Origin of the sequence: uncultured Dokdonia sp. (assembly GCF_947492535.1) — a bacterium.
Lineage (GTDB): Bacteria > Bacteroidota > Bacteroidia > Flavobacteriales > Flavobacteriaceae > Dokdonia.
In genome coordinates, this window is record NZ_CANLNH010000019.1 from 1 (window position 1) to 57,671 (window position 57,671).

General features: G+C 34.1%; 37 protein-coding genes and 1 tRNA gene. 22 read left to right on the forward strand and 16 right to left on the reverse strand.

All coding sequences use genetic code 11. The features are described 5' to 3' along the window. The coding region (locus Q1A60_RS19165; protein WP_299768193.1) for an Ig-like domain-containing protein at positions 1-5,492 on the reverse strand (5,492 nt) is incomplete at its 3' end. Positions 5,493-6,325: 833 nt separating this feature from the next. On the opposite strand from Q1A60_RS19165, the gene Q1A60_RS19170 reads away from it, so the two are divergent. Both Q1A60_RS19170 and Q1A60_RS19175 read left to right on the forward strand, forming a co-directional pair. Next, on the forward strand, positions 6,326-7,921 hold the full coding sequence (locus tag Q1A60_RS19170) for a peptide chain release factor 3 (protein ID WP_299768196.1): 1,596 nt from the start codon (positions 6,326-6,328) through the stop codon (positions 7,919-7,921). 284 nt (positions 7,922-8,205) lie between these two features. Beyond that, positions 8,206-9,084 carry a retropepsin-like aspartic protease gene (locus Q1A60_RS19175; protein ID WP_299768199.1) on the forward strand — a complete coding sequence of 293 codons (879 nt, stop codon included), beginning with the start codon at positions 8,206-8,208 and terminating at the stop codon, positions 9,082-9,084. A 286-nt stretch (positions 9,085-9,370) separates the two neighbouring features. On the opposite strand, the gene Q1A60_RS19180 is transcribed toward Q1A60_RS19175, so the two are convergent. Both Q1A60_RS19180 and Q1A60_RS19185 read right to left on the reverse strand, forming a co-directional pair. After that, complete coding sequence (locus Q1A60_RS19180; RefSeq protein ID WP_299768201.1) at positions 9,371-10,732, reverse strand: serine hydrolase domain-containing protein; 1,362 nt, start codon at positions 10,730-10,732, stop codon at positions 9,371-9,373. A gap of 753 nt (positions 10,733-11,485) precedes the next feature. Beyond that, positions 11,486-12,613 (reverse strand): helix-turn-helix transcriptional regulator, encoded by a 1,128-nt coding sequence (locus Q1A60_RS19185; RefSeq protein WP_299768204.1) that lies wholly within the window; start codon positions 12,611-12,613, stop codon positions 11,486-11,488. A 431-nt stretch (positions 12,614-13,044) separates the two neighbouring features. On the opposite strand from Q1A60_RS19185, the gene Q1A60_RS19190 reads away from it, so the two are divergent. From Q1A60_RS19190 to Q1A60_RS19220, 7 genes are all read left to right on the forward strand, one after another. Further along, the gene (locus tag Q1A60_RS19190; RefSeq protein WP_299768207.1) at positions 13,045-14,616 is read left to right on the forward strand and encodes a type I restriction-modification system subunit M; all 1,572 of its coding nucleotides are present in this window, start codon (positions 13,045-13,047) and stop codon (positions 14,614-14,616) included. Further along, complete coding sequence (locus Q1A60_RS19195) at positions 14,616-15,944, forward strand: restriction endonuclease subunit S (protein WP_299768210.1); 1,329 nt, start codon at positions 14,616-14,618, stop codon at positions 15,942-15,944. The genes Q1A60_RS19190 and Q1A60_RS19195 overlap by 1 nt, the downstream gene beginning before the upstream one ends. A gap of 18 nt (positions 15,945-15,962) precedes the next feature. Continuing rightward, entirely contained in the window at positions 15,963-17,165 is a 1,203-nt protein-coding gene (locus tag Q1A60_RS19200) for a pentapeptide repeat-containing protein (protein ID WP_299768213.1), read from the forward strand. Between the two features lie 2 nt (positions 17,166-17,167). Then, positions 17,168-18,259, forward strand: coding sequence for a DUF4268 domain-containing protein (locus Q1A60_RS19205; protein ID WP_299768216.1), 1,092 nt, complete (start codon positions 17,168-17,170; stop codon positions 18,257-18,259). Between the two features lie 17 nt (positions 18,260-18,276). After that, on the forward strand, positions 18,277-19,563 hold the full coding sequence (locus Q1A60_RS19210; protein WP_299768219.1) for a PD-(D/E)XK nuclease family protein: 1,287 nt from the start codon (positions 18,277-18,279) through the stop codon (positions 19,561-19,563). A gap of 84 nt (positions 19,564-19,647) precedes the next feature. After that, positions 19,648-19,962, forward strand: a complete 315-nt coding sequence (locus Q1A60_RS19215) for a GIY-YIG nuclease family protein (protein WP_299768221.1) — start codon at positions 19,648-19,650, stop codon at positions 19,960-19,962. A gap of 10 nt (positions 19,963-19,972) precedes the next feature. Then, entirely contained in the window at positions 19,973-22,843 is a 2,871-nt protein-coding gene (locus Q1A60_RS19220; RefSeq protein ID WP_299768224.1) for a type I restriction endonuclease subunit R, read from the forward strand. 14 nt (positions 22,844-22,857) lie between these two features. On the opposite strand, the gene Q1A60_RS19225 is transcribed toward Q1A60_RS19220, so the two are convergent. Together Q1A60_RS19225 and Q1A60_RS19230 are read right to left on the reverse strand one after the other, a co-directional pair. After that, positions 22,858-23,343: a hypothetical protein gene (locus Q1A60_RS19225; RefSeq protein ID WP_299768227.1), complete on the reverse strand. Its 486-nt coding sequence runs from the start codon at positions 23,341-23,343 to the stop codon at positions 22,858-22,860. Positions 23,344-23,426: 83 nt separating this feature from the next. Further along, positions 23,427-24,434, reverse strand: a complete 1,008-nt coding sequence (locus Q1A60_RS19230) for an NAD(P)-dependent alcohol dehydrogenase (protein ID WP_299768229.1) — start codon at positions 24,432-24,434, stop codon at positions 23,427-23,429. A gap of 276 nt (positions 24,435-24,710) precedes the next feature. Here Q1A60_RS19230 and Q1A60_RS19235 point away from each other — a divergent pair, with 276 nt between their 5' ends. Then, positions 24,711-25,136: a hypothetical protein gene (locus Q1A60_RS19235; RefSeq protein WP_299768232.1), complete on the forward strand. Its 426-nt coding sequence runs from the start codon at positions 24,711-24,713 to the stop codon at positions 25,134-25,136. Between the two features lie 91 nt (positions 25,137-25,227). Here the strand turns inward: Q1A60_RS19235 and Q1A60_RS19240 are convergent, their stop codons facing one another. From Q1A60_RS19240 to Q1A60_RS19250, 4 genes are all read right to left on the reverse strand, one after another. Then, positions 25,228-25,920: a YafY family protein gene (locus Q1A60_RS19240; protein ID WP_299768235.1), complete on the reverse strand. Its 693-nt coding sequence runs from the start codon at positions 25,918-25,920 to the stop codon at positions 25,228-25,230. Between the two features lie 421 nt (positions 25,921-26,341). Next, a complete protein-coding gene (locus Q1A60_RS19245) occupies positions 26,342-26,719 on the reverse strand; it encodes a VOC family protein (RefSeq protein ID WP_299768238.1) in 378 nt (125 codons plus the stop codon). 377 nt (positions 26,720-27,096) lie between these two features. Continuing rightward, a complete protein-coding gene (locus Q1A60_RS21635) occupies positions 27,097-27,321 on the reverse strand; it encodes a DUF2892 domain-containing protein (RefSeq protein WP_363322603.1) in 225 nt (74 codons plus the stop codon). Between the two features lie 717 nt (positions 27,322-28,038). Further along, positions 28,039-30,582 carry a T9SS type A sorting domain-containing protein gene (locus tag Q1A60_RS19250; RefSeq protein WP_299768241.1) on the reverse strand — a complete coding sequence of 848 codons (2,544 nt, stop codon included), beginning with the start codon at positions 30,580-30,582 and terminating at the stop codon, positions 28,039-28,041. 338 nt (positions 30,583-30,920) lie between these two features. Here Q1A60_RS19250 and Q1A60_RS19255 point away from each other — a divergent pair, with 338 nt between their 5' ends. The 11 genes from Q1A60_RS19255 to Q1A60_RS19300 all read left to right on the forward strand — a co-directional run bounded on the left by Q1A60_RS19255 (position 30,921) and on the right by Q1A60_RS19300 (position 47,643). Beyond that, on the forward strand, positions 30,921-32,084 hold the full coding sequence (locus tag Q1A60_RS19255; protein WP_299768246.1) for a helix-turn-helix domain-containing protein: 1,164 nt from the start codon (positions 30,921-30,923) through the stop codon (positions 32,082-32,084). A gap of 177 nt (positions 32,085-32,261) precedes the next feature. Beyond that, positions 32,262-34,427, forward strand: a complete 2,166-nt coding sequence (locus tag Q1A60_RS19260; protein ID WP_299768249.1) for a serine hydrolase domain-containing protein — start codon at positions 32,262-32,264, stop codon at positions 34,425-34,427. A gap of 316 nt (positions 34,428-34,743) precedes the next feature. Further along, positions 34,744-35,619 carry a DUF6268 family outer membrane beta-barrel protein gene (locus Q1A60_RS19265; protein ID WP_299768252.1) on the forward strand — a complete coding sequence of 292 codons (876 nt, stop codon included), beginning with the start codon at positions 34,744-34,746 and terminating at the stop codon, positions 35,617-35,619. A gap of 433 nt (positions 35,620-36,052) precedes the next feature. Next, positions 36,053-37,054: a GntR family transcriptional regulator gene (locus Q1A60_RS19270; RefSeq protein ID WP_299768254.1), complete on the forward strand. Its 1,002-nt coding sequence runs from the start codon at positions 36,053-36,055 to the stop codon at positions 37,052-37,054. Positions 37,055-37,056: 2 nt separating this feature from the next. Next, entirely contained in the window at positions 37,057-38,541 is a 1,485-nt protein-coding gene (locus Q1A60_RS19275; RefSeq protein WP_299768258.1) for an FGGY family carbohydrate kinase, read from the forward strand. Beyond that, positions 38,537-39,862 carry a xylose isomerase gene (gene xylA, locus Q1A60_RS19280; protein ID WP_299768383.1) on the forward strand — a complete coding sequence of 442 codons (1,326 nt, stop codon included), beginning with the start codon at positions 38,537-38,539 and terminating at the stop codon, positions 39,860-39,862. The genes Q1A60_RS19275 and xylA overlap by 5 nt, the downstream gene beginning before the upstream one ends. A gap of 11 nt (positions 39,863-39,873) precedes the next feature. Beyond that, complete coding sequence (gene xylE, locus Q1A60_RS19285; protein ID WP_299768261.1) at positions 39,874-41,292, forward strand: D-xylose transporter XylE; 1,419 nt, start codon at positions 39,874-39,876, stop codon at positions 41,290-41,292. A 46-nt stretch (positions 41,293-41,338) separates the two neighbouring features. Then, positions 41,339-43,975, forward strand: a complete 2,637-nt coding sequence (locus Q1A60_RS19290) for a glycoside hydrolase family 3 protein (RefSeq protein ID WP_299768264.1) — start codon at positions 41,339-41,341, stop codon at positions 43,973-43,975. A gap of 507 nt (positions 43,976-44,482) precedes the next feature. After that, a tRNA-Ser gene (locus Q1A60_RS19295) sits at positions 44,483-44,567 on the forward strand. 826 nt (positions 44,568-45,393) lie between these two features. Beyond that, positions 45,394-45,759 carry a LytTR family transcriptional regulator DNA-binding domain-containing protein gene (locus Q1A60_RS21640; protein WP_363322604.1) on the forward strand — a complete coding sequence of 122 codons (366 nt, stop codon included), beginning with the start codon at positions 45,394-45,396 and terminating at the stop codon, positions 45,757-45,759. A 126-nt stretch (positions 45,760-45,885) separates the two neighbouring features. Then, a complete protein-coding gene (locus Q1A60_RS19300) occupies positions 45,886-47,643 on the forward strand; it encodes a serine hydrolase (protein WP_299768267.1) in 1,758 nt (585 codons plus the stop codon). Between the two features lie 211 nt (positions 47,644-47,854). On the opposite strand, the gene Q1A60_RS19305 is transcribed toward Q1A60_RS19300, so the two are convergent. Together Q1A60_RS19305 and Q1A60_RS19310 are read right to left on the reverse strand one after the other, a co-directional pair. Beyond that, on the reverse strand, positions 47,855-48,547 hold the full coding sequence (locus Q1A60_RS19305; RefSeq protein ID WP_299768270.1) for a LytTR family DNA-binding domain-containing protein: 693 nt from the start codon (positions 48,545-48,547) through the stop codon (positions 47,855-47,857). After that, the gene (locus Q1A60_RS19310; protein WP_299768272.1) at positions 48,544-49,428 is read right to left on the reverse strand and encodes a histidine kinase; all 885 of its coding nucleotides are present in this window, start codon (positions 49,426-49,428) and stop codon (positions 48,544-48,546) included. The genes Q1A60_RS19305 and Q1A60_RS19310 overlap by 4 nt, the downstream gene beginning before the upstream one ends. Before the next feature lie 76 nt (positions 49,429-49,504). Here Q1A60_RS19310 and Q1A60_RS19315 point away from each other — a divergent pair, with 76 nt between their 5' ends. Beyond that, entirely contained in the window at positions 49,505-49,924 is a 420-nt protein-coding gene (locus Q1A60_RS19315; RefSeq protein ID WP_299768275.1) for a hypothetical protein, read from the forward strand. A 2-nt stretch (positions 49,925-49,926) separates the two neighbouring features. Here Q1A60_RS19315 and Q1A60_RS19320 read toward each other — a convergent pair whose 3' ends face one another. The 5 genes from Q1A60_RS19320 to Q1A60_RS19340 form a co-directional block, all read right to left on the reverse strand. Further along, positions 49,927-51,627: a T9SS type B sorting domain-containing protein gene (locus Q1A60_RS19320; protein WP_299768278.1), complete on the reverse strand. Its 1,701-nt coding sequence runs from the start codon at positions 51,625-51,627 to the stop codon at positions 49,927-49,929. Positions 51,628-51,912: 285 nt separating this feature from the next. After that, positions 51,913-52,404 (reverse strand): hypothetical protein, encoded by a 492-nt coding sequence (locus Q1A60_RS19325; protein WP_299768280.1) that lies wholly within the window; start codon positions 52,402-52,404, stop codon positions 51,913-51,915. 30 nt (positions 52,405-52,434) lie between these two features. After that, a complete protein-coding gene (locus Q1A60_RS19330; protein ID WP_299768283.1) occupies positions 52,435-55,137 on the reverse strand; it encodes a DNA gyrase/topoisomerase IV subunit A in 2,703 nt (900 codons plus the stop codon). 26 nt (positions 55,138-55,163) lie between these two features. Further along, positions 55,164-55,577, reverse strand: a complete 414-nt coding sequence (locus Q1A60_RS19335; RefSeq protein ID WP_299768286.1) for a hypothetical protein — start codon at positions 55,575-55,577, stop codon at positions 55,164-55,166. 45 nt (positions 55,578-55,622) lie between these two features. Continuing rightward, positions 55,623-57,479, reverse strand: coding sequence for a DNA topoisomerase IV subunit B (locus Q1A60_RS19340; protein ID WP_299768289.1), 1,857 nt, complete (start codon positions 57,477-57,479; stop codon positions 55,623-55,625). Between the last annotated feature and the right edge of the window lie 192 nt (positions 57,480-57,671).

Here is a 57,671-nt window from a genome sequence, read left to right on the forward strand (position 1 = left end):
ACATCAATATCAACTGGAGTATCCTCTGGAGTGGTAGCCGTATCATCCATCACATCCTCTACTGGGGTTACTGTTACGGTAACTTGAGCAATAGCAGTATCTCCATTACTATCTTCTATTTGATAGAAAAATACATCTTGGCCATGGAAATCAGGACTTGGTGTATAATCAATAGTATCATCAGTAGGATCATCTGGCGTTCCATTATCATTTACAACAGCCATCCCATTAGAAGGTACTGAAGTAATAACAATTGTACCTATTGATGGTCCATCTGCTCCAAAATCATCATTATCTGTAACATCAATATTTACACCAATATCTTCTTGAGTTGTAGCAGTATCATCTTCCGGGTCAGGAATTTGATTTGTTGAATCTACAGTTACTGTTTCTTCGTAAATACATCCATTAGCATCTGTTACTGTGATTGTATAATCTCCAGCGTCTAAATCTGTAATTGTAGCCGTTGTTTCTCCATTACTCCAAGAGAAAGTATAAGGAGGTGTTCCTCCGGAAGGAACAACAGTTGCTGTTCCGTCATTAGCAGTTACTCCATTTTCATTAGTAGTAGATACGTCTGCAGTAACAGCACTATCTGGCTGACTAACAGTAGCATTTACAGTAATTGTACATCCATTGGTATCTGTAACGATTACGGAATAATCTCCTGCTACTAAATCTATAATATCTTCGGTAGTAGCTCCATTACTCCATGCAAATGTGTATGGAAATGTACCACCACTTACTGTTAAGTTAAGCGAACCTGTATTTTCTGAAAAACACAATACGTTATTAACAGCAATTCCAGCACTCAATATACTTGGCTCATTTACGGTTACTGTTGATTGAGACGTACAATTGGTAAAACCATCTGTTACTGTTACGGTATATGTTCCTGCAACTAAACCGCTGATATTTTCTGTTGTTGCTCCATTACTCCATAAGTATGTAAATGGACCTACACCCCCTGTTGTATTTGATGAAGCGGTTCCATCTGAAAAACCATTACAACTTACATTAGTAGCGCTCGTTGTTATTGCTAAATTTTGACAACTTCCTTCATTTACAATTACTGTATTGGTAGCATCACATCCATTGGCATCAGTTACTGTAACTGTATATGTATCTGGTGTTAATCCTGTAATTGTTTGTGTCGTTTCTCCATTACTCCATAAATAAGTATATGGAGGAACTCCGCCTGTTGGATTGGCAGTTGCGGTTCCATTATTTAATCCAGGACCCGTCTCATCTGTAGATGATACCGTTACTCCTACTGGACTTGCTGGTTCTGTTATTGTTACACTCTGCTCGACTGCTAAACATACAGTCCCATCTATCGTTACACTAACTGTATATACTCCTGCAGTTAAATTACTTAACGTACTAGAGGTAACTCCAGCATCTACTTGACCTGTATTCCATGTAAACGTAAATAAGGCAGCTGGATTTGCATTAGAACTTGCACTTACTGTCGTACTTCCAGTATTCTCACCTGCACAAAGTACATCAGTAACATCTTGTATGGCAATAACAGCATCACACGTATCACTACAATTGATAATAACACTTTGTACTAATTCACATCCATTAGCATCAGTAATTGTTACTGAATGAACACCTGCACTATTACCATTAAAGTTTCCTGGTAAATTAGTAGCAGTTGCTGTTGTTTGGTTTCCTGCGCTTGCGCTCCATTGATATGTATATGGAGGTGTTCCGCCACTAGGTACAGCTGTAGCTTCCCCATCTAAACATCCTTGTGCAGTTGTAGCATCTACTCTTGTTATATTAACACTTAAAGCACTGTCTGGTTCTGTAATTGTATAGCTATCTGAAATAGTACAGCCATTCGCATCTGTTACTATAACTGTATAATTCCCAGCTAATACATTTGATATATCTTCTGTAGTTTCACCGTTACTCCATGCATATGTATATGGAGGTGTCCCGCCAATTACTGTAATATCTACAGACCCTGTAGCTTCTCCATTACATAATACATCTATTGAAACTCCTGATAAATCAAGAGCTCTAGTAGGTTGACTAACAGTAGCATTTACAGTAATTGTACATCCGTTGGCATCTGTAACAATTACTGAATAATCTCCTGCTACTAAATCTATAATATCTTCGGTTGTAGCTCCATTACTCCATGCAAATGTATATGGAAATGTTCCACCACTTACTGTCAAGTTAAGTGATCCCGTATTATCTCCAAAACATAATACATTATTTACTGCAATTCCGCCACTTAATATACTTGGCTCATTTACTGTTATTGTAGATTGAGCTGTACACCCTGTTGTTTGATCACTTACTGTTACTGTATAAGAACCAGCAACTAATCCAGTAATATTCTCTGTAGTAGCTCCATTACTCCATAAGTATGTAAATGGACCTACACCGCCTGTTGTATTTGATGAAGCGGTTCCATCTGAAAAACCATTACAACTTACATCTGTTGCACTGGTTGTAATTGCTAAATTTTGACAGCTACCTTCATTGATGATTACCGTATTATCAGCCTCACAACCATTTGTATCAGTCACTGTAACTGTATATGTATCTGGTGTTAATCCTGTAATTGTTTGTGTAGTCTCACCATTACTCCATAAATAGGTATATGGAGGAACTCCTCCTGTTGGATTGGCTGTTGCGGTTCCATTATTTAATCCAGGACCCGTCTCATCTGTAGATGATACACTAACTTCTACTGAACTAGAAGGTTCTGTAATTGTCACACTTTGTTCAACAGCTAAACATACGGTTCCATCTATCGTTACACTAACTGTATATACTCCTGCTGTTAAACTACTCAAGGTACTAGAAGTAACTCCTGCATCTATTTGACCTGTATTCCATGTAAATGTAAATAAGGCTGCTGGATTTGCATTAGAAATCGCACTTACTGTTGTACTTCCTGTATTTTCTCCAGCACAAAGTACATCAGTAACATCTTGTATTGCTATTACAGCATCACACGTATCACTACAATTGATAATAACACTTTGTACTAATTCACATCCATTAGCATCCGTAATTGTTACTGAATGAACGCCAGCTCCATTACCATTAAAATTTCCTGGTAAATTAGTAGCTGTTGCTGTTGTTTGATTTCCTGCGCTTGCACTCCATTGAAATGTATATGGCGCTGTTCCTCCGCTTGGGGTTGCTGTAGCTTCTCCATTTAAACATCCTTGTGTTGTTGTAGCATCTATTCTAGTTATATTAACACTTAAAGCACTATCGGGTTCAGTAATCGTTACAACAATATCATCTGTTCTACCTAAAGCATCAGTTACTGTAACTGTATAAGTTCCTGCTAATAAGTTATTAAATACACCACTAGCTTGCGTTGTTCCCCCATCAATACTAAACTGATATGGTGCAACACCTCCAGTAGCAGAAACCTCAAGAGAACCCGTAGCTTCACCATTACATAGTACATCAGTTTGTCCTTCTGCACTAATAATTAATTCAAAACCATCTACAAAATCATTATCACAACTAGATTGTACATTTATGGTACGGCTAATCAAATTGTCATTAGCCCCATCTACATCAGATATTGAAATATAACCTGCTAAATCTGTCTCTCTAATTTCATAATTTACAATAGCATTAATATCATCAATCTCTGTTGCTACTCTATAGTTTCCATCTGCATCAGTTTGTGTTGTAACAGATGTATTATCATCTCCTTCTACTACAATCTGAACATTAGCTAGTGGATTCCCTTCTTCATCACTAACATTACCACAAATAACTGGCGTTGTTATAAATATAGACACTGGATCTACATAGGTAGCATTGGTAAGGTTTAAAGAATAAAATCTATCAGAATCATCATCTAATTTTCCAATTCTATATTTAAGATTAGAATAATTTTCATAATAATTACTAAATGTATACCTAGGGTCTTCAGAAATATCGCTTCCTGGAGCCGTTGTATCATCTTGTGCTTCTCCTCTTACAAATGTAGCATCATTACTTACATTTATAAGTGTATTACTAGATACATAATAGGCATCAGGCAGTGATAATTCTGCATATTCTCTAGCACTATCCCCATTTCCATCTATATCTAAAGGTGTTCCAAAAAATGAAAGTAAAACTTGATCTGCGGCACTTCCGCCAGAAGTAACAAATTTAATATCAAACAGTACACTTTGATCTCCACTATTAGTACTATTAATTTGCGGTTGAAAAGCACTTCCTATCCCAACGTTAGCAACATCTATTTCTAATAAAGAAGCCCCATTTGCAAATTCTTCTATTTCTACAAGCGCATCTATATTAGGAAAAACATTAGAAAAACGGTATACGGCACCTATCTGTAAATTTGAACCAGATATTAAGGTAGGATTATTAAAATTTCCATTTTCTACAAAAGGGCTACACGTACAATCCCTTATTGTCGTCATTATAACATCTACAGTAACGACTGCTTGATCACAAGCTCCCGTACCATCACATATTTCATATATAAATTGATATTCCCCCGTAGGCGTATTAGGCGCAACATCTACACTCCCATCTGGATTAAGTGTTAGAAAACCATTTGGATCTGGTTGTACTACAGATAAAGTAACATCATTAGAGTTAAGGAATTCTCCATTAAGCTGATCATTATCTAAAACGTTTATAACATTATCTTCCCCTGTATTACCATCAATAACTCCCGCATTATCAGGACCTGCAGAAATAGAACTTACAAAGAATAATAATTTTCCATCAGGCTCATTAACACTAATAACTCTAAAACCAAAAATCTGCTCATTCGTATTGAATAAAGCAGCACTAAAAGCAACTATTGATTGTGTCTGGTTGGGAATATTTGTTTGATGATTTACCCCTGTATCCCATTCAAATCCTCTTACTTGAACTTGTGTAGCTCCTGCTATGACATTTCCATTAACATCTAGAGGAACAAAATCAATTCCTGAATTTCCATTACGTTCACTTACTAATAAATATCCATTTCTAGGAATTTGATTGGTATATACCATATCAACAAATCGTTCTCCAGAAGGAATTGAATTAGACTCTATAGTCCAATAAGATCGTAAATCTGTACTTCCAACTACATTCCCTAATTCTGGTAAATAATTTGGACTTGTATGTGGTATAAGTTGTGTTTGATTAGCACGAACAACTCCTATACTATTGCCAGGAACAGAACTAGAACCTATTAATGGATTAGGATTAGAAACCGAAGGCGTTGTATTCGTTACAAATATCTGCTCTCCATTTTCCAATCTAATGTTATCTATAGTCACTTCTGCATTAGGAGGCGTTGGATTACTATTGCCAGAAGCATTATTCTGTACAATCGGACTTCCATTTACCTGTAATGTCACCTGATCTATAGCGGCATTATTTTGTGTTCCGGTTACTGTGACTGTTTGGGCTTTTGTAGAAGCTACAAACAGGATCATAACACTTAGTGCTAAAACTTGGGATTTTAAGACGTTTAAGTAGTTATAATTCATATTACGTTTATTTTTCATTAATGAGTGTAATCAAATCAAAAATCATGACACAGGTCTCACGTTAGGATGATTGCTGTATCATTATTGTTGTATATCTTATATTATAATTTGTTCAGAGGGTCTTATTATTCTTAATGTCTATTTTAAGATTTAAGAATAGTAACTACATAATTTGAATATGTAGTAGTTATTGAAGTTTCCCCATGAGCAAATAGATTTATATGTCTATTTATATACTCTACCATAATAATTACATTTATCTTATACAGATTATTTTTCTATTAATACTCAAGTTGGGTATCCAAATATATTTGATTATAACTAACTTAAAATGTATTATTTTAGTTTTTAGACCTTTGTGACTAAATCATCGATGAACTACACAAATTACGGTAATCCCGTAAAATTTTGTACAGAATACATACACATGTAAAAACAGCCTCAAAAATAGTAACTCAAAACACCAACAACCTCTTTATATATCTATAATTACAGTCTTTTCAGTAAGTTATATACGCTTTCGCGAAAGCGTATACCTGAAAAAATCATAAAAATTAAAAATTAGGCTTATTTTACTATAGATACTTCAAAATCAAATCTAAAGGGGATTAAATATCAGTTAAAAAATACATTTTAATGAGGCACGTATTGTAAATAATAACAATATAAAATTGTGAGAAGACCTTGTCATTAAACTGCTTCCCTTTTATGAAAAAACTATAGTTTCACACTGAATTATTACTTATATTTTTTTCAATTTCCAGTTATATATACGTAGTTTTTTACTCCTAGGTTTCCTTTATATTTGCATTTCTAAAATCGATCTATAATTCATGAGTGTAAAAGAAGAAATTGCAAGAAGAAGGACCTTTGGTATTGTATCGCATCCAGATGCAGGTAAAACTACCTTAACAGAGAAATTATTACTGTTTGGTGGGGCAATTCAAGAAGCAGGAGCGGTAAAATCTAATAAGATAAAAAAGGGCGCTACCAGTGATTTTATGGAGATAGAACGTCAACGTGGTATTTCTGTAGCAACCTCTGTATTAGCCTTTGAATATCAGGGAACTAAAATTAATATTCTAGACACACCTGGTCACAAAGATTTTGCAGAAGATACCTTTAGAACACTCACAGCTGTAGATAGTGTAATTGTTGTTATTGATGTTGCCAAAGGAGTAGAGGAACAAACCGAGAAACTTGTGGAAGTATGTAGAATGCGTAATATTCCCATGATTGTATTTGTCAATAAGTTAGATCGAGAAGGAAAAGACGCTTTCGAATTACTAGATGAAATAGAGCAAAAATTACACTTATCAGTCACGCCATTAAGTTTTCCTATAGGGATGGGATATGACTTTAAAGGAATTTATAATATCTGGGAAAAAAATGTAAATCTTTTTAGTGGTGATAGTAGAAAAAACATAGAAGAAACTGTAGAAGTATCAGATATTCAAGATAGTATACTTGATGATCTCGTAGGAAGTGATGCTGCTGAAAACTTAAGAGAAGAACTAGAATTAGTACAAGGCGTATATCCCGATTTTGATAAAGAAGCCTATCTAAATGGATTACAACAACCTGTATTTTTCGGTTCCGCTTTAAATAGTTTTGGAGTACGTGAACTTCTAGATTGTTTTGTCGAAATTGCCCCTACCCCACGACCAAAACAAAGTGAAGAACGTTTAGTACATCCTGATGAAAAAGACTTTTCTGGTTTTGTATTTAAGATTCATGCCAATATGGATCCAAAGCATAGAGATCGTCTGGCCTTCATAAAAATTGTCTCTGGTGTATTTGAACGTAATACTCCTTATTTACATGTACGCAATAAGAAAAAATTAAAATTCTCCAGTCCAAATGCATTTTTTGCAGAGCGAAAACAAATTGTAGATATTTCTTATCCAGGAGACATTGTAGGATTACATGACACTGGTAATTTTAAAATTGGTGATACACTTACCTCTGGAGAAGAGATTCATTATAAAGGGATTCCTTCGTTTTCGCCTGAGCATTTTAGATACATTAACAACGCTGACCCAATGAAATCCAAGCAGTTAGCCAAAGGTATTGATCAGCTTATGGATGAAGGTGTGGCACAGTTGTTCACCTTAGAATTGAACGGACGTAAAGTTATTGGAACTGTAGGAGCCTTACAATATGAGGTAATTCAATATCGATTAGAACACGAATATGGCGCCAAATGTACCTACGAACCACTCAATGTTCATAAAGCATGTTGGGTAGATCCTGAAGATCCAAAAAGTGAAGAGTTCAAAGAATTCTTACGCGTGAAACAACGCTTTATGGCAAAAGATAAAAGAGATCAGTTGGTTTTCTTAGCAGATTCGGCATTTAGTCTTCAAATGACACAACAAAAATATCCATCTGTCAAGATGCATTTTGTAAGTGAATTTGATGTCGCTTAAAAAACGATTATTTATTTTAAAGCCCATAATTAACACTAAAAACAAAAAACAACTTCTTGTATTCAATATTTTTAAAAGTTGCTTACATCTATTTTAAAGAGGCGTGTTTTTTAGATCAAATAAGATTTAATTATTCAACATTGTAGATACTATAATTTTTAACTATAGTGCTTATTTTTTGCCACGTGGACATTTGTCGTTAAAAAGACGTCATTTTAAAATATTTCTTATATCAAAAAGTACGATCTTTCTCAATATATAGTTATCTATATAAATCAGCATCAATGAAAGTATTCATAATTGGCATTCTATATAGTCTTTGTATATTCTTTTCTATAAATACCCTTTTTTCACAAGATACCATTCCTATCACCATAGGTACTGATAATAGAATTTATCTAAAAGTAACTGTAAATGGTTCTGAAGAATTAGATTTTATTTTTGATACGGGTGCTTCGGCAATGGTCGCAAATACTACACAAACAGATAAAAAACTCAACTTAAATTATAATAATTCTGTTGAAAATACAGGAGCAAATGGCGTAAGTACACAAAAAGTAAGTGCAGGAAATACCATCCAAATTGGTTCTTTTAAACGTGAAAATGAAGAGCTTATAGGTATTGAATACCCCGAAAAACACTATTCTTTTGATGGCGTGATAGGCTATCCTTTCTTTGAAGATTTTCTTATGGAAATAGATTATGAATCACAAATCATTGTCGTGCATCGTTCTAAAAATACAATCGCAAATCGAACTTCTTATGAAAAGGTATCACTAGATTTTATGAATGCGCTGTTTTATATGGACATGACAGTATTTAAGAAAGAAAAACCTGTGCAATTCCCTGTGATGATTGATACAGGTTTTAATGGAGATCTTATTGTGTATCATAAAACAGTTTCTGAAAAAGGGCTTGCAAATCAGTTTGAAAAAATAAGAAACTCTCGATCTGAAGGTACCGATGGTACGGTTATAGAATCTGATTTAGTTATCATTCCAAAAGTCATTTTAGCGAAAACCACCTTACAAAATACGGAAGCCAGTTTAAACTTGACTCCCACTTCTACTGCTTTTACAGCTATATTGGGAGGAAATATTATGAAGCATTTTCATTGGATCTTTGATTATAAAAAACGCCAATTGTATATACGACCCAATTAGTTTAAGTCGATCATCCTTTCGTAAGCGATGCTGCTATTTCTATATTTTAATGCTTCTATACGCTTTCGCGAAAGCGTATAAAATATAATGAATTAAAAGACTCAAGACGTAAACATCTATGTCATACTGAGCTTACCGAAGCAATGATGCAAACTCAAGGTTGAAAAGAGAGAACTATGCTATTTTAGGAAATCTAGTAACATATAACACCTTTCTCGGTCCCTCCTTTCTAGGAGGGAAGTACTTATCTAATAAACTTATAAACTCAAAGACTCACCACACTCTCCTATTCTACCTTTACAAAATGATAGGTTCCATCTTGTTCTACTGTATATCCGATAATTTCTTCTGCTTCATTTCTTGTAAATGTCACAGTAGCTTTCGCTTCTTTACAATCAAAATAATCATCAGAGATAGGACGCAGGACACCGGCATTTTCTCGTGCATCTAAAGGCACCATGACTAACATGGTATCAAATAGTTCTATTCCAAAACGTTTTTTCGGATCGTCGTTAAGGTGATACACTCCTATATACTCTTTATATACATCACGTTTAATTTCAGATTTCTTTTTAATAAGAATCGGTGTATCCATCATGACACTACCTATATAATCTGCTATTTCGGGGGTTCTATCAAATTTGGTGTTAGACAACACACAAACAAAAAGGTCTTCTTCAGGTAAATACAATCCATTGGTTGTAAAGCCAAATAAGTTTCCGCCGTGTTGTATCGTCGGACTTCCTTGTAATTCTTTAAGAAAAAAACCATAGCCATAGCCAGTTCCTTCTCCTGAGTTGATCTGTTTTTCGGTGGTTAATTGTGAGACGACATATTCAGATATGACTGTTTTATCATGCAAAGCACGATGCCATAAGAACAAATCATATACCGTAGATCTCACCCCACCCACACTCTTAGACATTGCGGGACCTTCCTTAAAAACACCTGGTACATCTTCGGCGTATCCTGTGACTAGTCGTCTCTTTTTTACGTTACCAGGATCCCCTATAGCACTAGACGTCATCTCTAGAGGTCCAAAAATAAACTGCTCCATATAGATACGTTTTTTCATACCAGACGCTTTTTCAATTACTGCATTTAATAATGAATAGTTACTATTACTATAGGCCCATTTTGATCCTGGTTCAAAAAGTAAAGGTTCGTCTTTAAAATAGGCAATCATGTCTTTTGGGGTATACTCTTTAGCGAGCAAATGATACTCATCTTCGTCAACATCAAAATAGTCTGGAATCCCCGACGTTTGTGATAACAAATGATGAATGGTAATAGGATATTGTTTTACAGGATAATACGGTACATATTGCTGAATTGTATCGATAAGCGATACTTTCCCTTGTTCTACCAGTTGCAATACCGCTGCCGACGTAAATTGTTTGGTCATGGAGGCTATTCGGAAGACCATATCGGTTTTTAGTTTTCGTTTAGGCGCTAAGGAAGCGAGTCCGTAAGCTTTTTGAAATAGGATCTTATCTCCTTTTGAAATCAACACAACTGCACCTGGTTCATTTTTTGGGTATTCATCTGTTAAGAATTGATCGATGGTTTCTAATTGTTGTGTTGTTTTTTGTTGTGCAAAAAGGGTTGTAGTCAGGAGGAAAATGAGTATTGTTAGTATGTGTTTCATGTTCAATGTTTCATGTTTTTAGTTTATTCATTTCTTTTTATTATTTGTCATTTTTTGTTTCTCCATCCCTAAAGGGAGCAAAAAATAAGATGTAGTTCCAATAATTGCAAGAATATGTCCACCCTTTAGAATTGAGGAAAAACATATTCGATGTGAAGAACGACGTAGTTAGTTACAAGGTATTTTTCATAGTTTCTTTTCATTTGTAAGGGTGAGATTCCCGCCTTCGCGGGAATTAATTGTTACACAAAAGAAACCCAAAACCCTTATAGAACCTACTCAAATCTAGATTTGAGTATAGGTTTTCATCATTCCGAACGAGTTTATGAAGAGGAATCGAATGCCGTCATCTCGACTTTAGGAGAGATCAAACAAGAAACTAAAAAACTACGCACTGTTTTTTGATTTCCAATCTCATGCAACCAGAAATGATGCTCCTTTTCTCAAAATAGAGTATTGCTCTATTTTAGAGTGTTACTCTATTTTGATTTCAAACTAATAAACTACCTCGGGGCAAGCCTCGGAGTATTAAACCCTTTGGCGGCGCCAATAAAATGATAGTGAACACCTCCCTCAATCCCTCCTTTTTAGGAGGGAAGCTCAATGCAAAGACTTATTTGATGTAAAAAGTGTCCTCTATTTTCTGTTTCTCCTTCCCAAAAGAGAGCAAAAAATAAGGTGTACTTTCCCTAATTGCGAGCATATGTACACCCTTTAGGGTTGGGAAAAGACATTTTCGGTTTAAAAACTATATTAATTCTTTACCTGTGATTCTTTAAATTCTTTGGGAGACTGTTGGGTCATTTTTTTAAAAACACGTTGAAAGGTGGCTTGGGAATTAAAACCACAATCATAGGCAATACCCGTAATAGTGAGGTGTGCATTTTCAGGATCCAAAATTCGTTGTTTAAATTCCGCAACCCGATAGGTATTGACATACTCATTAAAACTCTTGCCTACATGCTGATTTAAGACGCTAGAAATGGTTTTCTGCGGAATACCTGTGTGTTGTACGACATCTTGTAATTTAAGCGTAGCATTGAGATACCATTGTTCTTCATTCATTAATTGTTCCAGTCGCTGTACCGTATGTGTGATATCTTCAGACGAAATCACCAAGGCTGTTGACTTCTTTGAGATCGCTTTATATCCAATGATATACCCATTAATCCCCAACCAATACACCAAAATCACTAGCGGGATATATACAGGATACCAACCCACAGTGGTTAATACATACCCAGACAGTGTCGGAATACTGTACGGAATCAAATGCAATGCCCAGATGCTTGCAAATAGGGTAAATCCGATAAAGAATCGTTTCGCCCATTTCGCGGAAGCGGTTTCCTTTTCCTGTAAAGATTGTTTTTTCCATAGTGCATATGAAAACCATAAATACACCACCAGAGATACCCACCTCGGAATATCAACATAGGTCGTATAATCATCTACCCAATCACTAAACGTATTTAAAGCTGTCCCATCTAATATTCCGAAAAAACCACCAAGAATAAGTATAAAAAACACGATATGTGGCATCACATCCAGAATGACCGTATAAAAATGACGTTTATCTTTCTTAGAGAGTGTATCCTCAGGATGCAGTAAGGCACGAATATAAAAATAGAGTAACGGACCTACGGGCATAATCACCACCAAAGGCACAATCGCTTGTATCAGATCTAAGACAAGATGAGACGTTGTCACCGCATTTAACAAATACAAATTGAGACATACCAAAGAGATCAATAGTATAATCCATGCGAGGCGTCTATTGGCATTTTTATTTACCCGAAGTCTATACAAAACCACTACCGTAATAAGCCCTTGTATGGTTCCGAGTAATACTAAAATAGCTAATAAGGTACTTCCGTCTTGCATGTACACAAAGGTATCTTTTTATACGCTTTCGCGAAAGCGCACTCAGAAGCAAATGAAGTGAGAATTTTGGTATGCGAACGTATGAAGATAAGATTGACAAAAATAAGGGCGTAGGACAAACTCATCTCTCACCAACCATCAACTAACGATTCAAAACATAAACACTTAAACTTCTAACCTTTTTAAACTCATCACTTAAGACTCAAAGACTATCCATATTGTCACAGGGAGCTTGTCGAAGTGCTTTACATATCAAATCCAAAAACTTGAAACTTGTAACAATGAATACGGTTTTCCGTAAGAGGAATGCTTACTAGAAAAGTATCTTTATAAATTAAATCCATATTACTTGTAAATACGCTTTGTTATCTATCAAAGATGTCTATTTTTAAAGAACCAATTATTTATAACTAGTAACCAGCACTTATTTAATGTCTGAAGATCAAAAACAGCAGCAACTCAAACAAACCCTCTGGAATATTGCAAATGACCTCCGTGGTAATATGGACGCAGATGATTTTAGAGATTATATATTAGGTTTTATTTTTTATAAGTATTTAAGCCGAAAAATGAAAGGCTATGCAAACATTATTCTGCAACCTGATGGTTTACGTTACGATACGGTAGAAGCGCATCCTGAAGCCGAAGCTTTGCTAGAAGCTATTAGATTTGAGGCTTTAGATAAATTAGGATACTTTTTAAAACCCAGCGAACTCTTTAGCGAACTGGCGAAACGTGGAAACTCAGGCGGAAAAAACAACTTCATTCTTGGCGATCTTGCAAATGTGCTCACGAGCATTGAGCAAAGTACCATGGGAAGTGAGAGCGAAGACGATTTTGGCAATCTCTTTGAAGACCTTGATTTAACCAGTAGTAAATTAGGAAAGACAGAAGATGCTAAAAACGAACTCATTGTAAAAGTACTGAGTCACCTTGAAATGATAGATTTTGACTTAGAGAATACCGAAAGTGATATTCTTGGAGATGCCTATGAGTATTTAATAGGTCAATTTGCAAGTGGCGCGGGAAAAAAAGCAGGGGAGTTTTATACTCCCCAACAAGTATCTAAGATACTAGCACAGCTAGTGACTACCAATAAAACAACCCTAAAAAGTGTCTATGATCCTACCTGTGGATCTGGTTCTTTACTATTGCGTGTGGCAAAAGAAGTTAAAGAAGTAGGTTCTTTTTATGGGCAAGAAAGTAACCCGACTACCTACAACCTGTGTCGTATGAATATGATCATGCACAATGTACATTACAAGCAGTTTGATATTTATAATGAAGACACGCTTGTCAATCCAAGCCCAAATCATAGAGACAAACGCTTTGAAGCCATTGTAGCAAATCCACCCTTTTCAGCAAAATGGACAGCTAGTCCTTTATTTATGAGTGACGATCGGTTTTCTGCCTATGGGAAATTAGCTCCAAAATCTAAGGCCGATTTTGCCTTTGTACAACATATGATACACCAACTAGAGGACACAGGTACGATGGCATGTGTATTACCACATGGAGTGTTGTTTAGAGGGGCTGCAGAAGGACATATTCGTAAATTTCTAATAGCAGATAAAAACTATCTGGATGCTGTGATAGGCTTACCCGCAAACATATTTTACGGCACCAGTATTCCTACTTGTATTTTGGTGTTAAAAAAGCAACGTGCAAACGCTCAAGATATTTTGTTTATAGACGCCAGCCAACATTTTGAAAAAGTAAAAACCCAAAATGTATTGCAAGAAACGCATATCAATGAAATTATAAACACCTATCGAGAACGTACTACAAAAGATAAATACAGTTATGTCGCTACGCTAGATGAGGTGAAGGAAAATGATTATAATCTAAACATTCCTCGCTATGTAGACACCTTTGAAGAAGAAGAGCCTATAGATTTAGGGCAAGTCTCAAAAGACCTAAAAGCCTTAGATAAAGACATTTCAAAAACGGATGCAACGATTGCAGATTTTTGTAAACAACTTGATATAGACACTCCTTTTTAATGACAGCACAAAACAACAAAAAGAACGTCATTGCGAGCGCCAATTCCGAGTCAGTCATTGCGAGCGAGGAACGAGCGAAGCAATCTCTCACTTCGGAGCACAAATCCCAAAAGCCATCTCACGATGCAACTGCTAATAACAAACAGATTGCTTCAAAATCGTCATTGCGAGGCACGAAGCAAACTACGACGAAGAAATCTCTCTCTCTAAAACCCAAACTACGCTTTAAAGAGTTTGATGAGGAGTGGATAATAGCTAAAGTTATTGATTTTGCACCATTACAGAGGGGGTTTGATTTACCAGTGATTGAAATCAAAGAAGGTAAATACCCTGTAGTTTTTTCAAATGGCATTTTAAAAACTCATAATGAATTTAAAGCGTATTCCCCTGGAGTTGTGACGGGTAGATCTGGTACTATTGGTAAAGTCACATATGTTGAAAATGATTATTGGCCTCATAATACTGCATTATGGGTTACAGATTTCAAAGGAAATGACCCTAAATATGTCTATTATTTTTACTCAAACTTTAAATTAGAAAGGTTAGGGACAGGTTCAGGTGTACCTACTCTTAATCGAAATGATGTACATGCCCAAAGGAGATGTATTCCCAAACTCCCAGAACAACAAAAAATAGCCAATTTCCTCACCGCAGTAGATACTAAAATACAACAACTCAATACAAAAAAAGAGTTATTAGAACAGTACAAAAAAGGCGTGATGCAACAACTGTTTAGTCAAGTATTGCGGTTTAAAGATGATGATGGGAATGATTTCCCAGATTGGAAAGAAGTTAAGGGTAATATGCTTTTTAAAAGTGTTTCAGATAAAAATCATAGCTCAGATTTACCAATACTTGCTATAACTCAAGATCAAGGAGCTATACCAAGAGAAATGATTAATTATAAAATGATTGTTACAGAAAAAAGCGTTGCTAGTTATAAAGTTGTCCAAGTTGGTGATTTTATAATTAGTTTAAGATCATTTCAAGGTGGAATAGAGTATTCAAATTATAAAGGAATCTGTAGCCCTGCTTATAATATTCTTCGTCCTGTTTCGGAAGAGATAAACAAAGATTTTTACAAACGTTATTTGAAAACAGATAAATATATTAGGCAATTACAAAGTAAACTCGAAGGCATAAGAGATGGTAAAATGATAAGTTTTAAATATTTTTCAGAAATTAAATTGCCTTTTCCCTCCCTAAAAGAACAACAAAAAATAGCTACCTATTTAAGTGCGATAGACACAAAAATAGAAAGTGTCGCTACACAAATAAGCAAGACGGAGACGTTTAAAAAAGGGTTGTTGCAGCAGCTGTTTGTATAAGCGATCTATAAAGAAAAAATGATAGAAAGAGAACGTATACCAGATGATGAAGAAAAAACATTTAAAAAACTGTTTCGTGATGGTTTAGCGATGTTTTATGATAAAATTATAGATCATAGACTGGTATTTCCTTTTAATGATCATTATGATACAGGAACAGTCGTCCCGCTTATGCTTGGTGAATTCTTTTTTAGAGATTGTCATTTTAACCACGAAATAGTCATTACAGATATACCTGAAAACTATAATTTAACCTTTAAAAATTGCATTTTTAAAGAGAACCTTAGATTAGAAAATGCCATCATTAAAAGTAATGTCAGGTTTAGAGACTGTCGGTTTTTAGGAGAAACAGATTTCCACCATACACGCTTTGAAAAACGAGCAGATTTTTGGAAATCTACTTTTTATCAAAACACTAAGTTCTATAAAACGGAGTTCTTGGATATTGCAGATTTTTCAGCAGTTTGTTTTAAAGAAAATGTGCTTTTTACCCATGCGCTTATTCATAAACTACTCGTCTTACGAAATACAAATCCTGAAAAAGGGTTTGATCTCTCTACAGCGGTCTTAGTAGGTGACCTTAGTATTTTCAACTTCAAATTTGATGATTACACGACATATACTCAAATTTATAAAGATCTAGATAATGCATTAACAAAAGAAGATACCTTTAGCTATGATGAGGCGTATACCGCGATATATGAAACTATTATAGCAGAAAGCTATCAGATCCCTATTGAAAATAAGAGAGAAACGTATCGTATTATAAAACATCAGTTAGAAAATCAAAAAAACTATATTGATGCCATTCCCTATAAAGTAAAAGAAAGCAGAACGCATTTTAAAGAATCTTGGTTACAGATAAGATATGGTGTTCACCTGTTTAATCCAATATCCAATATCATTGTTTTATCGCTTAATGGGCTTTCCAATTGGTTTGGTTCTTCCTATATACAAGGGATACTATTCACACTTTCTGTTGGTACTATTTTCTTCCATTGGGCTTTGTCACATATAGGTAATTTTGAATTTACAATGGATTATACACAATGGCAATGGGACTATTTTGTTCAATTCTTAAATCCAACGCATCGGTTTGACTATATGAAAGCCATTGATGCGCATCCAAGAACATGGTTTTTTATATGGGATTTTATAGGTAGGATTTTCGTGGGCTACGGGATTTATCAAACCATCCAGGCATTTAGAAAGTATAGATAATTATGTACAAAATAAACAAAGTATCAAACGATATAGAAAAGCTAGAAGAACGCTTATTTAAAGATTTAGGTTTTAGAGAACGTGACCATTTGCAAGAATGGATAGCCAAAAATCCAGAAATTTTAGGTGAAGATCTACTTATCATCCAAAAAGAGTTTAGTGGCTTTAATGATACTAATGAACGCTTAGATTTATTAGCCTTAGATAAAGAAGGAAATCTAGTAATTATAGAAAATAAATTAGACGATTCTGGTAAAAATGTAACTTGGCAAGCTTTAAAATATGCATCCTATTGTTCTACATTAACAACAAAACAAATTCTTCATCTCTTTCAACAATATTTACTACAATCACAAAGTGAAGAAATTGCAGAAGATTTAGTTAAAACCTACTTGGAGCATACAGAAGGTGAATTGTATTTAAATTCAGGTGATCAACGTATTATTTTTGTTGCTAATCATTACAGAAAAGAAGTTACCTCTACAGTATTGTGGTTAATCACGCATGGTATAAATGTTCAATGCTTTAGGGCAACTCCTTTTAGTGAAAATGAAAACATATTCCTACAGATAGAACAAATCATACCGCTTCCAGAAACGGAAGAGTTTATGATTGACGTACAAGAAAAGAAACGTGAAGATTTAGAAAAAGGAAAAGGATTAAGTGAGACTAGAAAAACGCAACTAGAATTTTGGAAAAGATTTAAAGACAGATTACTTCAGTTTGACGAAATACACAAGTTGCAAACACCTAGACCTCAATATTGGTTTGATGTGGTATTAGGAAAATCAGGTATTCATCTTTCAAATACTTTTAATACAGATAGAAACGAAATAGGAATTAGAATTTATATATCAAGTAAAAATGTAGAGGAGTGGTTACCATATTTTGAAAAAGAAAAATTTCATATTGAATCTGTAATTGGAGATGAATTATTGTGGAATCCGAATCCAAAAAATAAAGACAAGATTATTGCTTTATACAAACAATTCAATCTTAATGACAAAGATAATTGGGATGAAGCTATAGATTGGATGGCTGATAAAACTATTATTTTGAGAAAAGTATTTATGGATTTAATTAAAGATAAATAAGGTAAGAATACTAACAAATGATAGAAATAAAAGATGTAAGAAGGCTTCTCAAAGGCACTAAAAAAATTATAGATCATCATGAAGAATTAACCATAGCAAAAGGGGAACATTTTAATCTGTTTTCGGTATTGAATATAGAAACAAAAGAAAATAAGACGCACTCTGCTTTTTTAGCTGAGTTATTAAACCCGAAAGGTTCTCATAAAATGGGAGATGTGTTTTTAAGGTTGTTTATTGATGTTATTGATCACAATGAAAATCACGAAATTAAAACTTCCGAAAAAAGTAATTTTAAAACAGATAAAGCTTCTGTTAAAGTAGAATATACAATTCCAGGTAAAATAAAATTATATAATAAAGAAGGCGAAGATAAAAGTAAAGCTACAGGAGGAAGAATAGATATTTATTTAAAAGATAGTTTAGGTAATCGTATTAGTATTGAAAATAAAATTCATGCATCAGATCAAGAAGCACAGATACAACGGTATTGTAATCATGAACCAGAAAAAAATACGGTGTATTACTTAACGTTAAAAGGAGAAGATCCAGATAAATCAAGTAGTATAAACTTAAAATCTAATAAAGATTTTTTTAATATTAGTTATAGAACAACTATTATCAATTGGTTAGAACTTTGTCTAAAAGAAGTATCAAATTTCACAAGCTTACGCGAAGCCATCAATCAATATATAGTTTTAATTAAAAAGCTAACAAACACTATGAATAGTAAACACGATAAAGAATTGTTAGACCTTATGATGGCAAATATTGAAGAGTCAAGTTTTATCGCTACTAATTATGATAAAGCACTAAATAGGTTAAAACAAAATTTTAGAAAAAATATAATTGAAGTTTTAAAACAAAAACTTAATCCAGATTTTTACAATATAGAAGAAGGCAATTCAATAGAAAAAAAGAATTCTCAAATTTGGATTCATTTTAAAAGTAAACCGCAACCATATTTTTTGTTTGGAGTAGAATCATTTAGTGGATCTGGCTTTCAAAATGGAAACTTGTTTGTAGGCCTAATAAACATGCATAATTCCTCAATAATTTCAAAACTACCAGATGAGAATAAATTAAATTATGGCTGGAGACAGGTTCGTTTTTTAAAAACAAAAGATTTAAATCACATAAATTTAAGTCATAAATATACTATCAAAATATTAAATAATAAAACATCTACATCTTATGAAAATTTATTGAATAGATGTTGTGATCAAATAGTTTGCTTTGTAGAAGATTACGAAAAGAAATTACCAAAAGAGGTTTTTATTAATAATTTGACAGAGAATGATATTTAATGATTAGGTAATAAAAGAATAAGCAAGAGGCAGATTGCCACGCTACGCTCGCAATGACGGTACAGAAGACAATTACAAAATAAAATGAAACCAGGATTTGTATACATACTCACTAATAAGAATAATACAACCTTGTATGTAGGTGTAACATCTAACTTACTGACTAGAATACAGCAACATAAAGAAAAAAAACACCCTAAATCATTTACTGCCAGATACAATTTAAGTAAATTAGTCTATTATGAAGCATTTCAAGAAATTGGAGATGCTATAGCAAGAGAAAAACAATTAAAGGCAGGTAACAGAGCCAAGAAAATAGCACTTATAGAAACGAGTAACTTGACTTGGGAAGATCTAATTGAACAAGCAACAGATTGCTTCGGTTACACCTCGCAATGACAATATTATTATGACCAAACAATCTGAAACGCAATTAGAACATCATTTAATACAACAGTTGGTTGGTTTAGGCTATCAAAAGGTGGTCATTACAGATGGTGACGCATTGTTAGTCAATTTAAAATCACAGTTAGAGGTCTTTAATGCAACTGTATTTTCTACAAAAGAATTTGACACTATTGTAAATCATCTAGCAAAAGGGAATGTATTTGAAAAAGCAAAAACCTTACGAGATCGTTTCAATATTACCAGAGAAAACGGAGATCATTTTTATGTGCGTTTTTATAATAGTGAAGATTGGATCACAAATCTGTTTCAGGTCACCCATCAAATTACGCAAGAAGGCACTTATAAAAACCGCTACGATGTTACCTTATTAGTAAATGGTTTGCCCTTAGTACAAATAGAGTTAAAGCGTAGAGGTCTTGAAATTAAAGAAGCCTTTAACCAGATTAATCGATATCAACGTCATTCATTTTGGTCCAATCATGGATTATTCCAGTATGTACAGTTGTTTGTGATTAGTAATGGTACAAATACTAAATATTTAGCCAATAACAAGCTGCAATCTGTCAAACAGACTTTTTTCTGGGCAGATCAAAATAATAAAAATATTACTGATCTAACCGCTTTCGCGAAAGCGTTCTTACACCCAAACCATTTGGGTAAAATGATTGCTAAATATATCGTGCATAATCAAACACATAAAATACTAATGGTTTTACGACCATATCAATTTTATGCTTCAGAACATATCGTACATCAAGTAATCACGAGTAATGACAACGGGTACATTTGGCATACGACAGGTTCGGGTAAAACCTTAACCTCTTTTAAAGCAAGTCAGTTGATCATGAACTTGCCAGACGTATACAAAGTAGTATTTGTAGTAGACAGAAAGGATTTAGATTACCAAACCATGCTAGAGTTTAACAGCTTTAAAAAAGGGAGTGTAGATGTTACTGACAACACGCAATCTTTAGTTAACCAATTGACGGACGATTCTAAACTGGTTTTAACGACTATTCAAAAGCTGAATAATGCGATTTCTAAAACCAATTACGAAAAGAGTTTAACGTATTTACAAGATAAAAAAGTGGTCTTCATTTTTGATGAGTGCCATAGAAGTCAGTTTGGAGATACACATAAAAAAATTACCGAGTATTTTAAAAGTAGTCAGCTATTTGGTTTTACAGGAACACCCATTTTTAAAGATAATGCAGCTAAGAATGATTTAGGAAAACGCACTACCAAAGATTTGTTTGGAAGCTGTTTACATAAATATGTAATAACAGATGCCATAAAAGATCAAAATGTCTTGCGTTTTGGAGTAGAGTATATTGGTAAATACAAGCAAAAGGGACGAACTCTTATAGATATTGAAGTAGAAGCTATTGATACTACTGAAGTTTTTGCAGATGAAAAACGTTTAGAAAAAATCGCAGATTATATGATTGCCTATCACAATCAGAAAACCTTTAGTAAGGAATATTCAGCGCTTTTTGCAGTAAGTAATATTGATACGCTCATCAAGTATTATGATATCTTTAAACGTAAAAAAGAAGCTGGAGAGCACGATTTACGTATTGCTACTATCTTTTCTTACGGAACTAATGAAGATGATGAAGATGCAAAAGATTTTATGCCTGACGATGATTATTATGTAGCGGGTGAACCAGATCCAAACTACAAAACAAGCCATACAAGAGATAAATTAGATAGTTATATCGCTGACTATAACAGTATGTATAATACAAGCTTTTCAACGAAAGATAGTCAGCAGTTTGAAAACTACTTTAAAGATATTAGTAAGCGTTTAAAAGAACGAGAAAAAACAACATTTCAAGATAAAGATCGCCTAGATATTGTTATTGTAGTAAACATGATGCTCACAGGTTTTGATGCTAAAAAAGTTAATACTTTATACGTCGATAAGAATTTAAAGTATCACGGCCTAATACAAGCGTATTCTAGAACCAATAGGATTTTAGGAGAACAAAAGTCACAAGGAAATATTCTTTGTTTTAGAAACTTAAAAAAAGCAACAGATGAGGCAATCACATTGTTTTCTAATAAAGATGCCATTGAAGAAATCATACTACCACCTTATGAAACAATTGCTGAAAAGTTTGATGAAGCTTTAAAAAACTTATTAGAGATTGTTCCCACTTTTGAGAGCGTAGATGCATTGCCAAGTGAAACAGAAGAATTAAAGTTTGTACAAGCATTTAGACGTTTGTTACGTGCTAAAAATGTATTAGAATCATATACAGATTTTGAATGGGAAGATCTAGGAATAGATGAACAAACTTTTGAAAACTATAAAAGCAAGTATTTAGATTTATACGATAAAGTTAAAAATGATAATAAAAAACATAAAACATCCATTCTTGATGATATTGATTTTGAGTTAGAACTCATACATCGAGACCAAATTAACGTCGCTTATATTTTACAACTCTTAGCAAAGTTAAAAGAATCTACTACTGAAGAGGCTAAAGCACAGAAAAAAGCAATTATAGAAATGCTATCTGGAGATGTTGAGTTGCGAAGTAAGCGCGAGCTTATTGAAAAATTTATTGAAGAAAACCTTCCACTCATTAATGATGTAGATAACATACAAGATGAGTTTGAACGTTTCTGGTACGAAGAAAAAATTCTATCCTTGTCTAAAATATGTGAAGAAGAAAATCTAGACCAAAAACAATTTAAAGCATTAATAGAAAGCTATACTAACTATGGTAGAGAGCCATTGCGTGATGATATTTTCAAATGTCTAGATAACAGGCCAAGTATATTGAAAGCGCGTGAAGTAGGTGAACGCATTTTAGATAAAATGAAAGCCTTTGTACAGGTATTTGTAGAAGGAATGACTGGGTAGAAAACTATACCTTATCAATCCTCTCCTTGAGGTATTCCTTTACTGGGCTTTATAACATCATTTGTTTCTATCAATACAGTCTGTTCTTCATCCGTTTGAACTTCAAATTTAGATAGTCTCTTTAAACCAATAACAGGAAAATCATTGTTATTGAGTCCTAAATCAGATCGCATTGTTTTCAATAAAGTTGTAAAATAAAGGTTATGTGTTTCTAAGGGATGACCAGTTCCTTTTTTTTCATAGGTAATCATTGCATTAATAACTTTTTCATTGGCAATCAATAACATATTATTTCTAAGTGATAACAATTCTTTAAATGCATCTTCACTTTGCAAATTACCATACGTATTTAAAGCTTGTATATATCCTAAATAATGACTTTCTTTTAATTTCCTAAGTTCTAACTTGATATTGTTATTACGAGCCATATACGCTCCTACTACAGCTACAATTATAGCTGTAAAAACACCCAGTAAGGATATAATAAGTTCTATTGACATTTTTTTAATATGATTTAAAATAATTTATATCCTTTCGCGAACTTGCCTGCCGGCAGGCAGGAGCAAAAAAATAAAAAACAACTCTACCCATTCTTCAACACCACTCGAAACCTTGCTTTCCCTTCCTCTAAATGCGTCAGTGCTTCATTCACCTGATTCATAGGGAACTCTTCTACGGTAGGATAAATATCGTGACGTACGCAAAAATCTAACATCGTCTTTGTAGTTGAAGGACTTCCTATGGGACTTCCACCAATGGATTTTTCGCCGCCTATCAGGCTAAATGCTGGAATTGCTAGCGGTTCTAATCCTGCACCCACCGTATGGAATTTTCCTTTGGGTGCTAATGTCGTTAGATACGAATTCCAATCTAGGGTGACATTGGTGGTATTCAATATAAAATTAAGACTTCCTGCGATACTCTCAAGCGCTTCGGGTGATCTGGAATTAATCACTTTGGTAGCTCCCATTTCTAAAATTTGTGCTTCTTTATCAGGATTAGAACTAAAGGCAATCACTTCACATCCCCAATGTTTTAAAAACTTAAGCGCCATATGCCCGAGTCCGCCGATACCGATCACTCCTACGCGATCTGTCGGGAGTACGCCCGAAATAATAATAGGATTAAAGACCGTAATCCCGCCACACAATAAAGGACCTGCTTTACTTAGATCAATCCCATCTGGCAACGGAATCGCCCAAGACCAATGACCGCGTACGTGATCTGCAAATCCTCCATGTCTTCCTACAATCGTCGTTTCACTGGCGCCACACAAATGATGCTCCCCACTCATACACTGCTGACAACTCATACAGGATGCAGACGTCCATCCAAGGCCAACTTTATCACCTACCGTGACATTTTTTACATGATCCCCAGCAGCAATCACCTCCCCTATTACTTCATGACCTGGTACTAATGGATATGTAGACATCCCCCAATCATTATTGATCATACTCATATCCGAGTGGCAAAGTCCGCAATAATGCACTTTAATATCTACTTCTTCACTTCCTAACGTTCCTAATTCATACGTAAATGGTGTCAGTTTCCCTTTGGCTTCCGTAGCGGCATATGCATGTACTTTCATGGTCTTTTGTTTTGAGTTTGTGATCTATCAAATAAGGTACTCATTTTAGATAGGTATCTCATTTCGCGAAAGCAAAATAAAAAATTTCAAATCCCAAATCCCAAAACCAGAAACCAGAAACCTGAAACTTGAAACTTGACAAAGAATAATGTTACTCAAAAAAAGAAACCATTCACTATACAAATAGTTCCATACACTCATTTTTATTTATAACACACTTATAATCAGCCATATTTGAAGTGAAAATTAATTTTATAAACGTTAAAAACAAAAAGTATGGAGTATTCAACATTTAAATTAAAAGGCAGTGAAAACGAACAAGGGGAAGTAACCGATTTATTTGGTTTTGTGACTGTTCTAAATAACTGGGGAGTTTCTCTAAAAGAACTCACGATAAGACACCGACGAGGAAATGATCCGAATGAACAAGAAGAAATGACCTATGAAAATATCCCTGTAGGAGGAAAAACCGAACCATTACGTATTAAATACGAAACAGGTATTGGAAGTGCTAATGATTATTGGTGGGTGAAATTTGTGACAATAGGAAATGAAACTTTTCAATGTAAGGATAATTTTTATTGTTCTATTTCTAGTGATGATGATGGAGAGGTCCTATTAACTTTAGAAGGAGACAGAATTGATATGGATGTTACTTTTAACGAATCTATTGGATGTTCTGTAGATCTTTATAATCCATAAAGAACGTGTGGTTTAAGGCCAAATATGTTTTAAAATTCATTATTGAAATCTTAGTTACTATTTCTAAGACTTTGTTAGAATGTATTTGGTCTTACTTCTCATCAAACGGACAGGTCGCAAAATAGTCTTGAATACTAAACTTTCGATCGTCAAAGGTGTCTGCTAAGATTTTGTAGTGTTTAATACGATCTATACGAAAAGCACGCATGTCTTGACGTAAGTGACACCAAGCAATAAGAATCCATTTATGATAGGCGGAATACATCGCACACGGCTCTATCTTTCGAAAGGTAATCGTAGGGTCGTCTGCTTTTTGATAATTGATTTCGATATACTTAAAATGCGTAATGGCCAACTGAATCTCTGACAAGGCATTGCTCGAAAACTCTTCTCGCTCCCAATTAAACACCAATATTTTATCATTTAGTAATTCGCTTTTCTCTTGAATAGAGGTGCGAAATACTGATTTAATCTTGGTCAAAGCTTCATTAAATTCATTAACAAAAGAAGCATCCTTCGATTGACTTACTAGATGCTGTGCAGTAATCAGTGCGTTGGCTTGTTGTTCTGTAAACTGTACCGGAGCTACCGAATAGGTATCTACTAAACTATATCCTCTACCTTCAATTGTATACACAGGAATCCCCGCTTCTTCCAGTTTACGAATATCTCTATAAATGGTACGAACACTTACGCCATATTTATCGGCGAGTTCTGTCGCTGTAAGTAAACGTTTGGAACGTAACAGCGTTAAAATTGATATGAGTCTAGATAGTTGTGACATATAAAACAAAGATAGCAAACGCTTGATCAGGGCGTTTGCTATAGTAGTATCATATATGCTATATAAAGAACTAATTAGTTTTTTTGTCTAATCTTATTAAGACTTAAACATATTAGTTTAAAATCATATTTCTTGTTCATTTTCTTTGCTTGTCCAAAGAAAACGAACCAAAAGAAAAGACACTTTTTATTCGCGTGATTTCTATTTTAAATTTTTGAACTCATGAATCTTCGATTTCTAAGGTATTTTTTCGCTTGAAGCGAAAAACCATAAATTCTTTTCTAAATTTTTTCCAAGGCTTCAAAAATTTTTAACGAAAACTGTCATCGCTTCACCTCGCCCAGAATTTACAGTCTGTCGTATACTGGAGAAAAAGAAATACACAAAAAGTATATCTATAGCATCTATGATGCATTGCTCATTATCCCATAGAATGGAGGGCGACGCGGTTTCCCTCTGTATCGGTAAACTGAGCGATAAATCCATTTTCTTGAATATCGGTTTTAGGCATCAATACCTTTCCGCCAGCACCTTCCACTCTACTTAAAGGTACGCTTAAATCTTCGCCCCCATTTAAGTAAATTGTAGATCCATCGGCAGATGGATTCATGCCTTCCATTTGAAGAATAGCGCCACCTACTTTGTTATTTTCCATATCATATGGAAAAATACCATACTTCATATTCTTATCACCCATGTCGTGATCAATAATGTCAGCACCGATTACTTCTGAATAGAATTTTTTTGCTCTTTCATAATTGCTTACTGGTATTTCAAACCAATTCACTGCGTTTTTCATGATGTAGTTGTTTTTTAAAAGTTTACTACTGCAAAAATAATTGCGACATTGACAGAAGATGTCAGGGGTATATAAAAAGTTGAAATTAGAATCACGAAACTTGAAAATCAGGACTCAGGACTCTAATCTCTTTTCCTTTGAAACCTAAAACCTGAAACCTGAAACTTGATAATGGATAAAGTTGAAATTATAAAAACGAAATCTGGAAACTTAAAGCTAAACACCTAGAAGAGATTAAGGGGTTGATTTTATGATTTTAAAATAAGAGGATTACTATATACGTTTATCGTTTCGCTATATATATAGTGAATCTCATAAGTTCGCTTTCGCGAAAGCGTATAAAACAAGCATTCCAAAGTATAGAAGTGTAAAATTGATTACTTAAAATACTCATCAGATTTAGTAAAATCGACATTTATAGATTTATAAAAAGGGCAAAAACCAGTTATACCAGCGATTAGAAAAAGAACCGATAGTAGTACTATAAAGAAGCCTAAAAGATTCCAGAGCGGTCCAAAAATTACAATTCCTAGAAGAACTAATGATATCACAAACCGTGTTACTCGATCCATTATGTTCATATTTCTTTTTTGTCTAATCATAAGGGGTTGAAATAATTAACACTGCAAAAATACTGTTTTCATACATACATGATAAAGAAATATCCTACAAATTTAAAATTTAACATTTTTTTTAAAAACTTCCTATATTATATCTAAATAGTATTCACAATGATACTATTCAAATTTCTATTTAATATACAATGGTTCAAGACAAATATCTAAACTTATAAATACACTTTTAACAGAACATACTGCGTCTAATTTACACTCATAATATGGCTAACCGAGAGATACGTAAATCTATCTATAGTATAATAAGATTTTGAAATCTTTCAATGAGAACTTCTAAAACGTTTGCTTACACCTAACGATATACTACAAACAATATAGTAATCTTCATTAGTATTATTGAACTTATCAGATAAATTCATCCTACACAAGCAATGAAAGGAAACAATCTATACAAAAACTACGTATATTCAAACACTGAATAGAGTCATATATAACCTTGAATAATTGATAATCAATACTCATATATTCAAAAGTAGAGCGTATAATTATGAATTATACATCTAAAAATTCTAGAAAGGTATTTCCTAGAAAAAAGATTGGACTCGTAATATATTTCTATTTAACTAAAACTATTTAGTAATTGATATTATAAAGTTAAACACGTACTTTAATATACTATTATTAAAAAAATTTACAGAAATTTGATTAAATATATTACGAGCCCAATTATTTTTATCTTACTTATTACTTTCTAAGTATTTTTTTAGTTACTGAACCAGAAGTTGTATTAATTCTTAAAAAATAAGTACCACTCTCTAATCGAGAAAGATCAATTCTATAATTAGAATCTAATAATACATCTTTCTGGAAAACAACTAATTTTCCTGTAATATCATATAGTCTTATATCTCCTTCTGAAGCAGTATCTACAGTAACGAAAATTTCGGTAGTTGCTGGATTTGGAAATACCGTCACATTATCTTCTGAGATAAAATCTTCTGTGCTTAATAAAGGATCTACAGTTGGAGACACCCAAAGTCCACGACCAAAAGTTGCTGCGTATATCATATCTGTTTCATTATTAATTTCCAATTCAGAAATGATAACATTGGGTAAATTATTATTGAATATTTCCCATTCGTCCAATGTATTATCTATATAATAAATACCAAAATCCATCCCTAGATATAATCCATCTTCTGTATTATCATCCCAAACCAAAGCCATGGCAGCAAAGTCTGGTAAATTCTTTTTACAAGATTCCCAAGTAGCTCCTCCATCATTGGAGATCAAAACTCTATTGTTACTTGTGGTTGCAACTGCCACAAGATCTGGATTTGTAGGATGAACCGCAATAGAATTAATAAAACCGCCAGGAGTAGTCATTTGTACCCAATCTGTAGCCCCACCATCTTCTGTACGATAAAAATTAGCATTACCTGAACTAAAATTATTTACTGAGGCATATAAGACCTCATTATTCGAAGGGGCAATCTTAAAATGCTCAATAGCAATATTAAATCCATTAATAGTTGTAGAAATATCCTGAGATACGGGTGTCCAAGTCCCGCCTCCATTATTAGATCGATATACCTCATTATATCCTATATATATTCTATCCTGAACTACAGGATCTTGTTCAAAAGGGGTCACAAAATTTCCTTGACTAAATTCATTATTAGGATGATTTGGATTAAATACAGTAATTCCATTGTCATTGCTTATCCACATATTACCAAACTGCGTAGTTCCATAAATACGATCATTATTATTTTTATCAACAAAGCTTTCGCCTCCATCTGCACCTAACCAATCAGTCCATCCACTACCATCCTGAAATAAAGAAGTTCCATTATCCTGTGAGCCTCCAGATATTTTTTGATCTATGGTTTGTGCAATACCTAGTTTATAAAACTCTCTAATTCCAAGACCTGCAGTCAGGTCTTCCCAAAAATCTGTAGTAATTGGTCCTCCTGGATCATTTGCTTTAAAGATACCTCCATCTGTTCCTGTTAATAATGTATTTCCATCAAAAAGCAGCATATCAATATCAGCATGATTATAACCTACGTTTAAGTTTGCAACTTCAGGAATAAACCAAAAGGAATTAAGTTCAAAAGTTATTCCTCCATCTAGAGAACGCCAAGTATTACCTCCACCAATATGCACCTCATCTATATTACTAGGGCTAACTGCAATATCCATATCTCGAGGTGCTTGTCCTCCAGTACCAACTCCATTTTGATCTAGATTGAGATAGTTTCTACCTGTATGATCTAATTCAGTAAATGAATCACCGATATCTTCAGACTTAAAAAGACCTTCAAAACCACCTGATCCTTGAAGTAGGTATACAACATTTGCATCATCAGGGGAAACAGCCATCATTTTAGGGACATTAGAAAATCCTGCTGAGTTTATAGTAGTAAATGTCTGTCCTCCATCTGTTGATTTATGATATAAAAATCCTGACGCATATACTACAGAAGGATTTCCTGGCATAAACTCTATATCATAACTTCTTCCTTCACTTGTTACATTATTCCATGTTACTCCACCGTCTGTTGATCTAAAGGTTCCTGCATTTTCACTAGAAACAAAAATAATATCAGTATTGGTCGGGTGTATTAATATTTTTATAATGCGAGATTGACTTAAGTCTGCTAATAGGGAGAAAGTCGCTCCTGCATCTGTTGATCTAAAAATCATTCCACTAGAAGATCCATAATAATATATATTAGGATTGAGAGGGTCTATAGCAACAGAATATACGCTTAGATTTACAAAATTATCATTAAGCGGTGTCCAGTTCTGACCCCCATCTGTTGTCTTCCAAACGCCTCCTCTGTGTCCTCCTATAATCATAATATCACTATCTGTAGGATCAATAGCAATACCAGTAATTCTACCAACACCAGGATTCCAACCAGAAGTAACCGTCCAGTCCATCGGTCCTAATTCCTCCCAGTTATCTTGCAATATCACTTGATTTTGTGCAGTTTCATTCAAATAACTATTATAAGATGCTAATGTTTCTAATTTTTGTTGTGTTGTTGGTAAAAAGCCCTCTTCATTCATTAAACGAAGTGCCATATATTCCCAACGTTTAAATTGTTTATAGCCGGAGCCTCTTCCTTTGTCTCTATTTTCAAAATAGGTCTCTCCAGACTCAATAATTTCCTGAACACTAAAGGTTTCTGCTTCAATCATATCTAGGTAATCTTGAGATTTCATAGTTGATACAAAACCACAGATAAATAATGTAAGTACTAGTAATTTAGTTTTCATATAGATTTTTTTTAAAAAGATAATATAAGTTTTGTCAATTTTATAGAAATATCTTTAGGTAATCTGTTATATAAGTTAATCCCGATAGATAATTACTTATACACTGATACTACGTTCTAATAATTATAAAATAATCATAAAACACTCTAAGTAGTTAATGATTAATATACTACAACGAGATTTATAGTCATGTTTTATTTATTTGAAAATTTAGACAAACGTATTTGCTTCAAAAACTTGATTGGACACCTAATTAAATTCAATACTTCTAAAATTATATCGTAATTTGTATTATAGTTATATATATTTCTATCATCAATCAATCATAAGAAGAACCTATGTTTTTTGGCTTTGGACCTAAGAGTTCTATTTTACTTATTTTCTTTTTTCACGGCATTGTGTTTTCTTTTTTACTTTTAAAAAAAGGAATACAAAGCGATATTAAGTCTAGTAAATGGTTAAGCCTTTTTGTATTCTTATGTACCTTATACATTACTCCGTTTATGTTAGGGTATGCCAATTGGTACTCTGAACCACCTTATAGGCAAATCTTGTTTTTTATACCATTTCAACAGCTGTTTCTTATGGGACCTGTACTCTATTTTTATTCACAGATCCTATTAAATGCATCCTTTAAAATTTCTAAAAAAGATTATATCCATTTCGTTCCTGCTTTTGTATATATGATTTATAATCTTATCGTTTTTATTACAGATGTATTTATCGTAGACGAACCCTATTTTTATGCAGACGGTAGAGATAAAGATTTTGACTTATGGTATCAAATCGTAGGATTAGCATCTATGGTGTTTTACTTAGTTTTAAGTTTGCGCTTTTATATAAATTATAAAAAGATAGCTTTTGAAACCGTAAGTTTTGCTGATTCAATTTTGTTTAAATGGTTACAACATTTCTTTATTGCCTTTTTAGTGATTCTATTGCTAAGAGTTTTATACTTTATTCTCAATCCTGAATGGGGCCAATTTGGACGAAAATTCTGGTATTATCTGTGTTTTTCAGCATTATATTATTATATCGCATTAAGTGGGTATTCTAATACGGTAAAAGCAATGATTCCTATAGACACCCCGGTAGATGAAGCGGATCCAGACATACCTATTCGACATACAGAAAAGAAAAGATTAGAAATCACTATTCCGAATACAGATGCATGGAAACAAAAGCTATTAGACCTAATGCTCGAAAAAAAACTATATGAAAACCCTTCTTTAACTGTCTCTGATGTGGCTTCTCAATTAGAAACCAATACCAAATTCATTTCTTCTATAGTAAATAGTGGTTTCAATATGAATTTTAATGACTTTATAAATTATTACCGGGTTGAAGCTGTGAAAGAGCAACTAAAAAACAATGCTCAAAAAACGAAGACCTTACTAGGGATTGCGTTAGAATGTGGTTTTAATTCTAAAGCTACGTTTAATAGAGCTTTCAAAAAGCACACCTCACTTTCGCCTAAAGAATTTCTTGCCACATTAAGGTAAATTTTACAAACTGATTAGTATCCCGCTTTGCAGCGGGATTAATTCAACTAACTATCTTGAATGCGTCTTTTGGACTTTTCAACAAAGAGTTTCATTAAAAATAGGTCTCAAATCCAGATTTGAAGCGCGTAGAACCTATAAACAAAGGATATTTGTGTGTCAATTTAAAAACACGTCATGAAAAAAATAATCACAACTATTCTTCTTCTATTATCTTATATGAGTTTTGCTCAAACTATTGCTATAGATAAAATAGAAGCTATTGTATCTTCAAAAATAGCGGCAAATGATCCTGGTTTATTTGTAGGAGTTGTTAAAGATGGAGCTATTGTATATGAATATTATAATGGTCTTACAAGTCTACAACATCAAGTAAAAGCAGATGAAACCTCTCGTTCTAATATTGCATCGGTAGCTAAACAATTTACTGCTTTATGCGTTCTAAAATTAAATCTAGAAGGATCGCTAAATTTAGAAGATGACATACGTACCTATCTTCCAAATCTCTATAAAAATATAAAGGAGCCTATTAAAGTGAGGCATCTCATTAACCATACGAGTGGTATTAGGGACTATTCAGATTTAATGAGTTTACAAACGGATCCATGGTGGAGTCGTAGAGGTCTAGATAATGATGATGTTATAGAGTTATTAGAAAAGCAAGAAGATCTCAATTTCATACCTGGATCTGAGTATACCTACAGTAATTCTAACTATACAATATTGACAAAAATTGTTGAGAAAGTATCAGGCGTATCATTTCATGACTATTCAAAACAATTATTTGAAAGTTTAGGAATGAAAAATACCACATTCTTAAAAAATTATATGGTCGTGATTCCTAATCAAGCTTTACCTTACTCTGATTGGGGAGATGGAAACTGGCAACAGTTCCCCATGCTTACCAATCTATACGGGGATGGTTTTTTATTTACCACTCTAAAAGATCAATTAATATATGAGCAGGCAGTTCAAAATGCACAAAAAACAACTAATCAATTATTAATACAAAGTCAGCTTCCTATTCCTAATAGTGAGATTACCACTTATGGTTTTGGACTAGAACTTGAAGATAGATTGAATTACAAAGCTGTTCACCATGCAGGAGGCACGGGCTCTTATAATGCACAAATGGCTCGTTATCCTGAAGAAGGGCTTTCCATTTTTGTGATGAGTTCTAATAATAAGGTTTGGAGTAGTGGTATTGCAGATCAAATAGCAAACGTGATATTACCAAAAAAAGAAAGCAACATTGCTAAAACAGATTTTGAAAGTCTTGCCCTTGGTACTCCCCTATCATTAAAAGCATTTACAGGAACATATACCACTACCGATGGAGGTATTATTATCAAGATTTTTGAAGAAGATGGAAAAGTAAAGTACAAACGAGGTAACAACAATTCATTTACACTCGTTAAAGAAAAAGATAATCTGTATGCATTTGAAGAGTCTGCAGATGCCAAAATTGCACTTACACAAACCTCTGGACAACCTATAAGCCTTACGTTATATCTACCAGAAGCAGCACCTAGATTTCATACAAAAATCCCTAACACTCGTTTAAATAATTACGAACTAGATGCCTACACAGGTCATTATGAAAACTCAGAACTGGATGTTGCTTTTGAAATTTTAAAGAAAGAAAACACATTATACATCCAGCAACAGGGTGAAGAAGATGTAAATCTATTAACGATATTGACACCCACCAACTTACTAGTCTCTAATTATAAACTAAAGGTAGAAAGAGATGCTTTTAATAGAGTACGTGAAATTTTAATTTCTTTAAATCGTATCAAAAACGTCAAGTTTATAAAGAAAACATCTTTAGAATTTCAGCCCGTTATCCCTACAGATAATGGTTCTATACAAGTCACAACCATTGCCTCTAAAGGAGATGGCTCTAACATACTATTGACCAAAAACTATGAAAATGGTAATGAAATCTGGTCACAGCAATTTGGTGGAAAAAGTTACGATAAAGCCAACTCTATTATTGATACCAAAGATGGAGGATATCTTCTAGTTGGGTCTACAAGTTCATTTGGTAATGGAAATTATGATGTCTATGTTATTAAAGTAGATGATACAGGAAAGGAACAATGGACTGCTACGTATGGTGATTTTTATAATGAATATGGAAATATTGCTGAAGAAACTGAGAATGGATATATCATTAAAGGAACTAAACAAGAATGCAAATCAAATAATCTAGCCTTAGAAGACAATTGTAAAACCAATGTATGGGTGATTACTATTGATAAAAAAGGAAATCAGCTTTCGGATACGATACAGGAAGAAATCATAGAAAATCCAGACTATCAAAAAGAATGGCATAAGTAAAACTATAATAATGCTATATACGCTTTCGCGAAAGCGAACTTGTGAGAACTACCAGTTGGCAGGCAGGTTCGTAACCACAGGGAAAGCAAAGCGATAAAGCATATCATTATAGATAAAAACTAGTTGGTTGCTTATATACAAACAATTAGTAAGCCAATTATAAACCACTATAAAACCAATAGTTACACCCCTATTTATAGATAGCATAATTATTTTTTATTATAATAAATTATTAGGAATCATTTAATTTGTTTAATTTCCATACCTAAAGAATAAACAAAACAACCAAATCATTATGCTTAAAAAAATAACCCTAATGGCTTTTCTAATTTTTGGAACAGCTATATATGCACAAGACTATTTAGATGTCGTAAAAGCGACCTATCATACTACTACATTAGGGAATGTAGACAACGATGTAGAAACAGATGTTGGTAATGCTAATGTTGAGGTATATTTCCCAGTACCTTTGACTAGTGATATTACTATGATTTCTGGATTTACATATGAAAACACACGATTAAGTTTAAATAATTCTATCAGTAGGACCAACCTAATTATGACCCGATTGAATCTAGGAGTTAAACTCGATCATGGAAAAAAATGGAGCGGTACGTATGTATTACTTCCTAAGTTTGCTTCCGATTTTAATGATTTAGGAGATAATGATTTCCAGATGGGAGGACTTGCTTTACTGGAAAAAAGATATTCAAGTAAGTATAGCTTAAAGTTTGGCACCTATATCTCATCAGAAAATTTTGGAACAACGGTGACACCGCTTATTGGGTTATGGTATAAGTCAAAAAACAAGAAATTTTACATCAACGCAACGTTACCTATACGAGCTGACGCAAATTATTCAGTAACCGATCACTTTAGTGTAGGAGGAAATCTTCTTACCTCTGTAAAATCATATAATATAGCATCACAATTAGGTGATGGGTTTTATGTACAGGAAGAGTCTATACGCTTTTCTGCATTTGCGGCCTATGGGTTATTGGATGACACTATTATTGTACGTGCGAGAGTTGGTTTTGACACCACAGATTATGGCTTATATGCACAAGGTGACGATGTAGGTGTTCAAGTACTAACGTTTCAAGTAGGTGGAGATGATAGAACGAGACTTAATTCTGAATTTGAAGCAGCGCCTTTTGTTGGTGTAGATCTTATTTTTAGAACAGGTCTTTAAAAATTTATAATCATTCTATAAAAATCACTGGTATCTATATGATATCAGTGATTTTTATTTTAAACCGCATCATTTTAAATCTTTTACGCATAAGATATCACATTAGGAGTAACATACTCCTAACTAAATCTATATGACTTTTTATGTATTCGCTCCTGTCTGCCGGCAGGCAGGTTCGCGAAATCGAACTTGTGAGACCTGCCTACCGGCAGGCAAGTTCACAATCAGAGAGAGAGTGAAACGATAAAGTTTACGTTAAAAGCATACAAAAATGCAACTAGCATTTACGCACGTACTACCTATCTCAAAGGCTTTGAAGCGTACACATGGAATACATTGTACAGGTCACAGGAAACGAACATTCATAAAAAAAACACGAAGACCTAATGACTTTTAAATTAATTTTTATAAATTCGAACCATAACAGAACAGAATGGATGTAAACGAAACGATATTACGAATTAATCATGCTAGTGATATTCCTAAATATCAACAAATTGTAACGGCTATTGTAGATGCTGTTGCTGAAAGCTCCATAAAAAAAGGAAGTGTTTTACCATCGGTAAATGCTATTTGTAAGACCCATAAACTTTCTAGAGACACTGTATTTAAGGCCTACTCTATTTTAAAAGACAATGGTGTTGTAGATGCGGTGCCTAATAAAGGATACTTTGTCGCTCATGATACAAAAAAAGTATTATTAGTATTAGATACTTTTAAAGCGTATAAAGAAGTGTTATACCATTCATTTATAAATAATTTACCTGATAATATTATTGCTGATGTTCAATTTCATCATTATAATATTGATAATTTTAAAACAATCATAAACAATAGTGTTGGTAAATACTATAAGTATATCGTGATGAATTTTGATCACAAAGACGTCACAGATGCGGTGTCTAAAATTAATAGTGATAAGTTATTACAAATAGATTGGAATATTCATACAGATTCAGATAGTAACTACGTCTTTCAAGACTTTGGAACCTCTTTTTACAAATCCATAAAACAAGCAGAAGTGGCATTAAGGAAATATAAAAGAATCGATTTTTTATATCCGTCTTTTACGTATCACCCAACAGAGACATTGGTCTATTTTGAAAAATTCTGCAAAGACTTCAATTTCGATTATCAAATAATTACAGATCCTAACGACTTTCAAGTAGAAAAAGGAGTTGCATATGTAAGTGTAAGTGACCGTATGTTAGGAAGGTTTTTAGAGCAGAGTAAAGACCATGATTTTGAACCTGGAACAGATGTAGGTTTTCTTTCATACAATGAAACTCCGATGAAAAAATTTATTTACAAAGGTATTTCGGTGATTTCAACAGATTTTAAAGAACTAGGAACAAAAGCTGCTGAGTTTATTACATCAGATAATCCAATGCAATACTATGTTCCTACTACACTAACGCTTAGAGAATCTTTATAAACATGTATAGCATAGGGTTAGATATAGGAAGTTCATCTGTTAAAGTGGCTATTGTAAAAATTGCTACAGGTGAATGCATGATTACACTACACGAACCCGATACAGAAATGGAAATTCATGCACCAGAAAAAGGCTGGGCAGAACAAGATCCAACACTATGGTGGGAATATACATGTAAAGCTATTCAACGAGCTTTAAAAGAAACACAGATAGATGCTACAGACATTCAATCTATAGGTATTGCCTATCAAATGCACGGATTAGTTCTTGTAGATCACAAAGGAGCAGTTTTACGAAATTCAATTATATGGTGCGATAGTCGCGCTGTAGCTATTGGTCATGAAGCCTATGAGCAGTTGGGTGTTCAAAAATGTACTAACCAACTTCTTAATACGCCTGGTAATTTTACAGCATCCAAGTTAAAATGGGTGAAAGACAATGAACCAAATGTCTATAATGCTATTTATAAATACATGCTACCTGGTGATTATATTGCTTATAAACTAAGTGGTATCATTCATACGACTAAAAACGGACTTTCAGAAGGTATTTTATGGGATTATAAAAATCATGCGCTTGCTGATGTGTTATTAGAGCATTATGACATTGATAAACACCTCACTCCTACGCTTACTGAAAATTTCACGTTACAAAGTAAGGTTAACACAAAAGCTTCTGAAGAAACAGGATTAAACGTTGGGACTGTCATAAGATACAGAGCAGGTGATCAACCTAATAATGCACTATCATTAGGTGTTTTTGAATCAGGACAGGCAGCACTCACAGGAGGAACTTCTGGGGTGATCTATGCAGTCACCGAGCAATCCACATTTAAAGAGATTCAACGTGTAAATCAATTTGCACATGCCAATTATTCATCTGAAACCCCTACTGTAGGGAGATTGTTGAATATAAACGGTGCTGGCATACAATATCGTTGGTTACTCAATAATACAAAAGCATCATCTTATGAAGAAATGAATACAAAAGCAGCTACCATTGCTATTGGAGCTGATGGTTTGGTTCTCTTACCCTTTGGAAATGGTGCCGAACGAATGTTTCATAATCGCATCATAGGAACACATATTAAAAACCTTGATTTAAATCGTCATCAGGATGCCCATCTTTATAGAGCTGCATTAGAGGGTATTGCTTTCTCCTTTGTTTATGGCATGGAATTATTAAAAGAAGATCACACAGAGATACATACACTACGCGCGGGTAATGATAACTTATTTAGATCAGAAATTTTTGGAATAACCATCGCAACATTAATTGGACAACCTATTGAAATATACAATACAACGGGTGCTGTAGGCGCTGCTAGAGCTGCAAGTCTTAAAGATCATGACTTTACATCTTTCAGTAAACAAATCGTTTCCAATGATCATATCACCACCTATACACCTTCTCAAAATACTTCTTTATATAAAGAAGCCTATCAACACTGGAAAAAAGAAGTAGAACATACACTAAAAAACAATTAAAATTATGGCTAGCCACGAGTATTTTAAAGGCATCCCTAAGATCTCTTACGAAGGACCACAATCAGATAATCCTTTAGCATATAAATATTACGACTCAGAAAAAGTGATTGCAGGAAAAACAATGAGAGAACATTTTAAGTTTGCTATTGCCTATTGGCATACCTTCTGTGGTCAAGGATCTGATCCTTTTGGGCCTGGAACTCAAAACTTTGCTTGGGATCGAGCCACAGATCCTATACAAGCGGCAAAAGATAAAGCCGATGCTGCTTTTGAATTCATTTCAAAATTGGGGTTTGACTATTTCTGTTTTCATGATTTTGATCTTGTTCAGGAAGCAGCCACATTTACTGCATCTGAAAAACGTCTAGATACGATTGTAGACTATATCCAACAAAAGAAAAACGAAACAGATATAAAACTCCTTTGGGGAACTGCCAATTGTTTTTCTAATCCACGATATATGAATGGTGCAGCTACTAATCCTCAGTTTGATGTTGTGGCTAGAGCAGGTGCACAAATAAAACTAGCATTAGATGCAACTATTAAGTTAAACGGTGAAAACTATGTCTTTTGGGGTGGTCGAGAAGGCTATATGTCTTTACTCAATACGGATATGCATAGAGAGTTGGATCACATGGGACAGTTTTTAACCATGGCTAGAGATTATGCACGATCACAAGGTTTTAAAGGTACTTTCTTTATAGAACCAAAACCGATGGAACCTATGAAACATCAATACGACTTTGATGCTGCAACAGCCATTGGTTTTCTAAAAGAGTATGGACTTGATAAAGATTTTAAATTAAATATAGAAGTGAATCATGCGACACTAGCACAACATACGTTCCAACACGAACTAGAAGTAGCAGCAAAGGCTAATATGTTGGGTAGTGTAGATGCTAATAGAGGGGATTATCAAAATGGATGGGATACAGATCAGTTTCCAAATAACATTCAAGAAACCACCGAAGCCATGTTGGTATTCTTAAAAGCTGGCGGATTGCAAGGGGGTGGTATTAATTTTGACGCTAAAATAAGACGTAATTCTACCGATATGGAAGACGTATTCTATGCGCATATTGGTGGCGCAGATACATTTGCGAGAGCACTTATTACTGCTGATAAGATCATGACGTCATCATCCTATCTAAAACTAAGGCAAGAACGCTATAGTTCCTTTGACACTGGTAAAGGAAAGGAATTTGAGTCTGGAAATATGAAGCTACAAGACTTGTATGAGATCGCAAAAGAAAATGGCGAACTTCCGTTACAAAGCGGGAAACAAGAGCTCTTTGAAAACATCATCAATCAATATATCTAAACACCTAGTTTATGGCTTCTTCTAAAAATTCTTCATACCTGCTTAAATTAGCCATGGTCGCTACGTTAGGAGGGCTCCTTTTTGGTTATGATACGGGTGTTATCTCAGGAACAGTGGGTTCTTTAGAAAGTTTCTTTGTCACACCCAAAAATCTAAGCGAAAATGCAGCAAGTGCTTTTAAAGGATTTATTGTTTCTAGTGCTTTAATTGGATGTATTATAGGAGGTGTATTGAGTGGTTTTGTAAGTACTGCCGTAGGCAGAAAAAAAGGACTTGTCATAGCGGGTATTTTATTTCTCATTTCTGCTTTAGGATCGGCGATGCCTGAGCTATTACTAAAACCTATAGGAGATGCAGATCACACATTTTCTACTATTTTTATTATTTACAGAGTTATTGGAGGTATTGGTGTAGGGCTAGCTTCTATGTTATCCCCCTTATATATTGCAGAAATAGCGCCTGCAAAAAAAAGAGGCCAATTAGTATCCTATAATCAATTAGCCATTATTGCTGGGTTTATGGTGGTGTATTTTGTCAACTATTCTATCTCTAAGTTCGGCGGTTCAGACGAATGGCTTAATACTGTAGGCTGGCGATGGATGTTTGCATCAGAAATCATACCGGCAGGACTTTTCTTATTATTCTTATTCTTTGTGCCTGACACTCCTCGATCGTTAATGCTTAAAGGTAAATCTGAACAAGCGCTGAAAGTACTCATCAAAGTGAATGGTGAGTCTGAAGCTCATAAAATACAACATGAAATTAAAACTTCTATAGATAAACCTGATTCAAAAAAACTACTTTCATTTGGTTGGGGCATCATTATCATTGGCGTGATGCTTTCTGTTTTCCAACAGTTTGTTGGGATCAATGTCGTGTTATATTATGCGCCAGAAATCTTTAAAAATATAAACCCAGATACCGATGGCGCTCTTTTACAGACAATCATTGTGGGGGTCGTCAATTTCTTATTTACCATTATCGCTATCAAAACAGTAGATAGTTACGGAAGAAAGCCTTTAATGATGATAGGTGCTTTAGGAATGGCCATCGCCATGCTATCATTAGGTTTTGTTTTTTATTCGGAAGCTACAGGCTATCTCGCACTCGTATGTATGATGATATATGTTGCTAGTTTTGCCCTTAGCTGGGGACCTGTCACCTGGGTATTATTATCAGAAATATTTCCAAATAAAATTCGTGGTCGCGCCATGGCCATTGCTGTCGCTGCACAATGGATCGCAAATTATGCCGTATCCTTCACCTTCCCTATGATGGATGATAACCGTTATCTCACCGAACAATTTCACAATGGATTTGCTTATTGGGTATACGGTATCATGGGCTTTTTAGCCTTCTTATTTGTCAGGAAATTTATTCCTGAAACAAAAGGAAAAACACTAGAAGAGATGGAAGAATTATGGAAATAAAAAATAACTGTCTATGCATACAAATATCATGAAAAATCATTTTTGTTTGAAAATAATCAACAAGTCTGCATTCTGTATCGTTTTTAGTATACTATTATATTCGTGTACAGAAAGTACTCAAAAAGAATATGAGTACACCTATCAAAACCCAACAATATCATTTGAAGAAAGAGCTACAGATTTAGTGAGTCAAATGACCTTAGGAGAAAAAGTATCCCAAATGCGATATGATGCTCCAGAAATTGAACGATTAGGAGTTCCTGCTTATAACTGGTGGAATGAATGCCTTCATGGCGTAGCTCGAGCTGGAGAAGCCACAGTATTTCCTCAAGGAATTGGTATGGGATCTACGTGGAATCCTGCATTAATCCATGATATGGGAACTGCTGTTTCTGATGAAGCTCGTGCCAAACATCATAGATTTGCTAAAGAAGGAAAACGAGGTATTTATCAAGGGTTGACTTTCTGGACACCTAACATTAACATTTTTAGAGACCCAAGATGGGGACGCGGTCAAGAAACCTATGGAGAAGATCCCTATTTAACCAGTAGAATTGGCGTTCATTATATCAAAGGACTACAAGGAGACGATCCTAAGTATTTAAAACTCGTAGCTACTGCCAAACACTTTGCCGTACATAGTGGTCCCGAAAAATCAAGACATGAAGATAATTACCAAGTCTCTAATAGAGACTTATATGAAACCTATCTTCCTGCATTTGAAGCTGCTGTTAAAGAAGCCAACGTACACTCCGTCATGTGTGCCTATAATAGATTTAGAGATGAAGCCTGTTGCGGTAGTAATTTATTACTGCAAAAAATCTTACGAGACGACTGGGGTTTTCAAGGCTATGTAGTATCCGACTGTTGGGCTATTAATGACTTTTGGGAGCCAAACAGACATGGCTTAACCGAAACTGCCGCAGAAGCAGGTGCATTGGCTGTAGACAGAGGTACCGATCTCAATTGTGGAAATGTATATGATCCCAATTTAAAAGAAGCCGTACTCAAAGAACTTATTGATGAATCCAAATTAGATATCGCATTACATCGCCTATTTACTGCCCGTTTTAAACTCGGAATGTTTGATGATGCTAAAGATGTAAAATGGGCGAAAATTCCGTATGATGTGGTCGCAAGTGATAAACACTACCAACTTTCTGAAAAAGTAGCTAGAGAGTCTATGGTATTACTTAAAAACGATAATAACGTATTACCGCTGAGTAAAGACATTGCATCCATTGCAGTCATAGGACCAAATGCCAACTCAAAACAAGCATTATTAGGAAATTATCATGGTACACCTCATCAATTTATCACTCCGCTAAAAGCTATCAAAAACAAACTCCCCAATGCACAAGTCAATTATGCATTAGGAAGTGATGTAGCAGAAGGGTGGCCTATTTTAGAACCTATTCCTACTTCTGTGCTTAAAAATGGAAATGAAAAAGGCTTAAAAGGAACCTATTATGCTAATAGATCTTGGGAAGGCGAACCTTCACTGGTAAGAAATGATGAATCAGTTCACTTTATTTGGATGCCAGAAAAACCTGTGAAAGCTATTCAGAATGATGAATTTTCGGTTAGATGGACAGGGCAAATTATTCCTGAAGAAAGTGGCGTCTATCGAATAGGATTAAAAGCAAGTAGTGGTGGAAAAATCTATTTTAATGAAGAATTACAATTTGAGTTTAGTGATGATCATGAACCCAAAACTAGATATTTTGATACTGAGCTTACCAAAGGAGTTGTGTACGATATTAAAATAGACTACTTCAATTATCACACAGATCCTCAAGCACATTTGGTATGGGCAAAAAAGGATCAAGATTTATTAAGCCCAGCGATTGAAGCAGCTAAAAAATCGGATGTGGTGGTACTTTGTTTAGGTTTATCTCCTAATATCGAAGGAGAAGAAATGCCTGTATTACTAGAAGGATTTGATAAAGGAGATCGTTCAGAGATCACCCTTCCTAAAACACAAATAACATTACTAAAAGAAATACAAGCATTAGGAAAACCAACCGTATTAGTACTTATGAACGGAAGTGCCTTAGCAGTCAATTGGGCAGATGAAAACATTCCTGCTATTCTTGAGGCATGGTATCCTGGTGAATTTGGTGGAAAGGCTATAGCAGATGTATTATTTGGTGATTACAACCCGGCTGGTAGATTGCCAGTTACTTTTTATAAATCTGTAAATGACTTGCCTGATTTTAAGTCCTACGGTATGGAAAATAGAACCTACAAATATTTTAAAGGAGATCCATTATATGCGTTTGGCCATGGATTAAGTTATACTAATTTCACTTATGATCATTTAGAGTTGCCAGAGATAATAGAAGCCCAAAAAGAGATTTCATTAAAGGTATCTGTGACCAACTCAGGTGACCTAGATGGCGACGAAGTAGTACAAGTGTATATCTCACATATCAATAGTGCATATGATGCTCCGATACGATCGCTCGTTGGTTTTAAACGTATTCATCTAAAAGCAAATGAAACAAAAACGGTTGATTTTACAATAACACCCAAATTATATGCTCAATTAGACGAAGATGGCAATAAGATATATCCAGAAGGAAAAATGTCTATCAGTATTGGTGGGAGACAACCTACAGCCGGTGAACTTCGCACATCATCTTCAGATAACCTAGTGTCTAAAGTTGTTACTATAAAATAGTGTATTCAAAAAATTAAAATAATCCGTTATAAGAAGAGGTAAAACGGGTATGATATTTAAATGTCACCTCGAGTTCAGTCAAAAGTTTCGTTAGTACTTATAATCTTTCAGATAGATCCCGACTGCGCTGGATCAGGCAATATATATACCAATTATTACCTGTTTAAAAAACGACTACTCTCCTATTTAAAGTCAATAAGATTATGAAATATAATCTATTTATGAAAATGTGTCTGGGTACGCTTTCGCGAAAGCGTATACGTGAGATTTACAATCAGAGGGAGAGTGAAACGATAAAGCGTATAAAGAATTCTTTAGATATAATGCTAAATTCATTTTTAGATACTACTCCAAAAAATCATTTTTTAGCTAATTTTTGAATTGTTTATATAAATACATTTTAAAATTTAAAAAAACTTTTAAAAAAGCTTTCAAAAGGTTTTTTAAAAAGAAAAAGCGTCATATATTTGCACCCGCATTCAAGGAAATACCTTGATGAGGCACTCAGGAGAAATGGCAGAGTGGTCGAATGCGGCAGTCTTGAAAACTGTTGAGGGTCACACCTCCGGGGGTTCGAATCCCTCTTTCTCCGCTTAGAGCAAAGCTCGATTTCTGAATAGAAATCGGGCTTTTTCTTTTTATGTGAACATTAAAAGCATCGCTTTTAAAAGAGAACAGGAAAAGAAAAAGCCCAGAGATCGCCTAAGCGAGATCGAGCTTTATTGTCACCAGCGTGTGATTGAGGGATCTGTAATCCCTCTTTCTCCGCATCAAAAGCTTCACACATTAGGTGGAGCTTTTTCTTTTTCTGTAGACAGAAAGCATAGTTTTCTCAGTCGGAGGAAAACGAAAAAAGCTTCAAGGCGTAGCCTGGAGCGTTTTGATGTATTGGATTCCCTATCTGGGATCAACATAGTTAATCCCTCTTTCTCCGCAAAAGAAACCTATAACGGAAACGTTATGGGTTTTGTATTTTCAGGAGCATCGAAAGTGTACTTTCGTAAGTAACTGGAAATACAAAACTGACAAAGCATCGCTTTGTGTGGGTTTTATGCTTGTTCAGGAATTCCTTTTAGGGATCATTGTAAATAATCCCTCTTCCTACGCTATTACTTAGTAATATCCCAAACTATATAGAAACTCTTTACTAACGCTATCTAACAATTAGTACTAATTATATTTCTTTAAGAATTAATTAAGTTTTTTTAACATAATTCAAGAAAACTGACAGACTGCTTACTTCGTAAGTATGTTAAATATCTAGAATTAAATTTATAGAGATTCAACAAAAAAAGGACATACATGACATCGTATTTTAATGTTTTTGTCAAAAAGAATGATTTTAATTAAATATCACTATTAGATGTAATGATATAATAAAGAGTATCAATAAGGTAACTATTTTAAATTCAAAGGGCATGGCTATAACATCAAACAAAGAAACTTTTAGTAAAGACCGTATTCTTACGTATTATGGAAATGAATTTTTTATAATTCCCACTACAAATATTGCATTTATATATATTGAAAATTCAATTATATATGTAATAAATTCAGATGGTAAAAAAAGTATTTCAAATGAAAGTCTTAATACTATTTTTTTAAAATTGAATAGACATCAATTTTTTAGAATTAATAGACAAATAATTATAAATATTTCTGCAATATCTAAAATAATAAAAATGGGATTGATTTTGAAGGTCCAGACTTCCCCATCCTGTCAAAGTCCAATATTTGTTAGAAAAAACAAGATAGCTTCATTTAAAAACTGGATTAATGGATAGGTTTAAAAAGCTATAGAATTCGTTAATTAGTCATGCTATACAGCAAATGACACCTACATGACATCTAAATGTCGCTATAAAAACAAGGGGGTATCCATACCTTTGCGATATCAAAAAACGAAAAGTATGGAAACCAGTTCAATTGGAAAAAATCTAATCTATCAAAGAAAACGGAAAGGATATACGCAAGAACAATTATCAGAAGAAACTAAGGTAACAGTACGAACTATTCAGCGTATAGAAAAAGGAGATGTTACGCCGCATCTCAAAACCATCAAGCTTTTAGCAAATGCGTTAGACATAGAAGTCGATGACCTTTTGGTTTTAGAAAATCCTAAAGAAGAAGATATTCAAAAGAAATGGCTTATTCTTTTACACAGCACGCCTTTTTTAGGATTCATCATTCCATTATCAAATATATTGTTTCCGTTATTCCTATGGATTCATAAGAGAGAAGATAATAGCATCTATGATACGCATGGCAGAAAAATCATCAACTTTCAAATTAGCATGAGTATCCTTTATCTTTTAAGTTTCATTTCTTTAGTGACTATCGAAAAATGGGGCTTTTTCTTTTTTATAACAGTGATTCCATTTAGTATTATAGTGATGCTTATTAATATCGTAAAAGTGATAAATACTCATACCTGTTTTTACCCATTGGCATTTCCTTTTATTAGGAAAAAGAAGAAATCTAAATCTTTTACAGCGCCTAGTTTGATCATTATTGGACTATTCCTTTTTACGAGTTGTAATCATACTAATATAGCTACGATTGAGCGTTTAGACGGAACTCATATTTCTAAAGATTCACTAACCCATAAGATCAATAAACTCATAAGAGATGCTGAAGTACATGGAATGGCTGTTACAGTTTTTAATGATAAAAGCCCTATATATCAGCAGACGTTTGGATATAAAAACGTTCCTAAACAAGGTGTATTAACCGATTCTACAAATATCTATGGTGCCTCTTTAAGTAAAGCTGTATTTGGTGTTCTTGTAATGAAATTAGTAGAAGAGAATGTCATTGATTTAGACACCCCGCTTGAATCGTATTTACCAAAGAAAATTTATGAATACAAACCACTTACTCGTTGGCATGATAACTATTCGGATTTAAAGACAGATTCTTTGTATCATAAGATCACAGCACGAATGTGTCTGGCACATACTACAGGGTTTAATAACTGGCGATTTTTTGAGGCTGATAGAAAATTACGAGTACATTTTGAACCAGGTACCAAATATTTCTACAGTGGAGAAGGTCTGGTATATCTTCAGGTGGTATTAGAAAAACTCACAAACAAGTCTCTTGAAGAACTAGCGCAACAGTTTATTTTTAAACCTTTGGAGATGCACAATACATCATACCAATGGCAACCTAGATTTGAGAAAGATTTTGCACATGGACATACTACAAAAGGAGAAACCTATGGCAAGGATATCGATAACGAACCTAGATCTGCCAGTACGCTAGAAACAACAGCAAGTGATTATACAAAATTTTTAACTGCTGTCTTAAACGAACAGCTTTTAAGTAAAGTTTCTTACAACGAAATGTTTAGTCCTCAGATTAGAATTAAAACCTTAGCTCATTTTGGTCCTAATTCAAGCACACTCACTAATAAGTACGATCCTATTAATTTAAGTTGTGGGTTTGCGTGGTTATATTTTGATACACCACATGGGAAAGCAGTTACAAAAGGTGGTCATGGCGATGGATTTCAACATTATTCTATTTTATTTCCTGAAATAGGTAAAGGAATGTTAATCATGACGAATAGTGATAATGGGGAAAGCATTTATAAGGAATTATTAGAGATTGCTTTAGCTGATGTATACACACCTTCTGAATGGTCTAACTATATTCCTTATAATTAAAAAAGAATAGATTTAATACCCCTCGATAATGCTCGTTTATTAGGAGTTTCATTAATAGCAAAAGCACACCTTATAAAACAGAAAGTTGTACGTAAATATCTTATCAATCTCTGTTTTTCAAATAGTCGCTGTATATGATGTTTTCGCACCTGCCTGTCGGCACACAGGAAAGCGTAAAAAGTATATGTAACACCATAGGAATTAATCAGATCTATTTATAAAGCTTACTCACCAAATTACGATAGGTTTGTCCTATAGGGATTTTATGATCAGAAATAATAATTTTATTACCTTCTATTTGGTCTATTTTATCTAAAGCGACCACAAAAGATTTATGGACTCGCAAAAAGTTGATCGTTGGTAATATGGTTTCGTAATGAGAGATACCTTCATGACTCAAGATCATACCTTTCTCAAAAAAGAGTTTTGTATAGTTTCCATAGGCTTCTATATACAGTATATCTTGTGTATTGATTTGATGGTATTTTTTATCTCCTTTTACATAAAACCGTAGATTTTCTTTTGTGTCTGTATTTGTGTGAGTGGGTTGTGATTTTGAACCCACAGCCTTATTAATCGCTTTGATGAAGCGTTCAAAACTAAACGGTTTTAATAAATAGTCAGATATATTCAACTCGTAGCCTTCTAGTGCAAACTCCTGATATGCAGTGGTGACAATTACTTTTGGGGGATTTGATAATGTTTTTAAAAACTCAAAGCCTGTTAGTTTTGGCATGTTCAAATCCAAGAACATGAGATCAACAGTATTGGTACTTAGAAACTGCATGGCTTCTAACGCATTGTCACAATTTTTCTTACGTTCGAGATGTGGTAACATGCCACAAAACTCTTCAATAAGTTCATGTGCCAAAGGTTCGTCATCTACTATAATATATGTGATCATTTTTTATTTAAGATTAGATGTACTGCATACACGTTTCCTTTCTCCTTTACTATGAGTTGATGCATATTTGGATATATGAGTTTTAATCTGCGTTTTAAATTTTCTAATCCGATACCATTATCTCCTGGCTCTTCTGAAGTCTCAAAGTTATTTTCTATAGTAAACTCAATACGCTTCTCATCACTTCGTAATTGAATATGAAGATACGCACCTTCTGTGAGTCTTTCAACACCATGTTTAAATGCATTTTCTAATAGGATAATATACAATAATGGCGCTATTTGATCATCAGGCTGTATGGCATGCTCAAAGTGTATATCTACATTCTTACGATGTCTTATTTCATGCAATGCAATATAATTTTTCAAATAGGTAATTTCTTCAGATAGAAGTACTCGGTCTTTCTTTCCTTCATAGATAGTGTAGCGCATCATATCTGATAGTTTTAGTATGACGTCTGGTGCTTTCTCCGAGTTCTTTACCGTTAGGGCATAGAGATTATTCAGAGTATTAAAGAAGAAATGAGGATTTACTTGACTTTTTAATAATTCTAACTCGCCTTTTGCTTTTTCAGATTTTAGAGTTTCAAACCATCTCCATTGTTCATATAGCCATATTATAAAAAGAATAGGTACTGGAAGTAACAAAAGGTTTAATGCATCTCGATGATATATTTCTAGATAGTTTTCATCTAATCGTATGTATAATAAATAACCGAGTATAGAACTGTATGAAGCTAATATCAACAAACGATATTTTAAAAAGAATTTTGGGAAAAACAGATAGAACACACCGAGCCAAAAAAGGACGATTAATAGTATAATAATAGGATGATCTGGGGCTTCAAAATAATGATCAGCACCAAATGTTATAAGTAACACGAGGATAAGTACTGCTAATTTAAGTAAGACCCGTGCTTTTCTTTTAATGCTATGTACATAATGTAAAAAAAACGATATGGCTAACCACCAAAATGTAAAAATAAAGGTCGTTTCAAAGGGTTCGTTTTTTTGTATTCGTATAAATCCTATAGATTCTAAATACCAGACAACAACCCCTAATGCATCTATCTTTCCTCATTATTATCTATATATTCATGATGACCAAAGAAATCCGTTGCTTTCTAATACAAACCTTAAGGATATTATTGCCTTTATCCCTGAATTGAGACAAGAAATGAATCAATTTTATATTTTCTTTTCTGAGAATAACAGAATTCAGGTAAACGAACCTGGAGGACCACCAGACGAGTGGTTTAGTGAATATCAATTTAATGAATATGACTTACCTACTGAAAGGTATTCAAGTTATTTTTACAATGATCAACAGCAAGGTGAAACAAGTCTATCTGCCATCTATTACTATCAAGAAGAATAATATTACCTGCGCAGCGCAAAATGTCCCACCAAGAAACGATTACTCAATGTAGATGCTTTATACCAAAACCCAGCATCTAATAGACGTCTTCCATTAAAGGTTCCATCCCATCCCATACTCCGCGGACTAAAACTCGTAATACGTTTACCGTAACGGTCATAGATTTCTATAAACGTAATGGTTTCTCCATCTACAACAGTACCACGTACTTGCCAGTAATCATTAATCCCATCACCATTCGGGGTAAAGTATTTTGGGAAGCCTAAATCAATATCAACATCAAGTCGTTCACTAGCGGTGCCACAACCATTTTTATCACGTACAAACACTTCAATGTTTGATGTACCTAAATTGGTAAATACGGGACTATCTTGATAAGGACCTTCGGCAGAAAAAACAGCATATTCATAATCCCCTATTCCGCTTACCTGCACATTGATACTTACGTTTAGGTTTTGTAGTGTTGGATTTAAATCTTCAATCACAGGCGCTTCTGAAATAGTTACAGTAAACATATGCGAGCTATCACACATAATAACGCCTTCTTCTATAGGAACTTCAGAAATCACATCCAAACGATAGGTACCACTCTCTGTAATGGTTACATTACGTGTAGAAGAAATTTCTAATTCGGTATCATTTACAAATTGCACCCACGAAAACACCTCTCCTATCCCATCATAATTTAATTGTAATGGATCTTCATTAGAGCAAAAACTATAATCATCTAGTAAATTGATTTGAGGGTTTAAATCGACTGTTTCTCCTGTCGTAGGATCAAAATAAGGTCCACAACCTAAGGTAGTCGTAAAGCACGTTTGTGTGCAATCTATAGCATCACCAGCACTATTATAAGGTGTAATCGTGACATAGTATTTTATCCCTTCCTCAAAATCTATTACAAAGGTGGAAGTTACATTACCAAAGTCTAAATTATCAACTACATCAGAGTTTGTTGGGCTGCTTCCTATGGTAAGTCTGTATCCATCTGCATTTTCAACAGGAAACCATGTAAGTAATGGCGTTAATGCGACATTGTCTTCTCCATTAGAAGGAGAACTAAGCATGGTACAGTCAGGCACTTCTGATGCATTAATTAAGGTGGTAAACGAACTATCATTAGCACATCCCACAGCATCTCCAATAGCATTACGAGGTGTTATACTTGCGTAATACGTAGTCCCTTCTGCTAATGGCGTTACGATCTGAAATGACAGTTCACCATTTGGAATTAATTGGTTTGCGATCACATCATTCCCTCCTAATACGGTACCTACATTCAATATATATTCTGTAGCTCTAGGTGCATAACTCCAGGTAATCAAAGGTGTTAGAGACACATCTATAGCGCCATCTAGCGGACTTGTAATCATATTACATCCCGGTAAGGTCGTAATACTACCCGTACTAAATGTTTGTGAATTACAAATGGTTGTGGGGTCTGGATCTGCGGGATCTTCTCTAAGACCTATAACAATCGTATAGGTTTCATTTTCTGGCCATCCCATGGCGGGTCTATATGAAGTCTGAGAAGGTGTGCGTTGAATCGTTGACATCACTCCACCGGAATCTGTAATGGTAAGTATATATCCTCCTGCTACGCCTTCGTCTGTCCAGGTGACAGGATCTTCAACAGGAAGCACATTAGGACTTGTCAGTATGGCACAGTTTTGCGCTTTCGCGAAAGCGGAAACAACACACAATACAACAAACCAACTTATCTTTTTTGCTATGTAATCTGTCTTAAAAATACCTAGATTTTTAGTTAAATATAACCCAAAACAAGCACAAAGACTACAACTTTAACAGCCCATTTCGAAAAATCACTACCAAAGAACAACGTAAACGTTATCGTACGTATTATGACAAACAGTTTTTATTTATTAAAACAACGTAATCTGTCCTTCATTATCCAATTCTTCCCCATTTTCGTTTTCAGAAATATTATTTTCTAATGTTGAAGTCTCTTTTTGAGGTGTGGGTGTTGTTTATAAAATTTCACTAACAGTTAGCACCACTATAAAAAGAATAATGAGAGACCAAATATTTCTAGTAGTAGGTTGATACTTTTTAATAAACGATTTATGTAATAATATCATTCCTATAGTTATAAAAAAAGCACTAGATAAACATAAAAAAAATGCGTTTGAAGTATCCTTCTCTACATATTCATTTCCATCATAATAAAGTTTAAATAATTGTATAACTAAAAGTATTGCACTAGAAAATGACATCACAATACTCCCCATCCATCCAATCCGTTTACTCACTATGAGAAAAATTCCAGAAATTATAACTAACATTGAAGTTATAAGGTTATAATTATGAAATACTTTTAAAAGAGATATTTCTTCCCAAGAGAAACCAGCTCTTTCATATATATACAAAAAAGCAGTATATCCCGAATAAAAACTAATACAACCAATTGCAAAAAGAAGGATTCCTATTATTATTTCTGTTACTCTTCTTTTAGAATACATTTTTCAACCTATTAGAACAAAAACCATTTATTAAAACAACGTAATCTGTCCTTCATCATCCAATTCTTCCCCATTTTCGCTTTCAGAAGTATTATTTTCTGATGTTGAAGTCTCTTTTTGAGTTGTGGGTGTTGTTTCTGAAGGTACCGTCTCCTCTCCTACTACTTCTAGCTCTTCTGTAGGAATTTCTACAGGAGCTTCATAGGGTAAGGATTCTAACCAATTAAGCTGTTTTAATTTCTGAGGATACAATTGATTTCCAAGTGCATTAATTCCTTTTACAGCAATAAAGTCTTCCATACTCACAGACTCATTCTCTTTTTGATCTTTCCCTCGTTCTTTATAGAATACCAATTCTGCAACGGGTCTATGATCTGTTGAGACAAGTTCCAACTGACTATTATCATGATCTGATATAAAGGTTTCTGGTTTATCTGGATTTTCTATTAAAAAGCGTTTACCGTAATAACGTTCTTTTTCGCCATCCCAATAAATAGCCGTTATTGGTTTTTCTGGCTCCCATTTTTCCAAAACAATCATATCGCTATCAAAATGTGCTGTAACATCAGGAACAATAGTACGGGCATTTCCGTGCTGGTTAATGATCAGTAATCGATCTTCAGATCGAAACTCTCCTAGCAACTCTCCGCGTTCGTCTACATTAAGGCGCTGTACGGTTTCATCAAACCAAATCTTACGTGGTTTAAGCGTTGAAAGTCCTTTCTCTTTAAGCTCAACAGATTTTACAGAATGTTTCGTAACAATATTCCCTCTTGAGGCACGCCCTTTAATTAAGATGTCTGCTAAGTCAACTTCCAATCGTAATTTTTTCACACTTGCCACCGCTCGTAAATATACAGTGAGTAGTTCGGCTTCTCCATTTGGGTTTGCCGTGAAATAATACATGATAGAGCCTTTCTTACCATTGGTAAGATCGTATTCTTTATCACGTGTAATCGACGTAACATTAAATCGTTTTACATAGGTAGCACCACCTGTGCCATCTTTATAGATCATATTATAGGTAGTACGTTTGTCTTTTTTCTTAAAGACAGCGACATGAATAATATCTTTTCCAATAAAGGTTTTGGTGCCTACTCGTGTCACCATCATCTTCCCTTCTTTGGTAAAGACAATGATATCATCTATATCAGAACAATCGGTTACATATTCATCTCGTTTAAGAGACGTTCCTATAAAACCTTCTGCTCTATTTACATAAAGTTTTGTATTACGTAGCACCACTTTTGTTGCTTGGATATCGTCAAAGATTCGAATCTCTGTCTTACGCTCTTTTCCTTTTCCATAGTCTTTTTTAAGTCTTGTAAAATAAGCTATGGCATAATCAGTAAGATGCTCTAAGTGATGTGTTACTTCTGCAATTTGCGCTTCTAAGGCATCAATTTTTTGTTGTGCTTTATCGATATCAAATTTAGAAATACGCTTGATTCGTATTTCTGTAAGACGTGTAATATCTTCTTCGGTAACAGGGCGTTTTAGATGTCCAATATGTGGTTTTAATCCTTTGTCAATCGCTTTAATAACACCTTCCCACGTTTCTTCTTCTTCAATATCGCGATAGATTCTATTCTCAATAAAAATACGCTCTAAAGAGGCATAATGCCATTGATTTTCAAACTCATTGCGTTGTATTTCTAATTCTTGACGGAGTAATTCCTTAGTACGATCTGTACTTCGCTTCAACATTTCTGTCACGCCTACAAACAACGGACTATTATCTTCAATAACACATCCTAATGGAGAAATAGAAGTCTCACAATTTGTAAATGCATACAAGGCATCTATGGTTCTATCTGGTGAGATTCCTGAAGGGAGATGTACCAAAATCTCTACGTTTGCAGAGGTATTGTCTTCTATCTTTTTAATTTTAATCTTCCCTTTCTCATTGGCTTTTAAAATAGAGTCAATGAGAGATCCTGTGGTCTGTCCAAAAGGAACTTCAGTAATGACCAGTGTATTTTTATCTTGTTGAGAGATACGTGCTCGAACACGTACTTTCCCTCCTCGAAGGCCATCATTATAATTTGTAAAATCAGCAATTCCTGCGGTTGCAAAATCAGGAAGTATCGTAAAACGTTTTTCTTTAAGATGCTTTATTGAAGCATCTATAAGTTCTATAAAGTTATGCGGTAATACTTTAGTACTTAATCCTACTGCAATTCCTTCTGCTCCTTGTGCTAACAATAATGGAAACATTACTGGTAAATTGATAGGCTCTTTTTTACGTCCATCATAGGACGCTTGCCAATCAGTAATTTTTGGGTTATACACCACATCCAGTGCAAACTTAGAAAGTCTGGCTTCTATATATCTGGAAGCTGCAGCGCGATCACCTGTTAAGATATTCCCCCAGTTTCCTTGAGTATCTATTAATAGATCTTTTTGGCCTATCCCTACCATTGCATCACCAATACTTGCATCTCCATGCGGGTGGTACTGCATGGTATGTCCAACGACATTAGCTACTTTATTATAACGGCCGTCATCTAATTCTTTAAGTGCATGCATAATACGTCTTTGCACAGGCTTAAATCCATCTTCTATAGCGGGTACTGCACGTTCTAGAATTACATACGAAGCATAATCTAGAAACCAATCTTGAAACATTCCCGAAACTCGAGTAATTGTTTCTCCTGTAGCTTCTCCTCCTTCCAAAGGCTCCATCTCTTCGTTTAGTTCTTCTTCGTTATGCTCGTTTATTTCTTCACTCATCTAATTGAATCTTCGTATAAATACACTTAAAATTTGTTAGAACTCTTTAATATGTCACTCCATTCATTTCTAACAATGATAGTTTCATATTCTCCAGTAAATTTTTCACTAACGCGAACTTCAGATATTTTATCTATATTTTCAAATTTGACTTTAAATCTATAAATTAAATACGAATGTCCATCCCCACGTAATTCCTCAAAATTAATAGTTACTATTTTACCGTTTCTATTATTAATTCCTTTACACAATATCTCACCATACTTTTCATTGTATGTTACAAATCTATTTGTAAATGTTGCTTCACTATTTTCAATACTACAAGTCTCTAGATACATTTTTATAAAGCTTTCTGCATTTTCGATTTTATCTTTAGAAACATTTGTTTGAGGTATCTTCTTAAAATATGTATTGATGTCTACTGTACTTTTACAAGACATAACAATAAATCCTAGAGCTATAAATATTGTAAAAACCCTCATAAATTAAATCTCATCTACTCTATCTAATTCTACTTTCAGGTTTTCGATGATAAATTTTTGACGATCTGGCGTGTTCTTACCCATATAGAATGATAATAATTCTTCGATCATTAACGCTTTATCTAGCATCACTGGAGCCAGACGAATATCTTCTCCTATAAAGTGTTTAAACTCATCTGGAGAGATTTCTCCAAGTCCTTTAAATCGGGTAATCTCAGGTTTTGCTCCTAACTTTGCCATGGCATCCTGTCGTTCTTGTTCACTATAGCAGTAAATCGTTTCTTTCTTATTACGAACTCTAAATAATGGAGTTTCTAAGATATATAAGTGTCCTTCTTTAATAAGCTCAGGGAAGAACTGCAGGAAGAACGTGATTAATAACAATCGAATATGCATTCCATCAACATCGGCATCGGTAGCAATAACGATATTATTATAGCGTAAATCTTCAATAGACTCTTCTATATTTAATGCAGCCTGTAAGAGGTTAAACTCTTCGTTTTCGTACACAATTTTCTTAGTCAAACCGTAACTATTTAAAGGTTTTCCTTTTAAACTAAAAACGGCTTGTGTATTTACGTCTCTCGATTTTGTAATCGATCCACTCGCCGAGTCTCCCTCGGTTATAAATAAGGTGGTTTCTAGATTACGTTCCTTCTTACTATCTGTTAAATGAATACGACAATCACGTAATTTCTTATTATGCAAACTTGCTTTCTTAGCGCGTTCTTTAGCCAGTTTACGTATTCCTGAGAGGTCTTTACGTTCACGTTCTGCTTGTAGAATTTTTCGCTGTAAAGCATATGCAACATCCGTATTCTTGTGAAGGAAATTATCTAATGATCGTTTTAAGAAGTCATTGATATATGTACGTACGGTAGGCAAATCTCCTCCCATATCGGTACTTCCCAACTTGGTTTTTGTTTGAGATTCAAAGACAGGTTCCATTACCTTAATACTAATAGCAGACACAATAGACTTACGTATATCTGAAGCATCATAATTCTTATTGTAAAACTCACGTATGGTTCTCACGATGCTTTCGCGAAAAGCTGCTTGGTGTGTTCCCCCTTGTGTAGTATTCTGACCGTTTACAAAGGAATGGTATTCTTCAGAATATTGCGAGCGACTATGTGTGATCGCTACTTCTATATCATCTCCTTTCAAATGAATGATTGGATACAAACGATCTCCCTCTGCAATACTTTCTGATAAAAGATCTTTTAATCCATTTTCAGAAAAATATTTTTCTCCATTAAAAACAATCGTTAATCCTGGATTCAGATATACATAATTTTTAATAAGGCGTTCTACATACTCACTACGGAATTTATAATTCTTAAAAATACTTTCATCTGGAATAAAAGAAACTTTGGTTCCTCTTCTACGGGAAGTTTCATCTAATAAATCTTGATTGGTTAATTCACCACGTTCAAACTCTGCCGAAGCCGACTTGCCATCACGCGTAGATTCTACTCTGAAGTAATTTGACAAGGCATTCACTGCTTTGGTACCCACTCCATTTAGTCCGACAGATTTCTTAAATGCACGAGAATCATATTTACCTCCCGTGTTCATTTTTGAAACTACGTCCACTACTTTTCCGAGTGGAATTCCTCGTCCATAATCTCGTACGATTACCTTATCACCATGAATGGAAATCTCTATGGTTTTTCCAGCTCCCATAACAAACTCATCGATACAGTTATCTAGTACTTCTTTTACTAGAATATAAATACCGTCATCTGCACTAGAACCGTCACCTAGTTTTCCAATATACATTCCTGGTCGCATACGAATATGCTCCTTCCAATCAAGCGATCGTATATTATCCTCGTTGTATTGTGTTTCTTTCGTCATAATTGTAGGTAGAATGGCTAATATAAGACATCATAAGCGCTTATAAAACCTGACAAAAGAGAAGTAATCAACAATTTTATGCTCATAACTGTTGATTGCTTTTTAAATAGGACTTATCGTTATTTTTAGAAATTAGAAATCATAAAAAAATCTCGTCATACAACGAGATTTTTTAAATTACAATTTAATATA

Bases quoted from the DNA above. Each gene is read 5' to 3' on its own strand.
- Q1A60_RS19180 (WP_299768201.1), bottom strand. From the start codon at position 10,732: ATGAAACACATACTAACAATACTCATTTTCCTCCTGACTACAACCCTT.
- Q1A60_RS19210 (WP_299768219.1), top strand. From the start codon at position 18,277: ATGATAGAAATAAAAGATGTAAGAAGGCTTCTCAAAGGCACTAAAAAA.
- Q1A60_RS19195 (WP_299768210.1), top strand. From the start codon at position 14,616: ATGACAGCACAAAACAACAAAAAGAACGTCATTGCGAGCGCCAATTCC.
- Q1A60_RS19315 (WP_299768275.1), top strand. From the start codon at position 49,505: ATGGCTAACCACCAAAATGTAAAAATAAAGGTCGTTTCAAAGGGTTCG.
- Q1A60_RS19335 (WP_299768286.1), bottom strand. From the start codon at position 55,577: ATGTCTTGTAAAAGTACAGTAGACATCAATACATATTTTAAGAAGATA.
- Q1A60_RS19185 (WP_299768204.1), bottom strand. From the start codon at position 12,613: ATGCAAGACGGAAGTACCTTATTAGCTATTTTAGTATTACTCGGAACC.
- Q1A60_RS19170 (WP_299768196.1), top strand. From the start codon at position 6,326: ATGAGTGTAAAAGAAGAAATTGCAAGAAGAAGGACCTTTGGTATTGTA.
- Q1A60_RS19225 (WP_299768227.1), bottom strand. From the start codon at position 23,343: ATGTCAATAGAACTTATTATATCCTTACTGGGTGTTTTTACAGCTATA.
- Q1A60_RS19245 (WP_299768238.1), bottom strand. From the start codon at position 26,719: ATGAAAAACGCAGTGAATTGGTTTGAAATACCAGTAAGCAATTATGAA.
- Q1A60_RS19215 (WP_299768221.1), top strand. From the start codon at position 19,648: ATGAAACCAGGATTTGTATACATACTCACTAATAAGAATAATACAACC.
- Q1A60_RS19340 (WP_299768289.1), bottom strand. From the start codon at position 57,479: ATGACGAAAGAAACACAATACAACGAGGATAATATACGATCGCTTGAT.
- Q1A60_RS19305 (WP_299768270.1), bottom strand. From the start codon at position 48,547: ATGATCACATATATTATAGTAGATGACGAACCTTTGGCACATGAACTT.
- Q1A60_RS19220 (WP_299768224.1), top strand. From the start codon at position 19,973: ATGACCAAACAATCTGAAACGCAATTAGAACATCATTTAATACAACAG.
- Q1A60_RS19260 (WP_299768249.1), top strand. From the start codon at position 32,262: ATGAAAAAAATAATCACAACTATTCTTCTTCTATTATCTTATATGAGT.
- Q1A60_RS19265 (WP_299768252.1), top strand. From the start codon at position 34,744: ATGGCTTTTCTAATTTTTGGAACAGCTATATATGCACAAGACTATTTA.
- Q1A60_RS19240 (WP_299768235.1), bottom strand. From the start codon at position 25,920: ATGTCACAACTATCTAGACTCATATCAATTTTAACGCTGTTACGTTCC.
- Q1A60_RS21640 (WP_363322604.1), top strand. From the start codon at position 45,394: ATGGCTATAACATCAAACAAAGAAACTTTTAGTAAAGACCGTATTCTT.
- Q1A60_RS19255 (WP_299768246.1), top strand. From the start codon at position 30,921: ATGTTTTTTGGCTTTGGACCTAAGAGTTCTATTTTACTTATTTTCTTT.
- Q1A60_RS19250 (WP_299768241.1), bottom strand. From the start codon at position 30,582: ATGAAAACTAAATTACTAGTACTTACATTATTTATCTGTGGTTTTGTA.
- Q1A60_RS19325 (WP_299768280.1), bottom strand. From the start codon at position 52,404: ATGTATTCTAAAAGAAGAGTAACAGAAATAATAATAGGAATCCTTCTT.
- Q1A60_RS19205 (WP_299768216.1), top strand. From the start codon at position 17,168: ATGTACAAAATAAACAAAGTATCAAACGATATAGAAAAGCTAGAAGAA.
- Q1A60_RS19270 (WP_299768254.1), top strand. From the start codon at position 36,053: ATGGATGTAAACGAAACGATATTACGAATTAATCATGCTAGTGATATT.
- Q1A60_RS19190 (WP_299768207.1), top strand. From the start codon at position 13,045: ATGTCTGAAGATCAAAAACAGCAGCAACTCAAACAAACCCTCTGGAAT.
- Q1A60_RS19200 (WP_299768213.1), top strand. From the start codon at position 15,963: ATGATAGAAAGAGAACGTATACCAGATGATGAAGAAAAAACATTTAAA.
- Q1A60_RS19235 (WP_299768232.1), top strand. From the start codon at position 24,711: ATGGAGTATTCAACATTTAAATTAAAAGGCAGTGAAAACGAACAAGGG.
- Q1A60_RS19300 (WP_299768267.1), top strand. From the start codon at position 45,886: ATGGAAACCAGTTCAATTGGAAAAAATCTAATCTATCAAAGAAAACGG.
- Q1A60_RS21635 (WP_363322603.1), bottom strand. From the start codon at position 27,321: ATGATTAGACAAAAAAGAAATATGAACATAATGGATCGAGTAACACGG.
- xylE (WP_299768261.1), top strand. From the start codon at position 39,874: ATGGCTTCTTCTAAAAATTCTTCATACCTGCTTAAATTAGCCATGGTC.
- Q1A60_RS19175 (WP_299768199.1), top strand. From the start codon at position 8,206: ATGAAAGTATTCATAATTGGCATTCTATATAGTCTTTGTATATTCTTT.
- Q1A60_RS19275 (WP_299768258.1), top strand. From the start codon at position 37,057: ATGTATAGCATAGGGTTAGATATAGGAAGTTCATCTGTTAAAGTGGCT.
- Q1A60_RS19230 (WP_299768229.1), bottom strand. From the start codon at position 24,434: ATGAAAGTACATGCATATGCCGCTACGGAAGCCAAAGGGAAACTGACA.
- Q1A60_RS19330 (WP_299768283.1), bottom strand. From the start codon at position 55,137: ATGAGTGAAGAAATAAACGAGCATAACGAAGAAGAACTAAACGAAGAG.